This is a genomic window from Sulfurospirillum sp. 1612, assembly GCF_036556685.1.
Classification (GTDB): Bacteria; Campylobacterota; Campylobacteria; order Campylobacterales; family Sulfurospirillaceae; genus JAADIZ01.
Map to the genome: position 1 here is coordinate 172,139 of NZ_CP140614.1, position 57,671 is coordinate 229,809.

Annotated in this window: 57 protein-coding genes (2 of these 57 running past the window's edge); 33 read left to right on the top strand and 24 right to left on the bottom strand. The window is 39.1% G+C overall.

The annotated features are described in order from the left end of the window. The 4 genes from SFB89_RS00890 to SFB89_RS00905 all read left to right on the top strand — a co-directional run. Positions 1 to 568, top strand: the 3' end of a protein-coding gene (locus SFB89_RS00890; protein ID WP_331775071.1) for an NAD(P)-dependent oxidoreductase. Its footprint begins 629 nt before the window's first position; 568 of the gene's 1,197 nt are visible here — the last part of the coding sequence; its start codon lies off the left edge, out of view; the stop codon is at positions 566 to 568. Between the two features lie 187 nt (positions 569 to 755). Further along, a complete protein-coding gene (locus tag SFB89_RS00895; RefSeq protein ID WP_331775072.1) occupies positions 756 to 4,127 on the top strand; it encodes a transglutaminase family protein in 3,372 nt (1,123 codons plus the stop codon). A gap of 36 nt (positions 4,128 to 4,163) precedes the next feature. Further along, positions 4,164 to 6,626 carry a circularly permuted type 2 ATP-grasp protein gene (locus tag SFB89_RS00900; protein WP_331775073.1) on the top strand — a complete coding sequence of 821 codons (2,463 nt, stop codon included), beginning with the start codon at positions 4,164 to 4,166 and terminating at the stop codon, positions 6,624 to 6,626. Beyond that, on the top strand, positions 6,626 to 7,576 hold the full coding sequence (locus SFB89_RS00905) for a transglutaminase family protein (protein WP_331775074.1): 951 nt from the start codon (positions 6,626 to 6,628) through the stop codon (positions 7,574 to 7,576). The genes SFB89_RS00900 and SFB89_RS00905 overlap by 1 nt, the downstream gene beginning before the upstream one ends. Here SFB89_RS00905 and SFB89_RS00910 read toward each other — a convergent pair. The 9 genes from SFB89_RS00910 to SFB89_RS00950 all read right to left on the bottom strand — a co-directional run bounded on the left by SFB89_RS00910 (position 7,571) and on the right by SFB89_RS00950 (position 16,357). Continuing rightward, positions 7,571 to 8,779 carry an MFS transporter gene (locus SFB89_RS00910; protein ID WP_331775075.1) on the bottom strand — a complete coding sequence of 403 codons (1,209 nt, stop codon included), beginning with the start codon at positions 8,777 to 8,779 and terminating at the stop codon, positions 7,571 to 7,573. The genes SFB89_RS00905 and SFB89_RS00910 overlap by 6 nt on opposite strands. A gap of 48 nt (positions 8,780 to 8,827) precedes the next feature. Then, positions 8,828 to 9,763 carry a M14 family metallopeptidase gene (locus tag SFB89_RS00915; RefSeq protein WP_331775076.1) on the bottom strand — a complete coding sequence of 312 codons (936 nt, stop codon included), beginning with the start codon at positions 9,761 to 9,763 and terminating at the stop codon, positions 8,828 to 8,830. Continuing rightward, positions 9,750 to 10,700 (bottom strand): M14 family metallopeptidase, encoded by a 951-nt coding sequence (locus SFB89_RS00920; protein ID WP_331775077.1) that lies wholly within the window; start codon positions 10,698 to 10,700, stop codon positions 9,750 to 9,752. The genes SFB89_RS00915 and SFB89_RS00920 overlap by 14 nt, the downstream gene beginning before the upstream one ends. Before the next feature lies 1 nt (position 10,701). Continuing rightward, on the bottom strand, positions 10,702 to 11,373 hold the full coding sequence (locus tag SFB89_RS00925; RefSeq protein ID WP_331775078.1) for an alpha-E domain-containing protein: 672 nt from the start codon (positions 11,371 to 11,373) through the stop codon (positions 10,702 to 10,704). A gap of 1 nt (position 11,374) precedes the next feature. After that, the gene (locus tag SFB89_RS00930; RefSeq protein WP_331775079.1) at positions 11,375 to 12,739 is read right to left on the bottom strand and encodes a circularly permuted type 2 ATP-grasp protein; all 1,365 of its coding nucleotides are present in this window, start codon (positions 12,737 to 12,739) and stop codon (positions 11,375 to 11,377) included. A gap of 142 nt (positions 12,740 to 12,881) precedes the next feature. Beyond that, a complete protein-coding gene (locus SFB89_RS00935) occupies positions 12,882 to 14,783 on the bottom strand; it encodes a methyl-accepting chemotaxis protein (RefSeq protein WP_331775080.1) in 1,902 nt (633 codons plus the stop codon). A 131-nt stretch (positions 14,784 to 14,914) separates the two neighbouring features. Further along, positions 14,915 to 15,130, bottom strand: a complete 216-nt coding sequence (locus SFB89_RS00940; protein ID WP_331775081.1) for a CDGSH iron-sulfur domain-containing protein — start codon at positions 15,128 to 15,130, stop codon at positions 14,915 to 14,917. A gap of 46 nt (positions 15,131 to 15,176) precedes the next feature. Beyond that, positions 15,177 to 15,629, bottom strand: coding sequence for a MarR family winged helix-turn-helix transcriptional regulator (locus tag SFB89_RS00945; RefSeq protein WP_331775082.1), 453 nt, complete (start codon positions 15,627 to 15,629; stop codon positions 15,177 to 15,179). A gap of 65 nt (positions 15,630 to 15,694) precedes the next feature. Further along, positions 15,695 to 16,357 carry a S24 family peptidase gene (locus SFB89_RS00950; protein ID WP_331775083.1) on the bottom strand — a complete coding sequence of 221 codons (663 nt, stop codon included), beginning with the start codon at positions 16,355 to 16,357 and terminating at the stop codon, positions 15,695 to 15,697. Between the two features lie 90 nt (positions 16,358 to 16,447). On the opposite strand from SFB89_RS00950, the gene SFB89_RS00955 reads away from it, so the two are divergent. After that, positions 16,448 to 17,734, top strand: coding sequence for a DNA polymerase Y family protein (locus SFB89_RS00955; protein ID WP_331775084.1), 1,287 nt, complete (start codon positions 16,448 to 16,450; stop codon positions 17,732 to 17,734). Between the two features lie 32 nt (positions 17,735 to 17,766). On the opposite strand, the gene gltA is transcribed toward SFB89_RS00955, so the two are convergent. The 3 genes from gltA to msrA form a co-directional block, all read right to left on the bottom strand. Then, positions 17,767 to 19,155: an NADPH-dependent glutamate synthase gene (gene gltA, locus SFB89_RS00960; RefSeq protein WP_331775085.1), complete on the bottom strand. Its 1,389-nt coding sequence runs from the start codon at positions 19,153 to 19,155 to the stop codon at positions 17,767 to 17,769. Then, positions 19,143 to 19,994, bottom strand: a complete 852-nt coding sequence (locus SFB89_RS00965) for a sulfide/dihydroorotate dehydrogenase-like FAD/NAD-binding protein (RefSeq protein WP_331775086.1) — start codon at positions 19,992 to 19,994, stop codon at positions 19,143 to 19,145. Before SFB89_RS00965 ends, gltA begins: the two co-directional genes overlap by 13 nt. A gap of 199 nt (positions 19,995 to 20,193) precedes the next feature. After that, positions 20,194 to 20,724 carry a peptide-methionine (S)-S-oxide reductase MsrA gene (gene msrA / locus SFB89_RS00970; protein WP_331776027.1) on the bottom strand — a complete coding sequence of 177 codons (531 nt, stop codon included), beginning with the start codon at positions 20,722 to 20,724 and terminating at the stop codon, positions 20,194 to 20,196. A gap of 130 nt (positions 20,725 to 20,854) precedes the next feature. Between msrA and SFB89_RS00975 the strand changes: the two genes are divergently transcribed. The 12 genes from SFB89_RS00975 (at position 20,855) to SFB89_RS01030 (ending at position 29,132) form a co-directional block, all read left to right on the top strand. Beyond that, complete coding sequence (locus tag SFB89_RS00975; protein WP_443082181.1) at positions 20,855 to 21,982, top strand: MlaE family ABC transporter permease; 1,128 nt, start codon at positions 20,855 to 20,857, stop codon at positions 21,980 to 21,982. Positions 21,983 to 21,987: 5 nt separating this feature from the next. Further along, the gene (locus SFB89_RS00980; RefSeq protein ID WP_331776028.1) at positions 21,988 to 22,713 is read left to right on the top strand and encodes an ABC transporter ATP-binding protein; all 726 of its coding nucleotides are present in this window, start codon (positions 21,988 to 21,990) and stop codon (positions 22,711 to 22,713) included. Between the two features lie 24 nt (positions 22,714 to 22,737). Continuing rightward, positions 22,738 to 23,748: an MlaD family protein gene (locus tag SFB89_RS00985; protein WP_331775088.1), complete on the top strand. Its 1,011-nt coding sequence runs from the start codon at positions 22,738 to 22,740 to the stop codon at positions 23,746 to 23,748. Then, complete coding sequence (locus SFB89_RS00990) at positions 23,741 to 24,325, top strand: ABC-type transport auxiliary lipoprotein family protein (RefSeq protein WP_331775089.1); 585 nt, start codon at positions 23,741 to 23,743, stop codon at positions 24,323 to 24,325. Before SFB89_RS00985 ends, SFB89_RS00990 begins: the two co-directional genes overlap by 8 nt. Then, the gene (locus SFB89_RS00995; protein ID WP_331775090.1) at positions 24,295 to 24,792 is read left to right on the top strand and encodes a GAF domain-containing protein; all 498 of its coding nucleotides are present in this window, start codon (positions 24,295 to 24,297) and stop codon (positions 24,790 to 24,792) included. Before SFB89_RS00990 ends, SFB89_RS00995 begins: the two co-directional genes overlap by 31 nt. Positions 24,793 to 24,855: 63 nt before the next feature. Further along, positions 24,856 to 25,083, top strand: a complete 228-nt coding sequence (locus SFB89_RS01000; RefSeq protein WP_331775091.1) for a DUF1104 domain-containing protein — start codon at positions 24,856 to 24,858, stop codon at positions 25,081 to 25,083. Next, the gene (locus SFB89_RS01005; RefSeq protein WP_331775092.1) at positions 25,080 to 25,754 is read left to right on the top strand and encodes a response regulator transcription factor; all 675 of its coding nucleotides are present in this window, start codon (positions 25,080 to 25,082) and stop codon (positions 25,752 to 25,754) included. Before SFB89_RS01000 ends, SFB89_RS01005 begins: the two co-directional genes overlap by 4 nt. Further along, entirely contained in the window at positions 25,717 to 26,901 is a 1,185-nt protein-coding gene (locus tag SFB89_RS01010; protein ID WP_331776029.1) for a sensor histidine kinase, read from the top strand. Before SFB89_RS01005 ends, SFB89_RS01010 begins: the two co-directional genes overlap by 38 nt. Beyond that, a complete protein-coding gene (locus tag SFB89_RS01015; protein WP_331775093.1) occupies positions 26,895 to 27,224 on the top strand; it encodes a hypothetical protein in 330 nt (109 codons plus the stop codon). Before SFB89_RS01010 ends, SFB89_RS01015 begins: the two co-directional genes overlap by 7 nt. A gap of 13 nt (positions 27,225 to 27,237) precedes the next feature. Next, on the top strand, positions 27,238 to 27,771 hold the full coding sequence (locus SFB89_RS01020) for an RBBP9/YdeN family alpha/beta hydrolase (RefSeq protein WP_331775094.1): 534 nt from the start codon (positions 27,238 to 27,240) through the stop codon (positions 27,769 to 27,771). Then, positions 27,768 to 28,772, top strand: coding sequence for a DNA adenine methylase (locus tag SFB89_RS01025; RefSeq protein WP_331775095.1), 1,005 nt, complete (start codon positions 27,768 to 27,770; stop codon positions 28,770 to 28,772). Before SFB89_RS01020 ends, SFB89_RS01025 begins: the two co-directional genes overlap by 4 nt. A 57-nt stretch (positions 28,773 to 28,829) precedes the next feature. Continuing rightward, complete coding sequence (locus SFB89_RS01030; RefSeq protein ID WP_331775096.1) at positions 28,830 to 29,132, top strand: c-type cytochrome; 303 nt, start codon at positions 28,830 to 28,832, stop codon at positions 29,130 to 29,132. On the opposite strand, the gene SFB89_RS01035 is transcribed toward SFB89_RS01030, so the two are convergent. Beyond that, a complete protein-coding gene (locus tag SFB89_RS01035) occupies positions 29,113 to 29,760 on the bottom strand; it encodes a class I SAM-dependent methyltransferase (RefSeq protein WP_331775097.1) in 648 nt (215 codons plus the stop codon). The two genes, SFB89_RS01030 and SFB89_RS01035, sit on opposite strands and share 20 nt — an antisense overlap. Positions 29,761 to 29,841: 81 nt before the next feature. On the opposite strand from SFB89_RS01035, the gene SFB89_RS01040 reads away from it, so the two are divergent. The 5 genes from SFB89_RS01040 (at position 29,842) to SFB89_RS01060 (ending at position 33,694) form a co-directional block, all read left to right on the top strand. Further along, positions 29,842 to 30,282, top strand: a complete 441-nt coding sequence (locus SFB89_RS01040; protein WP_331775098.1) for an ABC transporter substrate-binding protein — start codon at positions 29,842 to 29,844, stop codon at positions 30,280 to 30,282. A 31-nt stretch (positions 30,283 to 30,313) separates the two neighbouring features. Further along, positions 30,314 to 30,982, top strand: a complete 669-nt coding sequence (locus tag SFB89_RS01045) for an ABC transporter substrate-binding protein (protein ID WP_443082173.1) — start codon at positions 30,314 to 30,316, stop codon at positions 30,980 to 30,982. Next, entirely contained in the window at positions 30,979 to 32,607 is a 1,629-nt protein-coding gene (locus SFB89_RS01050) for an ATP-binding protein (RefSeq protein ID WP_331775099.1), read from the top strand. The genes SFB89_RS01045 and SFB89_RS01050 overlap by 4 nt, the downstream gene beginning before the upstream one ends. Then, entirely contained in the window at positions 32,588 to 33,250 is a 663-nt protein-coding gene (locus SFB89_RS01055; protein ID WP_331775100.1) for a response regulator, read from the top strand. The genes SFB89_RS01050 and SFB89_RS01055 overlap by 20 nt, the downstream gene beginning before the upstream one ends. A 105-nt stretch (positions 33,251 to 33,355) precedes the next feature. Continuing rightward, positions 33,356 to 33,694, top strand: a complete 339-nt coding sequence (locus SFB89_RS01060; RefSeq protein WP_331775101.1) for a P-II family nitrogen regulator — start codon at positions 33,356 to 33,358, stop codon at positions 33,692 to 33,694. Positions 33,695 to 33,739: 45 nt separating this feature from the next. Here the strand turns inward: SFB89_RS01060 and SFB89_RS01065 are convergent, their stop codons facing one another. The 5 genes from SFB89_RS01065 to phnD form a co-directional block, all read right to left on the bottom strand. Then, positions 33,740 to 34,255, bottom strand: coding sequence for a ferritin-like domain-containing protein (locus SFB89_RS01065; RefSeq protein ID WP_331775102.1), 516 nt, complete (start codon positions 34,253 to 34,255; stop codon positions 33,740 to 33,742). A 54-nt stretch (positions 34,256 to 34,309) separates the two neighbouring features. After that, positions 34,310 to 34,957: a ferritin family protein gene (locus tag SFB89_RS01070; RefSeq protein ID WP_331775103.1), complete on the bottom strand. Its 648-nt coding sequence runs from the start codon at positions 34,955 to 34,957 to the stop codon at positions 34,310 to 34,312. 79 nt (positions 34,958 to 35,036) lie between these two features. Further along, the gene (locus SFB89_RS01075; RefSeq protein WP_331775104.1) at positions 35,037 to 36,395 is read right to left on the bottom strand and encodes a sigma-54-dependent transcriptional regulator; all 1,359 of its coding nucleotides are present in this window, start codon (positions 36,393 to 36,395) and stop codon (positions 35,037 to 35,039) included. Further along, a complete protein-coding gene (locus SFB89_RS01080; protein WP_331775105.1) occupies positions 36,392 to 38,062 on the bottom strand; it encodes a sensor histidine kinase in 1,671 nt (556 codons plus the stop codon). The genes SFB89_RS01075 and SFB89_RS01080 overlap by 4 nt, the downstream gene beginning before the upstream one ends. Then, positions 38,059 to 38,925: a phosphate/phosphite/phosphonate ABC transporter substrate-binding protein gene (phnD, locus tag SFB89_RS01085; protein WP_331775106.1), complete on the bottom strand. Its 867-nt coding sequence runs from the start codon at positions 38,923 to 38,925 to the stop codon at positions 38,059 to 38,061. The genes SFB89_RS01080 and phnD overlap by 4 nt, the downstream gene beginning before the upstream one ends. 142 nt (positions 38,926 to 39,067) lie before the next feature. Between phnD and SFB89_RS01090 the strand changes: the two genes are divergently transcribed. The 4 genes from SFB89_RS01090 to SFB89_RS01105 all read left to right on the top strand — a co-directional run bounded on the left by SFB89_RS01090 (position 39,068) and on the right by SFB89_RS01105 (position 44,734). Beyond that, positions 39,068 to 40,024, top strand: a complete 957-nt coding sequence (locus tag SFB89_RS01090; RefSeq protein ID WP_331775107.1) for a 4Fe-4S dicluster domain-containing protein — start codon at positions 39,068 to 39,070, stop codon at positions 40,022 to 40,024. Between the two features lie 9 nt (positions 40,025 to 40,033). Beyond that, a complete protein-coding gene (gene nrfD / locus SFB89_RS01095) occupies positions 40,034 to 41,203 on the top strand; it encodes an NrfD/PsrC family molybdoenzyme membrane anchor subunit (protein ID WP_331775108.1) in 1,170 nt (389 codons plus the stop codon). After that, positions 41,203 to 44,385 carry a molybdopterin-dependent oxidoreductase gene (locus SFB89_RS01100; protein WP_331775109.1) on the top strand — a complete coding sequence of 1,061 codons (3,183 nt, stop codon included), beginning with the start codon at positions 41,203 to 41,205 and terminating at the stop codon, positions 44,383 to 44,385. The genes nrfD and SFB89_RS01100 overlap by 1 nt, the downstream gene beginning before the upstream one ends. Positions 44,386 to 44,446: 61 nt before the next feature. Further along, positions 44,447 to 44,734, top strand: coding sequence for a hypothetical protein (locus SFB89_RS01105; RefSeq protein WP_331775110.1), 288 nt, complete (start codon positions 44,447 to 44,449; stop codon positions 44,732 to 44,734). 7 nt (positions 44,735 to 44,741) lie between these two features. Here the strand turns inward: SFB89_RS01105 and SFB89_RS01110 are convergent, their stop codons facing one another. Genes SFB89_RS01110 through SFB89_RS01135 form a run of 6 tightly spaced genes read right to left on the bottom strand, consistent with a single transcriptional unit; the run spans position 44,742 to position 50,723 of the window. After that, positions 44,742 to 45,431, bottom strand: coding sequence for an ABC transporter ATP-binding protein (locus SFB89_RS01110; protein WP_331775111.1), 690 nt, complete (start codon positions 45,429 to 45,431; stop codon positions 44,742 to 44,744). A 1-nt stretch (position 45,432) separates the two neighbouring features. Then, entirely contained in the window at positions 45,433 to 46,578 is a 1,146-nt protein-coding gene (locus tag SFB89_RS01115; protein ID WP_331775112.1) for an ABC transporter permease, read from the bottom strand. After that, positions 46,575 to 47,717 (bottom strand): efflux RND transporter periplasmic adaptor subunit, encoded by a 1,143-nt coding sequence (locus SFB89_RS01120; RefSeq protein ID WP_331775113.1) that lies wholly within the window; start codon positions 47,715 to 47,717, stop codon positions 46,575 to 46,577. The genes SFB89_RS01115 and SFB89_RS01120 overlap by 4 nt, the downstream gene beginning before the upstream one ends. Beyond that, positions 47,714 to 48,970 carry a TolC family protein gene (locus SFB89_RS01125; protein WP_331775114.1) on the bottom strand — a complete coding sequence of 419 codons (1,257 nt, stop codon included), beginning with the start codon at positions 48,968 to 48,970 and terminating at the stop codon, positions 47,714 to 47,716. Before SFB89_RS01125 ends, SFB89_RS01120 begins: the two co-directional genes overlap by 4 nt. A gap of 51 nt (positions 48,971 to 49,021) precedes the next feature. After that, positions 49,022 to 50,083 carry a sensor histidine kinase gene (locus tag SFB89_RS01130; protein ID WP_331775115.1) on the bottom strand — a complete coding sequence of 354 codons (1,062 nt, stop codon included), beginning with the start codon at positions 50,081 to 50,083 and terminating at the stop codon, positions 49,022 to 49,024. Then, complete coding sequence (locus SFB89_RS01135) at positions 50,070 to 50,723, bottom strand: response regulator transcription factor (protein WP_331775116.1); 654 nt, start codon at positions 50,721 to 50,723, stop codon at positions 50,070 to 50,072. The genes SFB89_RS01130 and SFB89_RS01135 overlap by 14 nt, the downstream gene beginning before the upstream one ends. Before the next feature lie 130 nt (positions 50,724 to 50,853). Between SFB89_RS01135 and SFB89_RS01140 the strand changes: the two genes are divergently transcribed. The 7 genes in view from SFB89_RS01140 to SFB89_RS01170 are tightly spaced (at most 14 nt apart) and all read left to right on the top strand, a layout consistent with a single transcriptional unit that may run on beyond the window. After that, positions 50,854 to 51,477, top strand: a complete 624-nt coding sequence (locus SFB89_RS01140; protein ID WP_331775117.1) for a TetR/AcrR family transcriptional regulator — start codon at positions 50,854 to 50,856, stop codon at positions 51,475 to 51,477. A gap of 2 nt (positions 51,478 to 51,479) precedes the next feature. Continuing rightward, positions 51,480 to 52,760 (top strand): TolC family protein, encoded by a 1,281-nt coding sequence (locus tag SFB89_RS01145; RefSeq protein WP_331775118.1) that lies wholly within the window; start codon positions 51,480 to 51,482, stop codon positions 52,758 to 52,760. Next, entirely contained in the window at positions 52,757 to 53,842 is a 1,086-nt protein-coding gene (locus SFB89_RS01150; protein WP_331775119.1) for an efflux RND transporter periplasmic adaptor subunit, read from the top strand. The genes SFB89_RS01145 and SFB89_RS01150 overlap by 4 nt, the downstream gene beginning before the upstream one ends. A gap of 10 nt (positions 53,843 to 53,852) precedes the next feature. Further along, positions 53,853 to 56,930, top strand: coding sequence for an efflux RND transporter permease subunit (locus SFB89_RS01155; protein WP_331775120.1), 3,078 nt, complete (start codon positions 53,853 to 53,855; stop codon positions 56,928 to 56,930). A 3-nt stretch (positions 56,931 to 56,933) separates the two neighbouring features. Next, the gene (locus SFB89_RS01160; RefSeq protein WP_331775121.1) at positions 56,934 to 57,122 is read left to right on the top strand and encodes a hypothetical protein; all 189 of its coding nucleotides are present in this window, start codon (positions 56,934 to 56,936) and stop codon (positions 57,120 to 57,122) included. A gap of 14 nt (positions 57,123 to 57,136) precedes the next feature. Then, positions 57,137 to 57,502: a rhodanese-like domain-containing protein gene (locus SFB89_RS01165; RefSeq protein ID WP_331775122.1), complete on the top strand. Its 366-nt coding sequence runs from the start codon at positions 57,137 to 57,139 to the stop codon at positions 57,500 to 57,502. Further along, positions 57,503 to 57,671, top strand: the 5' portion of a protein-coding gene (locus SFB89_RS01170; RefSeq protein ID WP_331775123.1) for a sulfite exporter TauE/SafE family protein. It continues 575 nt past the right edge of the window; only the first 169 of its 744 coding nucleotides appear in the window; it begins with the start codon at positions 57,503 to 57,505; its stop codon lies beyond the right edge, outside the window.

Sequence of the window (57,671 nt, forward strand, 5' to 3'; positions counted from 1 at the left end):
TGATATCAAAGGCGAGAGTTTGGGGCATGTGCACTTTGCAATCGATTATTTGAAAAGTCCAAGTGTCTATCGTCTTGGGAAAAAAGTTGTCGTTTTGGGTGCGGGTAATGTCGCCATGGACGTAGCAAGAACGGCGGTGAGAAATGGGGCACGAGAAGTTTATATTATGTATCGTAAGGGTATGGATGATATCCCTGCCTCCAATCATGAAGTCGAATGTGCAAAGATTGATGGGGTAAAATTTGAACTTTATAAAGAGCCTAAAGAGATTAATGAAGAGGGCGTGATTTACGCAAGTACCAATAACGAAGAGTCAGGAATGTTAGAAGCCGATTCTGTTTTGGTGGCTATCAGTCAAAATCCAAAAGATAATATTAGTAAAAGTACCAAAGAAATTGAAGTTGATGGTAGGGGCTTAGTTATTGCCGATGAGAATGGCAATACAACCATGAAGGGGGTCTTTGCCTCTGGAGATGTTGTGACGGGCGCCCGTACCGTTGTCGAGGCTGTGGCCTTTTCCAAGCGCGTAGCCGGTGCGATTGAAGCGTATATCGACGCACAAGAGTAATATCATAGAATAAAATCGTACAAGAGTATCAAATGGTTATTTTTTGATGCATGATTTACTATCTTCATCTATCATATAAGATAGAATATCATTCTAGCCCTATTGATTCATAATAACGTGTAAAATTCAGTCTTTAATGTTATAATGAATCATAAATAAGCTAATCACTTGATACTTGGAGGATACTATGGCATTAAAAGTTGTTATTTCACATAAGACACATTACAAATATGACCGATACATTTCACTCTCCCCTCATGTCATCAGGCTTCGCCCTGCTCCTCATAGCCGAACTCCGATAGAGAGTTATTCGCTAAAAATCACGCCAAAAGAGCATTTTATCAATTGGCAACAAGACCCTTTTGGCAATTATCTTGCCCGCATTGTATTTCCTGAAAAAGTCAAAGAATTTGGGATTGATGTTGAGATTATTGCCGACCTTATTACGATTAACCCTTTTGACTTTTTTGTGGATAAGAGTGCCGAAGCGTATCCTTTTAAATACTCAAAAGAGCTCAAAAAAGAGTTGATTCCCTATCTTGAGATTACTGAAAATGGAAAATTATTAACCAAGTTTCTAAAATCTTTGGATCTCAAAAAACAACCCATCAATGATTTTTTGGTCTATCTAAACACTGAAATCAATAAATATTTGAATTATACAATTCGACTTGAAACCGGTGTGCAGACATGTGAAGTCACACTGGATAAGAAGCTAGGTAGCTGTCGCGATTATGCGTGGCTGTTTGTTCAAGTGCTGCGCCATCTTGGACTTGCGGCACGATTTGTTTCGGGTTATTTAGTACAATTAAAAGCTGATGTGAAATCTCTAGACGGTCCGAGTGGGCCGGAAGAGGATTTTACCGATCTTCATGCCTGGACTGAAGTTTATATCCCCGGAGCGGGGTGGATTGGTCTTGATTCTACCAGTGGTTTGTTTGCTGGCGAAGGACATATTCCACTGGCGTGTACGCCATCATTTGAGAGCGCGCATGCGATTGAGGGATTGAGCGATAAATGTGAAACAGAATTTGAATATTCCAATACCGTGACACGTATTTTTGAATCTCCGCGGGTGACAAAACCGTATCGAGAAGACCAATGGAAGGCGATCTATAATCTTGGATTTACGGTTGATGAAGAGCTTGAAGCAAACGATGTGAGACTCTCCATGGGAGGGGAGCCGACTTTTGTGTCGATTGATGATATGGAAGCGGATGAGTGGAACACCAAAGCCGATGGCCCTCATAAAAGAGAGTTGGCAGATACGTTGGCTCGCAAGCTTTTGGGCTCCTTCACAAGAGGGGGATTGCTACATTATGCACAAGGCAAATGGTATCCAGGAGAAGCATTGCCACGGTGGCAAACTTCGATTATTTGGCGTAAAGATGGTAAGAAAATTTGGAAAAACCCTGAACTTTTTGCCGATATGAATAAAACCTACTCTTATACAAACAAAGATGCTTCAAAATTTATGGATATGCTGGCATTGAGTTTAGGCATTAGCCCTAAAAATGTACTGAAAGCTTATGAGGACCCTTATCATTATATTATAAAAGAAGCAGAACTTCCCCTTGATGTGGATCCCTTAAAAGTAAATCTTAAAGATTCTCTAGAGCGACAAAATATCGCTAAAGTGCTCTCACGTGGGCTCAATGAAGAAGTCGGCTATGTGTTGCCTTTGAACTTTGGTGAGACAAAATGGCTGAGTTCGGGTTGGTCTTTTAGAAGAGGGGCGCTGTTTTTGATTCCGGGTGATTCTCCGATTGGATTGCGACTTCCTATGGATTCTTTGGTTGAAAAACCCAAGGCGGAACTCCCGCTTCATTTTGAGCCTGATCTTTTTGCAGACGTTCCAGGTTTTGACAATGTGCGACACAATGTGCGTGAACGTTATGAGCAGATGATTCACACAAAAGACCCAAAAGATGATATGTTTGTCCGAACGGCCATTAATATTGAAGTGCGTGAGGGGAAATTGTTTATTTTCTTGCCCCCTTTAAATCATACGCAAGCCTTTTTGGATTTGATGGCGAGTATCGAAAGTGTCGCTAAGAAGCTTGATATCAAAGTCGTTTTAGAAGGGTATGAACCCGCGCATGATCTCAGAATTGACCGCATCAAAGTGACACCAGACCCGGGTGTGATTGAAGTCAATATTCAGCCGGCGACATCTTGGAAAGATTTAAGTGATAATTTACTCACCCTCTATGAAGATGCCAGACAATCACGACTCGGAACAGAAAAATTTATGTTAGATGGCAAGCATACCGGAACGGGTGGGGGAAATCATGTCACCATTGGGGCGCTGAGACCCGAAGATAGTCCCCTTCTTAGACGTCCGGATTTGTTGCGCTCATTGATTACCTTTTGGCAACACCATCCAGGGCTTTCTTATCTCTTTTCGGGAACCTTTATCGGGCCTACTTCTCAAGCACCGCGAGTGGATGAGGGGCGGTTGGAAAATCTTTATGAACTCGAGATTGCCTTTTCACAAATTCCTGAAGATGGTGAGGTGCCGTTTTGGTTGACAGATCGATTATTCCGTCATATGCTCACAGACATCACCGGTAATACCCATAGAAGTGAATTTTGTATCGATAAACTCTACTCTCCTGATTCTTCGAGTGGACGTCTGGGGATTTTAGAGCTTCGGGCATTTGATATGCCACCACACCAACAAATGGCACTATTACAAATGCTACTCGTGCGCACCCTTGTTTCCCTATTTTGGCGCAAACCTTACAAACACAAATTGGTGCGTTGGGGAACACAGCTTCATGATAAATTTTTGTTGAAGCATTATGTCCAAGAAGATATCAGAGATATTGTTGAATTTTTAAATAATGAGGGTTATCCTTTTAGGTTGGATTGGTTTGATCCATTTTTTGAATTTCGCTTTCCGCTTTATGGTATGGCAACGGTTGAGAATTTTCATCTTGAACTTTGCGCTGCTATTGAGCCGTGGCATGTTTTAGGCGAGGAGAGCTCCTCACAGGGGACTTCACGATATGTGGATTCCTCTTTAGAGCGGGTTCAGGTCAAAGTGAATCATTTTATACCTGAGCGTTATGTTCTGACGTGTAATTCTATCGTTGTACCGCTGAGTCCGACGGGAGTTGAGGGGGAATATGTCGCCGGTGTGAAATACAAAGCATGGCAGCCATGGTCCGCCTTGCATCCGACTATTGGTGTAGATACCCCATTGGTTTTTGATGTGGTGGATAAATGGAATCAACGATCAATTGGTGGGATGAGTTACCATGTTGCCCACCCCGGTGGACGTACGTATGAGACTTTTCCTGTGAATTCGTATGAAGCAGAATCAAGAAGAATCAATCGTTTTTGGGATTTTAATCATACTCAAGGTGAGGTAGAATATGTCTCTTCTGCTGTGGTACAACAAAGTCTTGTGGATGTCAATGGCGCCAAAAGAGCGGTGGTGACAACAGAAACACCTCACAATCAAGAGAAAAAACGTTTCTATTTTCAAGAAGTCGCACAAAGTTTGGAATATCCCAATACATTAGATTTAAGAAGAAAGTGGGCCAAACAGTAGATGTCGATTTTTAAGGAGTACCATCAAACATCATCGATGAATGAGATGTATGATCACGAACATAATATCAATGAACATTGGCGCGCCATATCTGAAGATATTGAGCGTGCCGGTATGGATGTGTTAAAAGAGAAACAAAATGATATTAATTGGTACCTTGAAGACAACGGCGTGACCTTTAATATTCACAATAGCACAGATATTGCCAATAAACGCACTTGGAATATGGATCCGATTCCTTTTGTGATAGCAAATCAGGAGTGGGAAGAGATTAAAATAGGGCTCAAGCAAAGAGCGAAACTTTTCAATCTTATCTTTAAAGATTTGTATGCCCAACAGCGATTGATTAAAGAAAATATCATTCCTGCTGAGGTGATTTTCACGCATCAAGGCTATGCTAGTGAAGTTTTTGATTTTGGGTTTAAAGAGGACTTTCTTCTCTATTTTTATGCTGTCGATATGGCGCGAGGACCGGATGGGAAAATGTGGGTTATAAGTGATAAAACCCAAGCACCATCGGGTCTGGGATATGCGATTGAGAACCGATCCACGATGAATACGATTAGTAAAGATCTCTATCCTGATATTTTTACTAAAAAGCTCTATCCTTTTATTGAATCATATAAAAATTTACTGCATCAATTGAGTGGTGGTGATATCTCAACCGCAGCGCTTTTGACTTCAGGTCCTCATAATGAAACCTATTTTGAACACTCCTATCTAAGCTCAGTTTTGGAGATTAATCTAGTACAAGGCAATGATTTATTATGTAAAAATGGTTCAGTTTGGCTGAAGAGTCTAAGTGGACTTAAGAAGATTAATACCATTTTGCGACGGATGGATGATCGCTATTGTGATCCTTTAGAATTGAAAAATGATTCTAAACTCGGCGTGGCGGGTTTAACTGAAGCCATGCGTCAAAATAGTGTGAATATGATTAATCCTATCGGTAGTGCCATTTTGGAAAATGTGGGACTCAACCCCTTTATGGAAAAAATTTGTGAATATTTCTTGGGGGAAAAGCTTATCTTGCCTCAGATTGCTACTTGGTGGTGTGGTCAGAAAAAAGAGCTGGATTTTGTTCTGAAAAATTTGGATCATTTGATAATCAAAAAGATTGATAAAACCGATGCAATAAAGATCTATTTTGGAAGAAAACTCTCATCTGAAGAACGCGCGCATTTGTCTGATTTATTGATAGAAAATCCACATAAATATGTCGCACAAGAGGAGATTAGTTTCTCTTGTGTGCCTTATCTCACTCCCGAAAAGATTGAATCTAGAAAAGCAGTCGTGCGGGCATTTTGCCTCAAAGAAGAGGAAGATTACAGCGTTATGGATGGGGGATTGGTTCGAGTTTCTGCCAGTCAAGATCCTCTGATGGTCTCCTCTCAACAAGGAGGAACGAGTAAAGATTTGTGGATTTTAGGCGATGCGAGTGATGACATCAAAATTCCCAATCTTTTACCGTATTCTCGCTATGTGGAAACTTCGATTGATAATATTTCAACCCCTAAGGCAGAAAATTTATTTTGGTTGGGGCGCTATCTCTCCCGTTCTATCGCCACGACACGATTGATTAATCATCTTATTAAAAAAATTATCAATTTTTACCGGGATGAAGTGAGCACGCCAAAAGAGTCTCAATGGGTTTTACAAAATGCACTGACGCATATGACGATGACCTATCCTGGGTTTTTGGATGAACAAAATAAATACAATTTACAGCGTTTTCCTATGGGGGAAATCGTCTCGGTAATCAAAGAGGCAACCCGTACTGGGTCTTTGGCCTTTACCTTTTCGATGCTTGCTAATACCAATTTGAATTTAAAAGATTTATTGGCGTTTGAGTCGTCTAAATTGTTTGATAAGATGGCAAAAGAGTGGTATGAATTTATCAATAGAAAAGGGGATTCTACCTTGATTATTGCGCATGAGTTGGATAAATTTTTTATCTACTTAGTCGCGTACAAAGAGTTTGTGAGAGAGAGTATTTTTAAAGAACAAGGGTTGATTCTCTATGATATTGGCTACAAGATTGAAGCGGCCATGCTACTGATCTCCAAGGCTCGCTCTTTGTTGTGTCAGAAATTTGATCGGATTGTCTCTCATGATGTTTTGGAAGGCATGTTGCATTCGGTGGAGAGTTTTAATGCTTATCGTGCGATTTATCGCAGTTCATTGACACTCGAACATGTGGTTGATTTTCTGATTTTAAGCCCGCAATTTCCAAAATCTTTGACGTTTATCACTACAGATTTGTTGCAAGATTTTACCCTCTTGCCCAAGGCAAAAACTGCGACGATGGAATATGAAAAATCCATGCTCCAAGCACAAGAATTGCTTCAAAATCTCGATGTGCAAACTTTGATAGCACTCCATGGCAATGATGGTATTTATACCCATCTAGATCACGCATTGCATCAACTCTCAGAATTTTATATACAGTGTTCAGATGCCTTTTCAAATACCTATTTTTCACATTATGATGAGCAATAATGATTTATAACATTTATCACAAAACAACTTTTGATTACCAAGGGATGGTGAGTTTTAGCCACAATATTGCACGATTAAAACCCAAAGATACGCCATTTCAAAAACGCCATTCTTATGCTTTTGAAGTCAATCCTGCGGTTTATGAATCTAGAGAATTTATCGATATTTTTGGCAATACCAATACCCATATTTTGGTACGAGAACCACACCATTCTTTGAGTGTGACGGGGATTTCGACGGTTGAGGTTTTTGAGAAACAAATTGAAGACAATATCGCTCATTTGAGAGAGAATAGTATCACCTATGATGCGGCTATCAAGAGACTTTCTGCCTTTCATCATGAAGATATCGATGCGAAAAGATTCCTTTTTGAATCCGCATTGATTTCAAATAGTGCTAAAGATATCAAAAATTATGCCCGAGAATCTTTTCAGAACAGAAAAGACCTCTTTGAAGCCACCGAAGCGTTTATGGGACGTATTTTCAATGACTTTGAATTTGTTTCGGGTTTTAGTGATGTGATGACTCCGGTGGAGAAGATTTTTAAAGCCAAAAAAGGGGTCTGTCAGGATTTTGCACAACTTGCAATCGCCGCACTACGCTCTATTGGGTTGCCGGCAAAATATATCAGCGGCTATATCGAAACCATACCACCGGAGGGACAAACAAAACTCTTTGGAGTAGATGCCTCTCATGCTTGGTTTAGCGTCTACATCCCCGGTGCCGGTTGGGCAGATTTTGACCCGACTAACAATTGCATTCCTAAAGATCAACATATCATTTTAGGGGAAGGACGAGATTATCATGATATAGCTCCTTTGAAAGGCATCGTCTTTAGTAGTGGGAGCAGTAGATTGTCGGTGGTCGTAGATGTACGCCAAAAAGCGCATCATGATGACCCCGGTGAAGAGCCTCATATCGTGATGAGTCAGCACCAATCTCAATCATGATGTTTGGGTATTATCTATTGTGATTTTTTGTAAAACGGTTTCAAACCCTTTAGTTGGATTTTCAGGAATAAAAAATGACAAAAGCAAAGAGAGTACCCCAATACCCGCGCCAATCAAGAATACCAATGAATAAGAGTGTAACCACAAAAGTCCTAAAAGTGCCGGTAGAAAAACGGCCGCGATGTGATTGATGGTAAAACTAACAGCTGATGCTGTGGCAATATCTTTGGGATCTGCGATTTTTTGAAAATAAGTCTTCAAAGCGATGGCCATCGAGAAGAGCAAATTGTCAAAGATATACAATCCATAGGCGATATGCAGGTCATGAACCCAAGCATAAGAGACAAAAATCACAATCAAGCCAATGTATTCCAATCTCAGTGCTAAGCGTTCACCAAAATGTGCGATTAACTTGCCAATTTTTGGGGCGAGATATATGGTGAGCGCGGAATTTACAAAGAGCATCATGACCATATTATCGATATCAACGCCGAATTTTTGCACGAGTAAAAATCCTGCAAAAACCACGAAAATTTGTCTTCTCGCTCCCGCTAAAAAGGTCAATACATAAAAAAGCCAATACTCTTTTTTTAGTTTGAGCTTTTTCTCTTGAATGACGGTCTCTTTGAAATGCGCAAAAAATACCCAAGAGAGCAGACCAATGAGCATCGTCGTGGACCCAAAAATCAAATACACTTGCGAATAATCCAAATGGAGATATTTCATCAAAGTATAGATTGCAACAAAGACAAAAAGCCCGACAAAAGATCTAACGGCATTAATCTTCCCTAAGATAATCGGTGCGGTTTTTTTCTCTAGCCATTGCAGGCTCAAAGATTGATTTAGCGTCTCTAAATAGTGAAACCCTAAAGACATCACAACCGTTGTCGTATATAATCCTATGGGCTTTGGAAAATATCCGGTCAATGCTGTGCCAGCACCGAGTAATATCATAGAGAGATAAACGAGCTTTTGTTGGTGAATAAAAAGAAGCACCAAGACAACACTAAAAGCTAAAAGTCCGGGAATCTCACGCAAACTTTGCAGGATTCCTATCTGTTTTCCATTGAAAGAGGCCACTTCGATGACGAAGTTGTTCAAAAGAGAGGTCCACGCAGAAAATGAGATAATCGAAGCGATAGATATGGTGTATAGCAGTGCTTCTTTTGAGGTACAAAACCGAATCCATGTTGTTTTTTTCAAGATAACTCCGAGAATAAATATATTTTACAAAAAGAAGGCATCAATCAATTATCCACTCTTTACAATGCGATACGCTACGGCATTTTCAAAGATGAGAGCATTTTTGTATTGACAGGCGATGAGTCCATCGGTAGGAGAGACAATGTGATGGATGATATTGCCTTCTAGTGCATCGATCACGGTTCCAATCATCTCATCTTTAGAGGCAAAAGAGCCAACGTTTTTGATGGGTACAAAGATACCACTTTTGGGTGTTTTAATGACTTCAATATCAGATTTTTTGGCAACAGTTGATTGATAGCCTGATAAAATTTTGTAATCAATAATTTTATTTTTGCTCAGAAAACTGATAATGCCCTCAAAGACACTATCGGCTTTGAGACAGTCGATTTTAGTTTCATTAGGGCAGACAATAGAATAGGCTTTGGTTCCCCAAAGCTGCCAATTGTACTGCAACGAGACGATGTCGGTAGGCTCTAATTCTTTGTGATAAATCAATCGAAACCCAAATTTCTTAGAGGCCCCTCTATCTTCATAACCGGATTTAAAAAGTTTGACATAAGGAATACAAGTCGCGAGATCTTTACGTGTTTCAAGAATAATGCCATGGGTATAATCTTGTAAAACATCAAAGACTTTTTTGGCGATGCGTTGTGTAGTCTCCCCCTGTTCGTATCCGGGAAACATCATGTTAATGTCTGTGTGATCAAGAGGCCAATAGCGCTCATTGAGATTGAGGGCATAATGGTTGAGTGATGGGATGATGAGGATATCACCTAAAATCTTCTGTGAATGGGCCATATGATTTTTCATAAAATCAACAAGTTTGGATGCAGTATAAAGGGGGATAATGGTATTGCCCTCCATGGCTCCGATGATGGCAACACTAGGAGCAGAGGGTTGGGAACCTTTAAATAAATACCCCTCAATATGCAAGGGCGCACGACTGAGTGAGTCGATGTGAACGATTTCAATCTTTTTCATGATAACCCCCAAAAATCCTTGCCAACAAAGAGCCCTCATACACGACGGGGTATTCTCTTAGCGTAAACAAAATACCATCACTTGGTGCATAAATACTCTCAAGTGTATGCCCATCAATCGGATTCACGATTGCGCCGATTTTGTCATCTTTTTTGATAATATCACAGTGGTCGAGTTCGGGGACAAAAAGACCACTTTTAGGAGAATTGATATAAAATACTTCTCCTACCTCAGAGGAGAAAGCCTCACGAATATCAAAGACTTCTTCTGTGTCTATGATGCCTTCTGATTTCATAAGATTTAAAATTCCCTGCAAGAGTTGGTGACCGTAATTTTTAGTGAGTCGCATTCCTACGCCCATTTCAACAACCAGTGTCTTGGTGCCAAGCGCATTCATCGTGTGCGCCAATGTTGTCTCCAAGACGGTGATAGCATCACTGATCCATATAAAATCACAGTTGAGTTTTTTTGCAAGGGGAAGGGTTGGTTTTGAGAACTCTTTGCTGATTCTAATTTGTGGTATTTCTCTTAGAAAAATATTAGAAGAGTGAATATCAACAGCAATATCGCTGCCTTGGATATCTTCGCTTAAGGCATGGACCAATTGTCCGGGTAAAAACTCTTGACTGCCACCGGGAAATGTTCGATTCAAATCGACTTCATAGATAGGAAATCCTCTGGTAATCGAATCAATTCCTAGCGCATTGATGGCGGGGTATAAGTCAATGATTCCATGAATCGCGTCTTGATGTTGACGTAGCCATTGGGCTAAGAGAAAAATGACATATTGTCCTTCTAATTCATCACCGTGAATACCACTAACGATACTAATACGCTTGGGATTGGTTACTGTTTTAGAGGGACTAAAGCGCCCCTTTTTGATACTGAGCATCTCCCCGACTGGTAGTCTGGAAGAAAAAATTTCTTTTATTTGCATACTACTCCACTATGATGGTTGCAATTTTTTTGTAAATATCATCAAAGATTTCTTGTTGATTTTTGCGTTTTTTTTGGAATAATATCATGTTTTGAGGCAAATCAGGTGCAAGGGTATGCATCACCATATAGGCTTCATTGATGATGTTGTTGGTCAGAGCTTCATCTTTGTCTAAACGAAAGCAAAAATCGATTTCTTCGACTAATTTTCCCAACCGTATAAAAAAGTCGCTCCCTTGTTTGGCCTTTCTTTTGGAGAGCTCACCCAATATTTCATTGATGAGGGATTGTGCATGGTCAATAAACTGATAATCAATGGTGAGGGCATTGGTGGTGGCATCTCGAAAGAGTGCATTGAGGGCAATCACTTCTCCAAACATTTCAGTATTAATATAATTTCTCGCAATGATGGCATTTTCTCTGGCATTGGCCGTAATGGTTCTTAGGTTGTTATTGTGATTTCCCAAAATGGCGTTATGCAAAAATCCCATCGCATTTTTATATTTTAAATTGATTCCAAATTTTTCATACAATTTGGCACCGGCATCTTTGTCCACATCAATAATCAAATCATACGTTTTAATAACATTATAAAGCGTGGCTTCGGTGCGGTCTAAATGTCTTCCGAGCCAATAAAGATTTGAGGCTACATTTGCTGTTAGTAATTGATCCATATTATAACTCCATTACCCAAGTATCTTTAAAGCCGCCACCTTGTGATGAATTGACAAGGTAATTGCCTTCTTCTAGTGCATATCGCGTGAGTCCGCATTGCCAAACTTTGATATCTTCGCCCATGACAACATAAGCCCTAAAATCTGCTTTTCTCGCACTGAGTTTTTGATCAAGATAGCATTGTTCATCATAGAATTCTATTAATTCTTGGGCGATGAATCTCCTCGGATGCAATTCGATAATCTTCTTGAGATCGTCCAATTGCACTTGGGTCATGTTGTGTCCAAATAAGACACCATATCCTCCCGCCTCAGCAACATCTTTGATAACCAATTTGGCAATATTGTCAAAAATATATTGGCAATCTTTTTCAAAATAAGGCAAATATGTCGGCGCATTTTTCAAAATGGGGGTTTCTCCCAAATAGTACTCAATCATCTTAGGGACAAAATAATAGATTCCTTTGTCATCAGCCACGCCATTTCCTATGGCATTTAAAATCGCCACATTACCGGCTAAATAGACATCGATAATCCCCGGCACACCAATCAAGCTCTCAGGATTAAAGCATAAAGGGTCGAGAAAATCATCATCTAGCCTACGATAGACCGATCCGACGCGAATCAGTTTGCCATTGTAATTTTTAAAATAGAGTTTTTTGTTTTTGACAACAAGCTCATGTGATCTTGCTAGTTGAGCATTCATCTTTTTGGCCAAATAACTGTGCTCATAATAGGCTGAATTATATCTTCCTGGCGTTAAGACGACATTGATGCCTCCGCAATTTACATAATCCATCGATTCTGTGATGTAGCTTGGGTATTGTTTAATCGGTTCGATTTTTAATTGTTCAAAGAAATCGGGATAAATTTTTCTGTAAGTATTGCGAATTGAGAGTGGATAGCTTGAACCGCTTGGGACTCTTAGGTTATCCTCAAGAATAACCCATGCATCATTTTTTGTATCTTTGACTAAATCAATACCGTTGATATGGGTGCGAATCTTTTTGGAGGGGGAAAAGCCGCGAAAGTCTTTGAGATATCCTTTGGCTTGGTGCACAAATGCCTCAGGAATCACCCCTTCTTTGACAATTTTTGCCTCTTGGTATAAATCTTCCAAAAAAAGATTAAGTGCCATAACACGCTGTTGCAAGCCTTTTTCTATGGTTGCAAACTCACTTTTTGAAATAATACGAGGGACGACATCAAAAGGGAGGGAGCGTTCTATAAAATTTCCATCTTTGTAGAGGTTGAAGTTGATGGCAAATTTATCCATGTATTGTTGGAACTGTTCGATTTTGTTTCTATCTTGCTTTGCAAAAATATTCCAAAATTTTTTATGAAGCTTGGTTTCTTTTTCTAACAAATGACACCCCCTAAGATTTTATCTTTGTTATTGATTATACCGCTTGTTGATATTGTATATCAACTAATCTTGTTTAAATATTAATCACAAAGAAATAGACCCCTTCTTTTATGAAATATCAGTATCTTAGAGGATTTTGCGATTAGGTTTTGTACTTTGTGAGTTCATTATTTAATTTTTTTGTGAGTGTGTTGAGATGTTCACTTGCCTTGGCTAACTCTTCAACACTCTTAGAGTTAGTGTTTGAGAGGTTGTTGATGTAAGCTAAATCTTTGACAATTTCTTCTATTTTACTCGCGGTATTGATATATTCATTGATGGTATTTTGGGTGATTTTTGTAGTTTTGTGCATACTGGTCACGGTCGTTTCGACATTTTTATTCAAATCTTCACCACTTTTAGAGATTTTTAAAATCTCCTCAGAGGAGCGGTTCATCTCTTCACTGGCTTCTTGAACAGATTGTACTACGACATTAATCGTTGAATTGATTTCAACCAAGGATCTTTGCGTTTTTTCGGCAAGCTTGCGTACTTCATCGGCAACGACTGCAAATCCTCTTCCGTGTTCGCCTGCGCGTGCGGCTTCTATGGCGGCATTTAATGCAAGTAGGTTGGTTTGGTCTGCGATATCATTAATCACATTGAGCACGGCTTTGATCTCTTGAGTGTTTTGACTTGTTTGCTGAAGTTTCTGTGCTAATTCTACATCTTTGATAGAGGTGGTATTGAGTTTTTCGTATAAATCTTGTATTCCCCCTTTAATCTCTAAGAGTACTTTGTTGGAGGTCTCTAAATATTCGCTTGCTTTTTTAGCATCATCGAGTGAATTGGTGAGGTTTGTATGGATTGTATTGCCATTTTCACTGATATGTCCGATGGAGATACTCTCCTCTTTCACGCGTTTTCCTACATCCAAAGAGGTAGTGCTTAGTTTTTCTGCAATGATGAGATTTTCTTGACTGCTTTTTTTGCTCTCTTGTAGCAAGTGTTGCATTTTTTCTACAAAGAGATTGATGCCTGTTCCGGTCTCGGAGATGACATCTTCTCCTGTTGTGACAATGCGCGATGTCAAATCAGCATCTTTAGTGGCAAGCTCCATCACCATATCTTTTAATTTTGTGATAGGAACAAAAAGTTTTTTGAGGATTAAGAGCATCAAAATCAAGCCGATGAGGGTAAAACATAGTGTCATGATAATATTTTTGATGAATTGATTGCCGATTTCTTGATACGCTTCTTTTGTTGTTGTTGAGATGACGAGTTTCCAGCCGGTTCCCTTGATGGTATCAAAGGCGATGATTTTACTGCTATCATGATCGTGATATTCTAATAAGCCCTGTTTAGATTTCAAGATGTTTTGTTTGATTTGGGATAGAGATTTTTTAAGCATAGCGTGTTGTTGGGGTGAATGAAATTGTTTTGGATACGCTAAAAGGGTGCCGTGATTGTTGAGCATAAAAGCGTATCCGCCTTTGACTTTGATATTTTTTACGATATTTTCTATGTCTGAAAAATTATTGACAGCAGCCAATACTCCGACAAATTTTGAACTATCACTTCCCATTTTTACTAAAAAAGCATAAGATTTTTTACCCGTTGTGTCGTTGATATAGACATCAGATATTTCATCATGATGTGATGTTGTTGCTTTTTGATACCACGCTTGTTTTCTTGGGTCCTCATTATTTTTGAGTGGATTTAAAGAAGAGCTGACAAATCTTCCATCTTCTTGGAATCCCATATAAACATCGCTAGCTTGCATCACCTTTTGAAAACTTCTAAATCTTTTTAATAGATAACTGTCTGAGCGATTTTCTGGATTGGTTAAACTTTTGGATATATTAAGAAGTACCTGATGCTTGAATGAAATCGCATCACCGATTGCTGAGGCATTTGAGGTGGCGAGGTCCTTTAAAATGGTGCCGACCTTTTGTTCCATTAAACTCTTTGATGCTTGATAACTTAAGATATTGCTTGAGAGTAAACTCAAGACCAATATCACACCGACTGATACATAAATTTTGTTTTTAAATCCTAATTTCATTGTAAAACCACCTTTTGGAACTGTAATTTTACCCTAAAAAAATAAAGATATTAAAAATTTAATGATTTATTTTATGGTTTAAGATTGATAAAAAGTGCAGAAGTTGAAATTTCTACACTTTTCTTTGAGTATTACACCGATGCGTGAGTTCCATCACAAAAGGGTAGATTGTTGCTTTTTTTACACGTACAAAGATGATAATTTTTGCTCTCTTTGACACTAAAATGTAGTGGCTTAAAACGTGTATCTCGGTGCGCACCATCGCATAATACGGTGTCTTTACTTTTACCACAGGTGCAAAATAGATATTTTTTTTCTGCTTCTAACTTCATGCTAATAGGTCCCATAAATCAATCCTTTATTAAAGTATTTAGTGTGTAGTGCTACTGAAAATTACTGTGCTTTTTGTAGTTTTCTCAGTAGGGTAAACAAAGTCTCCACATCATCATCATCAAACGCTTCAAAATAAGATTCAAAATTTTTGACATGCTGGGGAAACAACCGCTCGATAACATCTTTTCCTTTAGGGGCGATAGAGAGTATTGAAGCGCGTTGATCTTTTTCATTGGTATGTGTTGTGATGTATCCATCTCGTTTGAGATTTCGTACCACAACAGTAGTATTCCCAGGGGTGCTCATCGTGAGTTTTGTAATAGAACCGATGGTGAGATCACCACGGTGATAGAGAACTTCTAAGACTTGAAATTGATTCATGGTTAAGTCAAAAGTGTGAATATAGCCGGTCTCTTTTGCTCTAATCTTATGGTATGACCTGAAAAGCTGTATCCACGTTTTCATCAATTTGTCTGCTCGTGTACCGTAGCTTTTTGTGCTTTTTATCTTCATCTACCAACTCCTGAAAATCATTATATTACTAATTAGTAATAATGTCAAGCATCATCATGATAATTTTATTTTTTGAAATTTTGCACAAGTCCGACTACTTTTCCAATAATCCTCACCGCTTCAAAATCAATCATTTCTGCCTCATAAGCAGGATTTTCAGAAATGAGTTTGAGTTTGCCAGATACGGTGATATCCAGACGTTTGACTAAAAGACCTCCGGGTGTGTGAAGGACGTAAATCTCTTTTTTATCTTTGTGCACGGTGGTGTTGTTCCTATCAATAAAAAGAATCGCATGATCGTTGATGAGAGGTTCCATCGAATCACCAATGGCATTGAGGGCTTCGATGTGTTTGAGGTTACTTTTGTTAGCCAACGTGGCCGTAAGTGTTTCATCGAGTGTTAGGTATTCAAAATCTTCTTGATCATTGAGTGCACCGCCTCCTGCTGAGGTATTGACGTGTTTAAAGTACTTGATTGTTATGAGTTTGTTAGTTGTTTGCATGAGTGAGTCTGGGGATTGGTCAAATAAGATATAGTTAATCACAATGTTCTCTTTAGCACAAAACTCGATAATCGATTTAAGGGGGACATTATTGTTCTTTTTGGAGCGACTGTAATGTTCTTTGGAAATACCCAGCGCTTGGGCGATATCTGAGTCATATATCTTTGTATTGCGTTTTTGTTGCAAATACATTCTGATTTTTTCTGTGATTTTTTTGAAATCCATCATGATCTCCTGATGATTGATATCTTTATCAATTTATTTGCTTATTATATCAAAAATAGGGATAATAACGCGAGTATTTAAAGGAAATTGATGAAGATACATATGGATTTGGACTGTTTTTTTGCATCATGTGAGCGGACGAAAAACCCTATGCTTATGGGCAAACCCATCGCGGTGGGTGGACGCAGTGATGTGCGCATCTTTGAAAAGGGCTACACGCAGCGTAAACTTTACAATCAAAATAGCGGTGCTTTTGTCCCCAATGTTTTTTATTCTAATAAGCAACAATGGCGCGCCAAAACAGAAGAGTATTTTTTTGAAAAAACAGATCATAAAACAAAAATCCGAGGCATTATCACCACCGCTTCGTATGAAGCACGCGCCTATAAAATTAAAACAGGAATGACTATCAATGAGGCATTGCAACTTTGTCCAAAACTCATCGTGTTGCCGCCCAATCATCTTTTATATCATGAATTATCACACCAATTGGCTCAATTTTTAGCTACAAAGATTCCACTATTGGAACAATACAGTATTGATGAATTTTTTGGAGATTTGAGCGGTTGGGTTAAGGATGAGGATATGGTGTCTTATTGTGAACATTTAAAAGATGAGATTTTAAAGCGTTTTGGGTTGCCGATATCTTTTGGTATTGCACAGTCCAAATGGGCTGCCAAATTAGCCACAACGCATGCCAAGCCTTTTGGAGTGTGCCAAATCAAACCAGAGGAGTGGGACGCCTTTATTCGTGAGATGAAAATCGAGCAATTTCCCGGTATCTCAAAAGGATACAAAAAACGACTCAATGCCCGAGGGATTGAAACGTTAGGAGATATCAAGGAGGCAAAAGCGCTTTTTTATTCTTGGAAAAAACCTGGAATCCAGCTTTATAAAAGAGTGCAGGGGATTGATGAGGAGCAAATCCATCCCCAACATCCTCGCAAATCCATCGGAATCAGCCGCACGTTTGATCCGATTAAAAAACGTGATGAAGTACTGCGTCGAGCCGTAATCTTGGCGCGAAATCTCACCTATACGACGCTTCATCTTGGACTCAATCCGACAACTTATTATATGAAAATTCGCTATGAAGTAGGGCTTAAAGAGGAGTGCCGCATCAGTGTTGAGCGGCTGTTTCATGAGCGGTTTTTTAAAGCTCTCGTGATAGAGATGTTCTCCAAAATCGATAAACATCACACTCAAGCGATTAAATACATTGGCTTGAGTGTGTCAAATTTCATGGAATACAAAAACAGACCTTACGATTTGCTTCATTTTGATAAAGATACCAAACACAATAAACTCAGCCACAGTATCCAAACCCTTAGAGACAAATACGGAATCGATGTCGTCAAAACGGCCAATGAAATATAGCACGATAAAAGGGGAGCGCCTCCCCTGTGATTTTAGCTTGCGCCACTGAGATATGTGTGAATGGCTTTGGCGGCGTTTTTGCCCTCTCCTAAGGCTTTGATAACCGTAGCAGCACCACTGGCAGCATCGCCTCCTGCGAAGGTTCCCTCCACACTGGTCATGTAATTTTCATCAACGATAATGACGCCATTTTTGTCGCGCTTGATTTCTGGAGCGCGATCTAAGAAGAGTCTGTTTGGTACCGTTCCAAGCGCTTCGATGATGGTATCTACTCCCATATAAAAGTTGCTTCCTGGTATGGGCATAGGGCGCAGACTACCATCTGCTTGTTCGACCAACTCCATACGAGCAAGTTCCATATAATCGATAAATCCCTCATCATTACCATGGAATCGCACAGGATTGACTAATTCATGAAAGATGATGCCCTCTTCAAGCGCATGATGGAGCTCCTCAGCTCGTGCAGGGGCATATTCTTTGGTACGTCGGTAGATGATATGTACTTCTTCTGCACCTAGGCGTATGGCGGTTCTGGCCGCATCCATAGCGACATTCCCTGCCCCTAAAACAGCGACGATTTTGCCTACATCAATCGGGGTGTCCCATTCTGGGAATTTGTACGCTTTCATCAGATTGGCGCGAATCAAAAATTCATTAGAAGAGTAAACCCCATCGAGTGGATTTTCCCCTTGTATGCCCATGAATTTTGGTGCTCCTGCTCCCATCGCTAAAAAGACAGCATCATTTTGTGAGACCAATTCATAATAATAGATATTTTGTCCTACGGTATTATTCAGAACGATTTTGACCCCTTTTGCTTCAAGTTTGGCGACTTCATCATCGACAATATCTTTTGGCAATCGAAACTCAGGGATACCATATTGTAGTACGCCCCCTGCTTTGTGCAATGTTTCATAAATGGTGACAGCATACCCGTATTTACGACACTCAGCAGCACAAGCAAGCCCTGCCGGTCCTGAGCCAACGATGGCTATGTGTTTGTCTTCATTATCGCTAATACACTCTTGGACTTCTACTTGATGTGCCGCTCCCCAATCTGCGATAAACGCCTCAAGTTTACCAATAGAAACGGGCTGGTCGAATTTTTTCAAGATACAATCACCCTCGCACTGTTTTTCCTGAGGGCAGACTCTTCCTGAACAAGCCGGAAAGGCATTGTCTTCTTTGACCAAAAGATAAGCTTCTTTGAATTTTCTCTGCGAAATTAAAAGGTTCATCTCTTTGATGCCAATATTGACAGGACAAGCACTCTCACATGCTGGTTTTTTACATTGGATACAACGAGCGGCTTCTTCTACGGCTTGGTCTTCTGTGTAACCATAAGGCACGGAATCAAAGTTTTTGATACGTTGTAAAGCCGGTTGTTCTTTCATCGGGACTCTTGGTTTTATTTTTGGCATTGTCCGCACCCTCCTTTATGAGCTTCATAATATTCATTGGCGATTTTTTCTTCTTTTTTGAACATACCATAGCGTTTCATCGCACGGGTCCAATTCACTTTTCTGCTATCAAACATCGGGCCATCGACACAGGCTAGTTTCATCTCTCCATCGATATAAAGACGACATGCTCCACACATGCCTGAGCCATCGACCATCATCTGTCTTGTGGTGAAAAGATTGTCGATATTGTTGATAGCAAGAATCGTCGAGACGGCTTTCATGGTAGGCAATTTACCTCCTCCAAAGACAAAGTCAATCGGCACGTCATTTTTGAGTAATCTCTTGAGTGTCGTGACATAGCTGCCTGCATCACCAAATGAACCATCTTCGGTTGTGATGAAGTGGCGATCGGCCACATTTTTTGCTAGGTATTCATCGGGATAAATCTCTGCTTTACTTGGAAATGTCTGCACTGAGGTGATTGTATTGCCTTCTATTTTTCCTAGTGCGTCACAGATTGCATAATTTTCAGCATGTCCACATACCGCATCGGAGAGTACCAGAATATTGCCATAGACCTTCTCTTCAACACCATGGCCCAAAGGACCGATGACATTTTCAAAAGCCTCTATGCCATCTCTCAATTCCTTAGACGTTTTGCCCAATTTTCGTATGAACATGCTCAGTTTGCCATCTTCTGCTTTCATGACAGACATAGGAATACGTTCTCCCTCTTTTCTTGTCATGAGCATCACAAACTGTCCCGGATGAAATCGCTCTGCGATCTCAGGAGCTTCAACATCGACCAAAAAATCTATAGAATCCAGATCGATCATCTTTGTAATCTTAAATGCCACGGTACCCTCCTACTTATATTTTAATTTCATATTATTATAATAAGAAAAGAATATGATGTCAAAAAACACAACTTAGACATAAATAGCGCGTTTATTTTGTTTTATGTGTAGAAAAGGAACATCTATTAAAAAGACTAAAATAGTCTTCAAAAACCCGTCTTTTGGGCTTTTGAAGGCATTATGGTAATTTGGAAATTTATTATTTTTTTAAGGTTGGGAATTTTTGTAAAAATTTCTCTACTTTTGGTTTGACAACATAAACACAATATCCTTGGTATGGATTTTTCTTGAAGTAGTCTTGGTGGTACGCTTCAGCCTTGTAAAACACAGGGGCAGGAGCGAGTTCTGTCACGATGGGTTTGTTGAATTTTGGAGCCTCTTCTTGCATCACTTTTTGCGCGATTTCTTTTTGTGCATCATCGGTATAAAAGATGACCGATCGGTATTGGGTTCCGATATCATTACCTTGCTGATTGAGTGAGGTGGGGTCATGAATGGCAAAAAAGATATTCAAAAGTTTTTCCAGCGTGACGATGTGCTCATCAAAGGTGACTTTGACGACTTCTGCATAGCCGGTTTTTCCAGTACTAACTTGTTCGTATGTTGGGTTTTCTCCCACGCCACCGGCATAGCCACTCTCCACTGACGTGACTCCTTTGACATCTTCAAATACAGCTTCTAAGCACCAAAAACAACCACCGCCTAATATGACAGTTTGTGAATGTTCCATCTTATCTCCTTTGGCATATGCCATGATAGTCATCAATACAAATAACATCAATCCGATTTTCTTCATATCATTTCCTTTGCCACTGCGCCATTTAAGGCAATATTATAATAAATACTATTACAATACTTACATGAGTAGTTTTGATATCATACAAAAAGATAGTAAACGATGCAATATAAAAATTTCCGGTGATTTTGATAAAGTTAATCTGAAAAAATTATATCCCAAGATCAAAAAAATCAAGCAGGGAACTTTTGCTATCGTGACTATTGATTGTCAGGATTTACAAGCATTGGACTTTGCTGGAGCGATTGTTCTGGCAGATTTGGGTGCATATTTTAGTGACATAAAAGTACCGTTTGTTCTCACCGGTATGAATCCGGACTTTGAGGGACTACTCCTCTTTGCTAGACGAAATCTAAGACAAAAATCCAAAATTACAATCAAAAAAGAAAACATTTTTGCATCGAGTGTCTATAAAATTGGAAAACTTGTTATTGACATGTTTGAATCACTACTTCTGTTTTCCTCTTTCTTGGGGCAAAGTACGATTGAATTTTTACGTATTCTTCCTAAACCTTGGCGCTTTCGCTATAAGGCAACGGCGGTACATATCGAACGCTCAGGTGCGCAAGCGCTACCGATTGTGGCATTGACCTCATTTTTGGTCGGACTGGTGATTGCCTATCAAGGGGCTGAACAGTTAGCGAGATTTGGGGCCAATATTTTTATTGTTGAATTGGTCAGCATCTCGATGTTTCGGGAACTCGCTCCATTGATTGCGGCGATTGTTATTGCAGGTAGAAGTGCTTCTGCTTATACGGCAGAAATTGGCACGATGAAGATTACGCAAGAAATTGATGCGATGAAAACGATGGGACTTGACCCGGTTTTGTTTCTTGTATTGCCACGGATGTTTGCTCTGTTGATAGCCATGCCTTTGATTGTATTTTTTGCTGATATTATTGGCACCTTTGGGGGCATGATTGTAGCGAAATACCAATTGGGCATTTCCTATCATGAATTTATTATCAGAATGCGCAATGTTGTAGAAGTCAAACACATTCTTATCGGGCTTTTCAAAGCACCATTTTTTGGTTTGCTTATTGCCTTGATTGGATGTTTTCGTGGTTTTCAAGTCTCTGGGAGCACTGAGAGTATCGGTAAATATACGACCATCAGCGTCGTCAATGCAATCTTTTGGGTGATTGCGTGTAATGCTCTGATATCGGTCGTTTTGACTAAGGTTGGCATTTGAAACCGATTATTATTAGCGCTCATGATATTGTCACGCAATTTGGTAAAAAAGTGGTTCATGATAAGGTCTCGGTTGATATCTATGAGGGTGAGATTTATGGTATTTTAGGAGGAAGTGGGAGTGGTAAATCGACGCTTTTGAGAGAAATTGTCATGCTTCAACCCTTTAAAAGTGGCACCATTGATATCTTAGGCTATCGCATCGGGGCACTCACATACTCACAAATGGAAGCATTGCGAAAAAATTGGGCGGTTTTATTTCAGTTTGGTGCCCTTTATTCTTCGCTTAATGTTTTGGAAAATGTCTCGATTCCATTGATTGAGCATACCAATTTGCCTATGGAAGTGATAGAGCAGATTGCCCTTAGTAAATTAAAAATGACAGGACTTGATCCTGAGGCTACTTATCTGTTCCCGAGTGAACTAAGCGGGGGTATGAAAAAGAGAGTGGCGCTCGCACGTGCGCTTGTTATGGACCCTAAAGTGCTCTTCTTGGATGAGCCTACAAGTGGTTTGGACCCTGTTGGTGCGGAAAATTTTGATATACTCATACGCGAGATTGCATCACTTTTGAAACTCACTGTGGTGATAGTGACGCATGATTTGCATACGATTGAACATGTTTTGGATCGATTTTGTATCCTTCAAAATAAAAAAATTGCATTTGAAGGAAACTATAAAGAGGCGATTCAATCAGAGAATTATGCTATCAGAGAGTTTTTGAAAAACTGATGGATACGATAAAAGGAATATAGTATGGAAAAAAGACTCAGTTATACCATCGTTGGTACCTTTGTGATTGCTATCACATTGGCACTTTTTTCTTTTTTGTATTGGATCACAAAATATGGAGACAATGCGATAGAGCACCATTATTACAAGACCTATTTTACAGAATCGGTCTCGGGGCTCAGTTTGGACTCCCCTGTAAAACTTCGAGGGGTAGAAATCGGACGGGTTAAAAGCATTTCAATCAGTGAAAAAAACAGTGAAGAGGTAAAAGTACTCCTTGAGATTAATAAAGGCACGCCGATTAAAAAGGATACCTTTGCCCTATTAGATTCCCAAGGCATTACCGGACTCAAGCATGTTGAACTTGAAGGTGGCAGCAAAGATTCCCCCCTTCTTATGGGCGATGATAAAACAAAAATTCCTACGATTCCCTCCAAAAAATCAGTCATTGCGATGTTGTATGATAGTGGCGAATCCATGATTGAAAAACTCAATGTCATCTCAGAAAAAGCCAATAAAATTTTGAGTGAACAAAACGTCCAGTATCTTTCTAATATTATTCAAAACTTATCGCGTACGACAACATTTATCGATGAAAACAAACATCGTCTCACTGAGATGTTTGATCAGATTAGCTTGTTAAAAGCAAGTGTGGAGACCAATTTTAATGCGATAGAAAAAGATTTTAAAAGTTTTAAAGATAGCAGTAGTGATTTGATTGAACATACCAAAAAATTCGAAGACAAACTCACGCCTACCTTTGATAAACTAGGACGTGCTAGTGACCAGCTCGGTGATGCTAGTGATATGGCGAAATTGTTTTTTCGCTCCGTACAAAAAGAGCTCGATAGTGGGGCATTTAATCTCTCAGATATTGTAGAGAGAAATTTACAGATACTCAATGATGCGGCTTTCTCAATCAAGGATACCTCCTTGAAGCTCGATGATGTAATAGAAGAGTTCAAACAAAGCCCAAGTGATATCTTTTATAAAGTGGGCACAAAAATTCCAGGACCAGGGGAGCGTCATGAATAAGATTTTAACGGCTATTTTTATAGTGATTTTCATCAGTGGATGTTCGATTAAAGAGGTCAGCCCTCCTGTTGTGACCTATCATCTCGAAGACAATCATCAAGCACAGCAACAGATTATAGGGGATAAAATCTTGAAGATAGCACGGTTTAAATCTCCAAATTTCTTGCAGAGTAGAAAAATTTGGTATCAGGAACCTTCTGGGAGAATAGGAGCGTATTTGTACTCAACATGGAATGAAAATTTCACCAGTATGGTAGCACAAAGTTTGACGGACAATATTTTTAAAAGCGGTCTTTTTAAAAGTGTTTATAGTGAGTATTCCAAAATGTTACCGGATTTGTTGTTGGAGGCAAATATCGTCAATGCCGTGCAAAATATGAAAAAGGTTTCCTTTGAGATACGCGTGTATGTGGTTGAGAGAAAAAGTGCTGCTTTGGTGGCTACTAAAGCATTTATCTATCAGGAGACTTGTGATAGTATCGATGCCAAAGGGGCGGTGGATGCGTATCAAAAAATACTTAATAAATTTAATAAAGATGTGATATTATGGCTAAAGAGATCAGTGAAAATAAATTAAACCAATTATTAGAACTCAACAAAAAACTCGTCTCACAAGAAGAGAATCCCAAAAGACTCAAACTGCTATCTGATGCGATTAAATCGATGTTAAATGTCGATCGCTGTACCGTATTTATGCATGATGATACCAATGGTAGCTTTTGGTCTGTGTGTCTGGATGGGCTGAGTTTTTTAGAAGTGCCTGATGATACTGGGATTGTGGGTGAAGTTTTTAAAACCAAGAACACAATCATGATCAATAATGCTAAAAACTCAAAACTCTTTAATGATGTGATTGATACAAGTATCGGCTATGATACCCGCAATATCTTGACTATGCCGATTTTTGGTTATGATAAAAAGACGATTGGAGTCATCCAGCTTTTGAATAAAACCGATGGCAGTGAGGGCTTTAGCGAAGAAGATGAGAAAGTCTTGAATTATGTCATGAGCCATATCAGTGCGTATTTGGAAGCGATGTTGTAAATTAAGAGTGTTTCACAATCGCAACACAATTATTTTGATACAATAATAAAAAGGATTAATACTATGAAAAAAGTGTTTTGCTGCCTTTTCATCTTTAGCATAGCATTATTGGCAAAAGTTGATTATAGTGTCGTAAGCACTGAAGAGTTGATGGCGATGGTGGGGTATGTACCGGCTGAGAATAAAAGTGCCTTTTTGCGAGAAGTCAATGCCAGAATTCGTACCATGTCGGACCAAGAGAAACACGTCTATCAACACAATATCAAAAAATTAAAAAAAGTAAAAAAATGAATACCGCCAAACTGTTCTTGCTCGAAGATGATGTGAACCTCAATGATACTATTGTAGAATTTCTTGAAGAATCAGGTTTTGAGGTGGATACGGCGTATGATGGCGATGAAGCGGAGAGCATGATATATGAAAAGAATTATGATCTTTATCTCTTAGATGTCAATGTCCCGGGAATCAATGGATTTGAATTATTGAAAAAAATCCGCACCAATCGGGATATGGTGCCTGCTATCTTTATGACCTCACTCAATACGATGGATGATGTCGAAAATGGATATGCAAGTGGTTGTGATGATTATATCCGTAAGCCCTTTGAACTCAAAGAATTGCGCCTGAGGATTCAGACATTGTTGGCCAGAGAATTTTTTCATGCGCGCGATTCTAAGATACAAATTGACCAATCGATTACTTACGATACACTAACTCATGAGCTCAGCGTGAGTGGTAAAGTGATGCAACTACAAAAGAAAGAGGCACTGCTTTTAAAGCTGTTTTTACAGAAAAAAAATGAGATTATAACTCACGATGTTATTTACGCGACATTGTGGGATTACAACGAAGTTAGTAGTGATGATGCGCTGCGGACGTATATCAAAAACTTACGAAAAATCATAGGGAAAGAAAAAATTGTCAGTGTTAAAAAGCTGGGATATAAATTTACGACAGAGTGAGAAAAAAACACTCGTCTCATTTTTTATTCTTTATGCATTTTTTACGATTGTGTTGTTGCTCTTTTTTGCAATCTATTACTACAATACACAAAAAGATTTGATGCTTCAAAGTAAACGATTAGGATTGTCTACTTTGGCGAGTGAGCAGATTGAAAGGCTCAAAGAGGTGCATGTCAATTTTGATAAAACGAAGCGCTACCCAAGAGACACACGGTTCAAATCAGCGATTTATGATAGTACCTATCACAAGATATTTTCTCTTTTGGATCATGATGCCGATGTGGATCTGAATCAAGATATTTATATGCGCGGGAATAAAATCTTTTTTATAAAAGAGCCTGAATACTACTATTTGGGTGCCAAATATGTCGTCATTGAAGTCAAAGATAGTGGGATTTGGAAGCAAACAGTTTATAAAAATCTTGTGATATATGGTGGAGTATTTTTGTTCATGATGCTTGCGATGGGATATTTTTTGATGCATCTTATTTTAAAACCGATGAAAGAGGCCATCTCCTTATTAGACCGCTTTATCAAAGATACCACACACGAACTCAACACGCCTGTGGGTACGATTCTCTCCAATATCGAGTTGAGTGAAAACACGCATTTGGATGAAAAATTAAAAAAAAGATTGGCACGAATCAAAATCGCTGCACGCACAATCTCAAATCTCCATCAAGATTTGATTTTTCTCACGCTTGAGAATAAAATCATCTCCAAAAATGAATCGATTGATATGAAAGCGTTGATTTTAGAGCGCTTGGAGTATGTCTCTTTATTCTTAAAATCAAAAAAAATCCAAACAAAAACCCGCTTACAAGAGCAGGTGTTCCTTGAGGCAGATCGCAACAAAATAGTAAAATTAATCGATAATCTCATCTCCAATGCTATCAAATACAATAAAATCAATGGCTCATTAGAAGTCATCCTCTCAGCGCATCATCTATCGATTAAAAACAGTGGTCGGGGCATTGCCAAAGAAAAATTATCGCAGATTTTCAATCGATACGAGCGTGCGGATAAAAGTGTCGGGGGCTTTGGTATTGGCTTGAGTATTGTGAGCAAGATTGCAGAAGAGTATCATTTGAAAATTACAATTGACTCCAAAGTCAATGAATACACGGAGGTACAACTCTCATGGTGAAGATTGTCGTGCTTATATTGAGTCTCTTCATACATCTACACGCCTCAGTATATCAAGATAACTGTGTGCAATGCCATCAAAAATTGCCGGTTAAAATCGATAAGTTTTTTTATCGTTATCTTTTGAAATACAGCAGTGCCATTGAGACCAAATATGCGATGAAACTGTATCTTTTAAATCCGACAAAAGAGACGTCGATTTTAAATAAAGCGTTGTTAAACCGTTTTGGTGTGAAGCAAAAAACAACACTGAGCGAGCAGCAACTCGACGAGGCGATTGATGAATATTGGGATATTTATAAGGTATTTGGAAAATTAAAATGAATAGGATAGGATCATGAAAACGTTGATACTGCATGGCTGGGGCGGCAGTGATATGCCCCATTGGCAGAGTTGGCTTGCGGGAGAACTGGCCAAAGATTATGGTACCGTCTGTTTTCCCCTCTTAAAAGATAAAGATGCGCCAATAAAAGAGGTGTGGATGCAACAGGTCAAAGCGCTGTTGGATGATTTTAAACCCGATACCGTTGTGTGTCATTCACTGGCAAACACATTGTGGTTTCATCTGTGCCAAGCGTATGATTTGCCTGAGGTACACAAGCTGTTTTTAGTGGCACCACCGAGTTTAAAGGTCACGATTCAAGAGGTGGCGACTTTCTTCCCCGTGGAGGTACCACGTAATTTGCATGCGAGTGATGTGGTCTTAATCACCTCGACCACCGATCCGTATATGAGCCAAGATGAAGCCAATGATTTGGCACATCAATTGGGAGTGACTCACAAAATTTTGGATCAAGCCGGACACATCAATGCCGATAGTGGATTTGGTGTCTGGGATGATATTTTGGATATGATAAAGAGGGATGATTGAACTATATTGGCTCAAAATCTAGACTCTCTTCTTGGATCAAAGAAGAGATAACAGATGTTTTCAATGCGGACCTCTCGGATAAAATTTTTTGTGATATTTTTGCAGGTACGGGTATCATCGGTAGAACTTTTAAAGGGCATGTCAAGAAAATCATCAGCAATGATTTTGAATATTACAGTTTTGTATTAAATAAAAATTATATTAGCAATCGACACGCTTTAGAAGATAAAGAGTATTATTTGGAATATCTCAATACTGTGCCACTGGTGCGTGATGGATTTATTTATCAACACTACTGTCTAGGAGGCGGGAGCGGTCGGCAATATTTTAGCGATACCAATGGTATGAAGATTGATGCCATACGTCAACAAATCAATCGATGGTTTTCACATCATGAGATCAGTGAGGAGATGTATTATTTTTTATTGGCATCGTTGATTGAGAGTGCTGATAAAGTGGCCAATACCGCTTCGATTTATGGAGCTTATTTAAAACACCTCAAAAAATCAGCACAGCAAGAGTTGCGATTACAACCGGCGCATTTTGAATATGATGTGGGACAACATGAAGTGTATCATGAGGATGCCAATGTGCTGATTAAAAAAATAAGTGGCGATATTTTATATCTGGACCCACCCTATAATGAACGTCAATACAGTGCCAATTATCATATCCTCAATACTATTGCGCTGTATGATCATTTTATACCGAGAGGGAAAACTGGCCTTCGTGGTGATTTCAACAAATCAAATTATTGCAGGCGAAATCGCGTGCATCGCAGTTTTGAAGCATTAATCAAAAATGCGCAATTTCCTTATATATTTTTGAGCTACAACAATGAAGGCTTGATGCATAAAGAAGATGTCAGCGCGATTATGTCACGCTATGGGACGTATGATTTGGTGACAACAGAATACAAAAGGTTTAAAGCCGACCAAACTCTAAGTCGCAACCATAAAGCATCCGTGACTAAAGAGTATCTTCATATTTTAAAAAAATAACTTCACAATGACTTCACTTTTTTATTTTATACTGTGACAAATCAAAAAGGAGTCGAAATGAAAAAGTTACTTTTGGCCGTATTGGCAGTATTTGCTATCAATGTGATGGCAGCAGAAGATGGTGCCACATTGTACAAAAAATGCTCAGCCTGCCACGGGATGCATGGAGAAAAAAAGGCTTTGGGTAAATCTGTCGTCATTAATACATGGGATGCACAAAAGCTTGAAGATGCCCTCAAAGGCTATAAAGATGGCACCTTTGGTGGTGTGATGAAAGGCATCATGAAAGGGCAAGTCGCACATATGACTGACGCGCAAATCAAGGCGGTATCTGAGTATATCACGACGTTGAAGAAGTAAGGATTATGACCCTTTTATCATCATGTTTGATGATGTTAAGCCCACACATATCGGCCAAAACTTCAAAAGAGTGCGGCGTGTAAAAGGTGATATGTGTGGGGTCTCTATGATACCACCAATCTAAAAATTCACGAGAATCATTGGTATGAAAGAGTGTCATGATAGCAATGATACCTCTGTTCTTTAAGTGCTTTTTAAAGAGCATCAACAGGGCTTTTGGGTCGGCAACATGCTCTAAGACTTCAGTACACGTAATCAAATCATACTGCTTGTCTTCATAAACTTTTTCGGGTTGAAAAAATTTATCATACCCATCTGCTTGCAACCCACGGCGTTTTAAAATCTCAGCTAAAACCGGTCCAGGACCAGAACCAAAATCGAGTGCTTGGGTTGCATCTTTTGGTAAATCTGACCAAAAATAATCCAAAAAGTTTTCAAACATTTTGACATAACCGGTGCTTTCAAAATTATTATGGTGTTGATTATATTGTTGCTTTTCTTTGGAATCATCTAAGAAGCATTCTTGATCCATCCAGATGGTTTGACAAGCGTGACATTGGTGATATTTTTTGTTTTGTTTTACGTCATTGATCAACGTCGTATCATGATGACAAATCTTACAGCGCATTTTTTACCTTAATTTATCTTTGTTAAGTTTTATTTACTTATTTAAGCAGTTATACAAAAACTTATTGCTATTATATCTTTTATGAATAAAATTGTAACTGCACTCTTTTTATTGTTACTGCTTTTGAGCGCTATTTATGTCTCACAAGGGAAATTTTCTGGTAAAGAAATACGTTTGGGGATGAGTGGACCCTTCTCCGGGAGCAAAAAAAATCTCGGTCAAGAGATGTTGATGGGGGCACAAGCATATTTCAAAGGAATCAATACCCAAGGGGGTGTTTTTGGTAGATATATCAAAATTATTACTCGTGATGACCGATACGAACCCAATCTTGCTATTGAAAATGCTAAGAAATTTATAAACGATGATAAAATATTTGCTTTTTTCGGATTGATTGGAACGCCTACGGCTAAAGTCATCTTGCCGATTGCCCTCGAACATAATATTCCCGTGATAGGGACATTTTCTGGAGCAAATTTTCTACGAAAACCCGCTCATTCTCAATGCCCGTGCTGGATATGAAGCAGAGACCGAGAATCTCGTCAATCTTTTTGTGAATAAAAAGAAAATGACACGGATTGCAGTGTTGTATCAAAATGATAGCTATGGTCGAAGCGGATTACGAGGCATTAGAAAAGCATTGGACAAAAGAAATCTCAAAATTATTGGAGAGGGGAGTTACAAACGCAACACGCTCTCAGTAGGGAATGCACTCTATGAGATTAGTCTCACGCGACCCGAAGCGATTATTTTGGTCGGTACAACAAATCCCGTAGCAGAATTCATAAAGCGGGCACGCAAAGATGATAAAATTATCAAAAATATTCATTTTGGTGTTCTCTCTTTTGTGAGTCCCAAATTGCTGGTGAAAACCCTACACTATAAAACCAAAAATATCTATTTTTCTCAAGTCGTACCCACACCTTGGACGTCTCAAAAAGAGACTGTAAAAGCGTATCGTAAGGCTATGAAAAAATATTTCCCAGGGCATGATTTGGGCTATGTCTCTTTAGAAGGATATTTTGCCGCTAAGATGATTACAGAAGTGTTTAAATCCGTCGGTGAGACCTTCACAAAAGCTGATTTTATTCAAGGCATGGAGAAACTCTCACGAGAGATTGATAACAACAGACACCCCGATAAAGTCTCCAAAAAATGTCCGTGCTTGCGTCTGGTGACCATCAGTCGATATATCAATGGCACATTTGAGTTGGTACCATGAAAATTAAAACGACCAAGGATTTGATTGCTAAAATCAACGATATGACGATTGAGACCAAGACAAGCTTGCTGTTTTTAGTGATGGTAACAGGGATGCTCTTTATCGGTAGCTTTTCACATATCAGCCTCAACCGCATCATGGAAAATTACAATATTATCTACACCAAACGAATGCTTCCTATCGCAAGCTTGGAAAAACTCAAAGATATTTATAGCGTCAATGTCCTCGATACCCTGCGAGATATGGAGCGTCATTTAATCGTTTACAAACAAGGAGAAGATGTGATCTCTTTGGCGCAAGAGTTGATACGACGCGATTGGAGAGATTATAAATCAGGATTGAGTGATGAAAAAATAGATTTTTTTGATCGGTTTATTAATCTTTTTTATAATTATAAAACACCAAATGCGACCACACCTCTAGATATTGATGAAGAGAGTTTGATTGAAAAAGTAGATAAGAAAATTGATTATATTGACAATATTTTGACGCATATTTTTGCCCTGCTTAAGAGTCATCATGAGGTTCAAGCCTATAAGATACTCAAAACACAACTCTATCCGACGGTTTATTCTGTCAATATTGATTTGACGCAGTTAATTAATCTCAATTTAGAAGCCTCTATTCAAGACAAAGATAAGACGCATCAAGTCTATAAGGCAACATTTGAGTGGATTGTCGCTGGTACTATTGGTACGATTATTGTCGCGGCATTGATTGCTATTGTGATTTTACAAAATATCAGGATGCTGCATGATAGTCTGGCTCAAAGGGTGGATCAAAAAACCAAAGAGTTGCAAGCGCTTAATCATGATTTGGAGCTCAAAATTGACCAAGGAATCGAAGTATGCCGACAAAAAGATGAGATCATGATACGCCAATCGCGCCATGCTGCGATGGGTGAAATGATTGGAAATATTGCCCATCAATGGCGTCAACCGCTTAATGCCTTGAGTTTGGTCATACAGAGTTTTCAAACCAAGCAAATGCTCGGACAAGAATTGAGCGAAGAGTTTGTAGATAAGCAGGTTAAAGAGGGCTTGATGCTCGCTGGAAGTATGTCCAAAACGATTGATGATTTTAGAAATTTTTTCAACCCAAACAAGCATAAATCACGCTTTAGTATTGCGCAATCTATTAAGAAAAGTATTGAGATTATGGGCGGTTATTATAAACGACACCATATTAATATTATATTGAGCGTGAGAGATGATTTTGAAATCATGGGCTTTCCTAATGAGTTTTCGCAAGTCATCGTCAATCTTTTGTCAAATTCAAAAGATGTATTATGTGAAAAGGAGATTGAGAATCGATTAATTGAAGTATTGATTTATACCGAAGAAGAATACGGATATGTCCGCGTTATAGACAATGGAGGAGGAATCAAGCCAGAGGTGATTGACAGGATTTTTGAACCCTATTTCACCACCAAGCACAAGTCCTCAGGCAGTGGCATTGGTCTTTATATGTCGCAACAGATTATAGAGAAACAGATGCAAGGAAGTATTATTGCAGAAAATATTTCTCATACCTTTACAAATTTTAAAGCGTATGAAAAATGTGCAAATATAAAAATATGTTTACCATTAAAAGGAGGTAAAGGTTATGGATTTAAACAGTCTTAGAGATTGCGTTATTCTCTATGTTGAAGATGATATTGCTGTACAAAATCAGACAAAAATGATATTGAGCGATTTTGTCAAAGAAGTTTTGGTTGCTAGTAGTGGCGCTGAAGGACTGGCAGTACTGAGAGAGAAAAAAGTAGATTTGATTATTACTGATATTACGATGCCAGAATTAAACGGTATTGAGATGCTAAAAACACTTCGATATGAAGATAAAAATATGACACCGGTCATCATTACGACAGCTTTTACAGAGACAGATTATCTTTTGGATGCGGTGAAACTTCGCGTCGAAGGGTTTATCATGAAGCCTATCAATATCAAAGAGTTGGTGACTTCGATGTATAATATAGTCTTGCCAATTATGCAAAAGAAAGAGCTTGAAGATTGTTCGAGCATTGTTGAGAGTTTGTCGGTATTAGTGGGGGGTAAGAAGATTGAGATCCTCAAATATATTATGAATAATCTCGACGATGATCACATCTTTAATGGTTCTTATCAAGATATTATGGACAATATCGGTGTGAGTAAGCCAACCGTTGTGGGGATGTTCAAGCAGTTGATTAAGGCGGGTATTTTAGAAAAATTGAAAAATAAAATGTACAAATTCACCAACAAAAGATTGATATCAAAGATTAATTAAGAACCAAAATAAGGAGAATCAATCATGTTTTGTATTTTGTATCCATATATAAATATAAAATTATAAAAAACTCGGTACAATACAAAAAATAAAGGAGTCGATACAATGAAAAAAATCGAAGCAATTATAAAACCATTTAAATTAGATGATGTCAAAGAGGCCCTCAATGCGATTGATGTGACGGGGATGACGATACAAGAAATCCGAGGTTATGGACGACAGCAAGGTCATTCTGAATTATATCGTGGAGCAGAATATGTTGTCGATTTTGTACCTAAAATCAAGATTGAAGTGATTATTAGAAATGATGATGAAGATCGTGTCATCCATGCAATTATCGAAGCAGCAAAAACAGGTAAAATCGGTGATGGTAAAATCTTTGTGAGTAACGTAGAAAAGGTCATAAGAATTAGAACTTCAGAAGAAGACGAAAACGCTATCTAGTTATAATCTTACTAAAAGAGGGACAAATCCCCCTTTTTTTAGGACTTACTGTACATTTTTTTTCACTTCGGCTATAAATTCATGAATATCATCATACAAGGCTTGCAAGTCCTCTTCATGTTCAACTTCATCTGCTAGTATTTGAGAGACCATATCATAGGTGACAATATCGCGCTCTCGTGTCGTATCGGCAAGTTTCGAATAGATGCTAATGGCGCATTGTTCTCCTTTGATGGCTTGTTCTAATACCGGCAATACGTTGGCATCAGTTGGGGCATCATAACCGCAATTTGTGTGCGTGAGCCAATCTTGCGGATGTAAAAGGGGCGTACCGCCAAGTTGCATAATCCTATCACACACCATTGTCGCATGGCGCAACTCATCAGCCGCGTGTTGGTCAAGCTCTGCAATAGCCGCATCTTTCATGATGCCTTTGACGACTTTAGCTTCAATAAAATATTGATAATAGGCCAACCATTCATCGGCATAAGCTTTATTGAGAAGTGTGACGACTGCGTCAGCTTCGATTCCCTTTAAGATAGAAATTCCTCTTTTTGCCATAATATTTTCCTTTGATTCAGTAAGGTACTTACTTTTTAGGCAAGTACCAAGGGGTTAGACGAGGTGTTGTCTTTTGAAATACTCTTGTGGTACTTTACAAAGTGGGCATACTTTTGGTGGTTTTTTGCCTCTGTGAACATGGCCACAGACTTCACAAACCCAAAATTCATCTTCATCACTATCAAAGAAGCCCTCTTCTTCGAGTACTTTTTTAAGTTCGGCATATTCTCTCTCGTGTTCGACTTCTACTTTAGCGATGGCTTTGAGCAATCTTGAGATCTCTTTATGTCCTTCTTCTGCGGCAATGGCTGCAAAATTTGGATACATCTCTGTATGCTCATAATTTTCACCTGCAATTGCAATGTCGAGATTTTTGAGGGTTTCGTGCATTTCTATGCCATAGACCAGTTTGTTGTAAGCTTCATATTCTGCTTTGGCGTGGTATTTTTCATTTTGTGCCGCTTCCATAAAATGTTCTGCAATGACATGCCATCCTGCCTCACGTGCGAGTTCGCCGAAAAATTCGTATTTATTTCGAGCTTGAGACTCTCCGGCAAAGGCCTTCATGAGATTGACGGCTGTGAGATCCTTGGTAGTGCATTCCATGGCTTGATCACAACAAGTCAGTGTTCCGCCCCCAACATTTTGTACCTCTACTTCGTTACCGCAAACATTACATTTGTAGGTTTCGTACTGCTTCATTCTTACTCCTTCATTAAAGTGTTTGTAAAATCTTAACTGAATAAAAATAATATGTCAATAGGAATTATTTGCATTATATTTACTCTGATATAATATGATGTTTGCGCAAAATATTTCGAAGCGTACTGCGTGAAATATCCAAATATTTTGCCAAATGTGTGATGTTGTCACATTTTTGTAGTAATATGTCATAAAACTCTTTTTCTAGACTATTGTGAATCTCTTTTGCATTTTCGATACCGCGTATTTCAATCATTTGTGCAATAATCTCTTGGGCGCTGCAATCTTTTGTTTTTTCGATTTCAAATTGAATATGCTCTTTTTGGATGACATCTTCATGCGCATTGAGGGCTGAGTTATAAACGGTATTTTTTAATTCTCGGATGTTGCCCTTGTAGGTTCGTTTTTTGAGCAATTCCAATGCGTCATTTGAAATACCTTTGATATTGAGATTGAGTTCAGTGTTGGCTTGCTTGATAAAAAAATCAACCAATGCCGGAATATCTTTTTTGCGTTGATTGAGTGCGGGTATTTCAATTTTAATCATGGAGAGACGATAGTATAAATCTTGCCTAAAAAGATCCTTCTCGATATTGTCATTGATGTTGATATTAGTCGCAGAGATAATCCTACCATGAAATTTTATATCATGAGTACCTCCGACACGTCGAAAGGTTTTATTTTCTAAAAATCGAAGCAATTTACTTTGTGATTCTGTACTAATCTCTCCGATTTCATCCAAAAATAGCGTGCCATCTCCCACTGATTCTGCAAATCCGATATGTGCCGTTCTCGCATCAGTAAAAGCGCCTTTTTCATGACCAAAGAGTTGCGATTCAAAGAGTTCTTTGGGAATCGAAGCACAATTGATGGCTAAAATTTCAGATTTTGAATTTCTTGAATTTTTGTGGATCAGGTTGGCGATGAGCTCCTTTCCTGTGCCGGTATCCCCTAGTATCATGATAGGCAAATCATTGTTAGCCGCTACGCCGATTTTGCTATAGATATCCTTCATCGTCTCAAAAGAGCCGACAAATTCTTCATTGATTTGATCTAGTACCTGGATAAAAGCATCATCTTTTTCTTCATATTTTTTGACGATATTCTTGAGTTCATCGACGGTGAAAGGTTTTTGAAGAATATCTTTGATACCAATTTTTGAGGCTTCAATCATATTCGTAGGGGTGGTATAGGCCGTCATCAAAATCGCAGGGAGTGTGATGTTGTGCTGTCTCAAATTTTTTATCAAATCAATACCTGAAAAATCATCCGAGAGCATAATATCTACAATCAAAAGCTGAATCTGCTCGTCTTTAATGCGCGCAATAATATCAGATTCCAAACCATGGAATAGAACCGTTTCATATTTTGCTCTCTTTAAAATCTTAGAAACAGAATACCGAATCTCATCTTGATCGTCTATGATGGCAATCTTCACGATAATTCTCCTTGTGGTAGTTTTATGATAAAGGTCGTCGTATCGTCATCGGCGATGTGAATTTGACCTCCTGAGAGATAGACAATCTTATACACCGTAAAAAGTCCCAATCCAGAGCCGTGACTTTTGGTTGTAAAAAAAGGTTTAAAAATTTTCTTTCGCAATGTTTTTGGTATGCCACATCCACTATCTGTGATTTTGAGTTCACTCATTTGGTTAGGTTTTTTGACCCAACTTATCTCTATATTCCCCTTTTGTTTGATGGCATCTATCGCATTATTGATGAGGTTGAGTACAATCATCTCAAAGGAATTTTTACTGATTTTGACATGCAAACCATCTTGGACATACTGTTTTATATGGATGTGGTGTTCTTGCAGTTTTGGTTGCAAAATAGCCAGCAATTCATCCAAAGATTTTTGAATGGGAAGAGCGACGATATCCCGCTGGTCAATCGGTTTTCCTAATGATAAAAAGTCGATAACTTGGGCATCCATACGATTGAGAGTGTTATGAATGATGTGCAAATCCTCTTTATCAATCTCTTCATCTTCTTGGAGTAATAGTTTTAAAGGTTGCAAAAGATTTTTGATTTCATGCGCAAATAAAGAGCTGATTTCACCCAACGTTTTGAGGGAGTGGAGGATTTTCTCATTTTCTTCTAGCTTTGAGAGTTGCGTGATGTCAGAAAATGAGATGACAAGGTATTCATTGACCAATTGAATTTGATAATACAATGATAAATCTTCGCCCAAATCATTCGTGATTTTTTGTTTACAAAAAGTACATGAGTGATTTTGATAGCATTGAATGAGGTTTGTGATGTATTCGCTTTTAAATTGATTCTCTTCAAGCAACAGTGTGCTGATGGGATGTTCGTTTTGATACATGATATTGAGATCTTCATCACAAATGACAATGAAAACATCCACCGATGCCAAGGTGCGTTGGTAAAAGTTTTTGAGTTCTTCTTCTTTTTTAACCGATTCTTTGATCTCTTTGAGTAAGAGGGTGGTTGTCTTGACAAGATCCGTAATTTCATCATTTTCAACACTTTGTATCTCGCGTATGTCATCCCACTTTTTCAGCGATATCGCTTTGGTATTATCTCGCAATATATTGAGTCGATCCAGTAGATTTTTCATAAAATAAATGGCAAAAAGAAATGAAAAAACAGCTGCAAAGGTCATGATTAAAAAGTTGGTTGAAAAGCTCCTCTCGAGCATATTTTTGATGGAGCTTTTTTCAATATCTAAGACAAAATATCCCAGCAGTACACCATCTTTTTTGAAAGGAAGTATTTTGTGTTCTTCGGGGTCATCAAGGCGGGTTCCCATCTTGTGACGCGCGGTGTCGGTATGTGCCAAGACAATAGAGTGCTTATCGATAATACCGGCATCTTTAATAGCACTATTTTGAGAGAAGGATTTGAGAAACTTAAACAAAGCCCACCGGTCATTAGCCAAGATGGCACTGGTGAGAAAATCTTTGTTAGATTGGATGTTGCTATCAATCATTTCATTGATGATTTCATTGGTCTGTTTTTTGGACGTATCGATGGCAAGTACGACGATGAGAGAAGAGAATATGAAAATAATCATGAAAATCAAAAAAGCCAATTTGGTATAGATGGATTGTGAGTGCAACCAGTGTAAGAGTTTGGTCATTTTTTTTCTTTTAATGCATTGAGCATTTTGTAGATATTAGAATAGGTTTGATTGGTTGGCTTCTCAAATCGGTCAATATTGAGATGATTCAAAATTTCTTTACCGATTTTGGTGTGGTGCATATTTAAAAAGAGGTTTTGAAGTTCTTGAAATTCTCTTTTATTGAGGTTGTTACGCGCTACGATAGGTGAAATGGTATAGGGGCCCAATTTTTGTACCACTCTTAGATTTTGCATATCTTTGGGGTGTTTTTTGGCATATTGTGTCAAGACCAAACTATCGATACTCGCCCCATCAACAAATCCATCTAATACCGCTTTTATAGATTCACCATGATCATACGTATAGATAAGATTGCTAAAAAAATTGGTGATTGTGTCTCCGTGCATAAAAATTGTATACGTGGGGGCAATGGAGCCTGAGGTGGAGTCAGGGTCAGTAAACGCAAAGATTTTTCCTTTAAAATCCATAATACTTTTATATTTTGTGCCTTTGAGTGCAATGATTTCTGAGTAGTATTTGTCCTGACCATTGATAATCGGGATGGCCAATAAATCAGCATTGTCTTTGTCTTTTAATAGGGTATAAGTAGAGCTACAAACATAGGCGATATCAGATTTTGCATCTTTTATATTGGAGACGACCTCCGCATAAGTTCGGGCAAATTTAATATCAATTTTAAACTTTGAATTTTGTTCTAAATATGTTTTCCATTGTAGATAGGTTTTTAAATCTTCTTTGAGTGTAGTGCCGGTAAATGAAAAGGTAATATTTTTAGCATCAAGCGGTAAAAAGAGTGTAAAAAGCAGTAAAAAAGTGGTAAAAATTTTACCACCGGTGGAAAATTTTTTATCGTTTTTCATATTGTATTTCCTTTAAAAATATACGACAACGCCCAAATTGTGGGATTTATAAAAAACTGGAATAGTATTTGCGCCTATAGAGGTACAAACTGTATGCGTATTATATACATGTAATGTAAAAATCTGCTTTAAAGGAGTTGCCATGAGCAAAGATGAGCTTCGAAAAGTTGGCGAAACACTGACTTTAGAAACCGATGCGTCTAGGAGAGAATTCTTAGACAAGTTTAGTAAAGGCATATTTGGCGGGTTGATAGCAGGAGGTATTGTCAATGCCCTTGCCCCCACTCAAGCCAAAGCGAGGATGGATGGTAGCAATATCAATTTTTCTACACCATTTGAATCTTTTGACTTGCCAGAATACCAACCCGGAGAGGATTCTATCCTAAGAATGATGCGTGATCTTCAAAGAGCACTTAAAAAACCAATCGAGCTACGACGCTGGAATATGGTGATTGATTTAAGAAAATGTGTCGGTTGTGACGCCTGTTCTGTTTCATGTGCTGCTGAAAATAAACTACCACCAGGGGTGATTTACCGACCTGTTATTCAACAAGAAATCGGAACTTATCCCAATGTAGGTCATGTGACACTACCCCGTCCTTGTATGCATTGTGATGAGCCTCCTTGTGTGCCGGTTTGTCCGGCTGAAGCGACGTGGAAACGTGCCGATGGTATTGTGATTGTTGATTATGACCAATGTATTGGATGTCGGTATTGTTTGACTGCATGTCCTTATGATGCGAGAACTTTTGATTTTGGTTTAGAGTACATCGATGATGCCGCAGACGCTCCAAAAGTATTTTTAGGCAAAGATAAAGCAGGCAAATATGAAACGTTGGCTTCTTATGAATATGCCAAAGAGTGGAAGCGAGAAGGCGAAGAATCACCGATAGGCAACGCGCGAAAATGTCATTTTTGTATCCCTAGAATCGAGAAGGGGTTGCTTCCTGAGTGCGTTGTGACATGTATTGGACGGGCTACTTATTTTGGCGATGCTAATGATCCAGATAGTTTGGTTTCTGAGCTTGTGGCATTACCTAATGCTTTTAGACTCAAAGAAGAGATTGGTACACATCCTAGTGTGTATTATATTAAGTAGGGGGATGAGATGACAAGAGAAAAAATGGGCAACATCCTGGTTTGGATTTTAATCATTGGTTTTGGTGCCTGGGGTATGCCTGGTATCATAGATAGATTTACGAATGGACATATTAATACCGCGTATGGTTCTTATATCCCTTGGGGATTGTGGATTTCATCTTATATTTGGTTGATTGGGTTATCAGCAGGGGCTTTGATGATTTCGGTCATGACCTATGTGTTTGATATCCAAGCTGTTAAAAAAGTAGGCAAGATGGCGTTTTTGGTAGCCATAGCTACTTTGGTTGGTGCGATGATTTCTGTGGGACTTGATTTGGGTCATCCTTTGCGAGCCTTCAACCTAATCCTTGATCCAAATCTTCACTCCATGATGGGATGGATGGCGATTTTATATACGGCTTATTTTATAACACTTTGTGTTGAATTGTATTTAGCAATCAAAAAAGAGCAAGCACAAGGTGCCAAACAAAAGTCTATCAAAAAGATTTTAATCGTTTTAGGAATTTGGAGTATTCCATTGGCATTTGCGTTCCACGGAGGTGTGGGTGGTGTTTTTGCTAATGTCATCGCAAAACCGTTCTGGCATGGACCCATGTTACCGGTTGTCTTTTTGGCGGGCGCCTTTTTGAGTGGGGGTGCACTATTTGCAACCGTCGCTTATATCTGGAGACCCAACCAGTCACAAGAAGAGTTTTCAAAAATGATGATATTTTTGGGAAAAACCACTTTGGCACTTTTGATTTTAGATGAAATTTTAGAGATTTCAGAAGTGTATATTGGAACTTTTTATGCCGCATTTGGTGAGGGACATATCTGGCAAGAGATTTTGTTCGGACCCTATTGGTTTACTTTTTGGGTTGTTCACATCCTCATTGGGGTGTTAATTCCACTGTTTTTACTCACTGTCAAATCAAAATCCCCCGGTGCCATCGCGCTGGCTGGTTTATTGATTGCGGGTAGTTTCTTGGCGGTGAGACTCAATATCGTAATCCCAGGGATGATTGATCCGGGATTTCAAGGTATCGCTGAAGCTTGGGTGCATAGCAAATTGACATTCTCATATTTGCCATCAACCATGGAGTGGCAGGTACTGTTCTTTATCGTAGCGGTTGTGATGGCCGTCTTTATGATCGGTAAAAAACTCTTACCAATATATCAAGTAGCAGGAGAAGAATAATGAAAAATGAAATTATAGAAAACAAACCCATGGACCGAAGAAGTTTCCTTAAAACTTCAGCCCTACTTGGTGGTTCTGCCGCATGTTTGGGTGCCGTTGAAAAGATTAATTCACAAGGAACAGGAAGGGGTAAAATCGATTATCCTCTCAATGATGCTGAGAATGTGATTTATTCTGTCTGTTTGCAGTGTCATACTGCCTGTCCCATCAAGGTCAAAATTGAAGATGGCGTCGCGGTGAAAATCGATGGTAATCCATACTCGATACAAAACCTTAACAGCCCGATTCCAACATCCACAGATATCCAAGTGGGTGCGAAGATTGATGCGGGTCTTTGTCCTAAAGGTCAAGCAGGGATTCAAACGATTTATGACCCATACCGTGTTGTCAAAGTATTAAAAAGAGATGGTAAACGGGGTGAAAATAAATGGAAAGTGATTCCTTTCGATCAAGCGATTACTGAAGTCGTTGAGGGAGGAAAACTGTTCTCACACGTACCAGGAGAAGAGAATCGAGTGGTAGAAGGCTTGCGACAAGTGCGTGCCTTGCAAGATGCTAGCATTGCCAAAGCGATGGCAGCAGATGCGATGAATGTCGGTAAAGGCAAGATGGCATTAGCCGATTTTAAGGCAAAGTACAAAGCACACCTTCATACATTAATTGATCCGGACCAGCCCGATCTTGGACCCAAAAATAACCAATTTGTCATGTTGGCAGGAAGAATGGAACACGGACGAAAAGAACTGGCAAAAAGATGGCAAAAAGGCTCTTTTGGAAGTATCAACTTTATGGAGCATACTACCGTTTGTGAGCAATCTCACCATATCGCCTATAAACAAGTCACCAGCCAATATTTAGGCAAAGGCAAATGGAAACCAGCAGCAGAGCATCTAAAACCCGATTTTAGAAATGCCAGATTTGTTATCTTTTTTGGAACGGGCTTTGTGGAAGCAAACTTTGGACCTCCAATCATGGCCAACTTAGTCACCAATTCCGTGACGCATGAAGGTTGTAAAGTCGCAGTAGTCGATCCTAGATTTTCAAAAAGTGCGGCTAAAGCATGGCAATGGGTTCCCGTACGCCCTGGTGGTGATGCTGCCTTGATTTATGCGATGATTAGATGGATGTTTGAAAATGACAAGATTAATAAAGAATTTTTGGCCAATGCCAATAAAGCCGCGGCAAAAAATGCGAATGAAGAGAGTTGGACGAGCGCGACACACTTAGTGGCATTTGATAAAGAGGGACCGGGCAAAAAACTAAGAGCCAGTGATATTGGCATCGGAACCAGTGATGAGTTTGTCACGACCAAAGATGGAAAGCCCGTGGCCGTTAATACCAACGACAAGCTCAATCCAATCGTTGGAGATCTCTTCTTCTCAGGTGAGCTTGGGGGTATCAAAGTCAAATCAGAATTGATGATGGTAAAAGAGTATGCCATGAGCAAATCTATGGAAGAGTGGGCAAAAGAGGCCGGTCTTAGTGTGAAAGAGATTGTAAAATTAACGAGAGAATATACAAAATACGGCCGACAAGCCGGAGCGGAGATGTACCGAGGTCCGGTGCAACACACCAATGGATATTATAATGGAATGGCCGTTATTTATCTCAATATGTTGATTGGAAATATCGATTATAACGGGGGTTTGATTAAAGGGGGTGGACATTACCACGAAGATGGTAGTAAAGGTGGTCCTTTTAATCTTAAAGTAGATGCATATCCGGGAAAAACCAAAGCGTTTGGACACAAAATAACCCGCGAGGGCTCTTATTATGAGCATAGCAGTTATTTCCAAAAATACGGCTATCCTGCCAAACGACCGTGGTTCCCACATACAGGAAATGTCTATCAAGAAGCAATTCCTTCTATGGATGATGCCTACCCTTATAGCGTCAAGATTTTGATGACGATTATGGGGACACCGCTTCTGTCAAATCCGGCAGCACAAATGTCAATGCAGACCATTCTTGATCTGAAAAAGACGCCACTGTATATTGCTAATGATGTAGCGATTGGTGAAAGTAGTATGTTTGCTGATTATATCTTTCCGGATGAAGCGATTTGGGAACGATGGGGAAGCCCACATGTGCCACCATCTGCGGTGACGAAAATGTCAAAATTTAGACAACCAACCATCGAGCCATTGACCGATGTCGTGAGTGTTTTTGGTGAAAAACAACATATCGGTTATGAATCCATGCTTTTAGCGATGGCTGAAAAACTAGGACTTCCAGGATTTGGAGATGATGGTTTTGGCAAAGGTATTCCCTTCAAAAGAACGGAAGATTGGTATCTCAAATTGGCCGCAAATATTGCAGCAGGGGATCACAAGGGGGATGATTTACCAGAAGCAGATGATAGAGAGATTGCAATTTTCAAAAAAGCACGACGTCATATGAGTTCGGCAACCTTTGATTTTGCACGATGGGAAAAAGCTTGTATTGATGCCAATGGTAAAAATTGGTTCAAAAAGACCATTTACCTCCTCAACCGTGGTGCTCGTGGTGAGGATTTCACAAAATATACCAAAAATGTGGCAAATAGTGATAAGATATTGCATAAATTTGGCAAAATGTTTAATTTCTACTGCGAAAATGTTGCCAATACACGACACTGTTATACCGGTAAAAAGTTTGGTGGCATTAGTCAATTTAACAAAGCCGTGGATTATACGGGTAAAGAAGTCGTGGGAAGCAGTGCCTATCCACTTCGCTCTATCACTTATAAACCGATAACCGGAGGTCAAGCAAGAACGCAATCTGTGGATTACTGGTTGCAAGCGATAATGCCTGAAAATACTATCGACATCAATGCCCAAACTGCCTCAGATATGGGATTAAGAGATGGTGATATGGCAAAAATCGTCTCAGCGGACAATCCAAGTGGTAACTGGGATTTGGGACCATCAGGTAAAAAGCCAATGATCGGTAAAATTAGAGCGATTGAAGGCCTAAAACCTGGTGTCATCAGCGTCTCTTGGAGTTTTGGTCACTGGGCATATGGTGCCAGAGATATCATGGTAGATGGTACTGTTATCAAAGGGGAAAAAGCCAGAGAGAGCGGTTTGTGTTCTAATGCCGCATTGACGGTGGATAGCGGACTCAAAAATTCTACTTTAGAAGATATGATCGGCGGGTCAGCTGTGTTCTATGATTCATTTGTAGGACTTGAAAAAGTGTGACAGTGTGAACCCGTCAAGGAAACATCCTTGGCGGGTTCATTGTATCATGAGAGGGGTGATGATGCGAGGTAGATTATGGTGTGCGGTTTTTATGGCTATCATGATAGGTTCTGTTGCGCCAGCACATGAGAGAGATGTGTTCGAAGATATCATGAAGCCCAGTATTGTACGCTACTATAAAAATCAAAAAGTAATATTTTTATTTTTTCAAAAAATGGAAAATGGAAATTATTATGCCATCATAAAAACGAAACATTTACAAGAGTGTCTTACCTTAGATAAAACCGGCAAGATATTAAGTGTCATGGAAGATTTGAATGCACTTGATGAGGTAGAAGAGGGCTGTTAAATCAAGCTTACTCAAATACACATGCCTTATCTTCTATCTTCATAATTCGATCACAATACTCCAGCATCCGATCATCATGCGTGACCATGATAATAGCAACATCTTGTTGGGTGGCGATTTGTTTGAGCATTTTGACAACATCAACAGACCGTTGCATATCCAGAGCTGCTGTGGGTTCATCTGCTAGGATGATTTGTGGATTATTTGCTAATGCCCTCGCGATAGCAACACGTTGATTTTGTCCTCCTGAGAGTTGCGAAGGCATTGCTTTTTCTTTTTCTGCAATATCAAAATATTTTAAAAGCTCGCGTGCTTTTTCTTTTGTGATTTTTTCTTCAACCCCGTTGGCTTGCGGCACGAGCGTGATATTATCGATGATATTTAAAAAAGGTACTAAATAGTGTGCTTGAAATATAAAGCCGAGTTTTTCTCTTCGTATCTTTCGTGTCTCTTTGGTGAGCCATTTATCATGATAAACCAGTTCATCACCCAGCCATATTTTGCCACTATTGGGCTCTTCAAGGCAGCCAATCATCATCAAAAGTGTAGTTTTGCCTGCCCCACTAGGTGCGATGAGTGCGACCAATTCGCCTTTGTTAATCTCAAAAGAGGCCTCTTTGATGACATCAACAAAAGTGTCACCTTCTCCAAAATGTTTGTTGAGATTTTCTACTTTAATCGCTTGTTTGATGCCCATATTATCCTCCTATCGCAGCAGCGGGGTCTGCATTCATGACTTTTTTAATCCCGACAAATGAAGCTAGAATTGATGCCACAATCACAATAAAAAAGAGCATCCAGGCATCAGGGATTTCTAAAACAACGCGTTTTGGAAATTTTGCATAGATGAGATGTGAAAAGATATTGCCAAAAATAAATGCCAAAATACCCAAAATCAAAGCTTCTTGGATAATCATCTTAAGAATCATGCTATTGGGTAAACCAATCAGCTTCATGATAGAGATTTCTTTCATCTTCTCGAGCGTCATCGTGTATAAAATCAGCGCGATAATAATCGTGGAGACGATGATGAGGATGGCGGTAAACATCCCGATTTGTTTTGAAGATTTTTCGATGAGATTTTTAGTGAGTATGGTTTGTTGTTGATCTCTTGTGTAGACGCTTTTATGTTGCCACGTTCGGATACTTTGAGCGATTTCATCCACTCCATATCCTGGTTTTATCGTGGCGATGATTGCATTGACCATATGGGAGTCTTTGTTGATGATACCACGGGCACGGTCATTTTGAATCTCTTTATTAGAATATAAAAACTGTAATTCTTGTGCATCTTTTAAACTCAAATAAACAAGCAAATCTCCACTTGATGAGACGGTACCTGTGGTGATACCCACTACTTTGTACCAATTTCTTCCCAGTGGAATCTCATCTCCCAATTTAAAGCCAGTTTTATCCGTGACGACAATCTCATAATGGTCTCTTTTTAATCCTCTACCTGCGATGAGTTTGGATTCTTTTATAGGATTGATGCGTCCATAAGGGTCAAACCCCACCGCGGTGACACGGATTTTTTGGCCATGCTGTGGGAGTTGGATATTTTGAAAGGTGATGGCCTCACTTTTATCGATGCCTTGAAGTGCGGCAATGGTGTATTTTAAATCCTCATGAACACGAGAAGACTCAGCAAAAGGCCCTAGCGTATCTTGCTGTACAATCCAAAGATCAGCATTGATATCATCGAGTAAGACTTCTGCATCGACAATCATCCCGCGATACACGCCTATCATGATAAGGACAATACCCAATAACATTCCCACCCCCATTGCGGTGACGATAAACTTGCCGAATGTATGCTTGATATCTTCTTTGGCTAGATTAATCATTCTCTTATTTTCATCCCCTCTTGTAGTGGTTTTTTATTGGCCTCAGGCACGATGATTCTGGTTTGTTCATCAATATTTGAGAGTGCGATTTCATTCTCATTTTGTGCGATTTTATGAATCCTTTGAAAGGAGGCGTGTCCATCCTTTACAGTCCAAATACCCAGTGTTCCTTTGTAATTCACTAGCAAGTTCAAAGGGATTTTAAAAACATTCTCATAGCTTTTGACATGGATGGTAACCAGCGCTTGGGCATTGATATAAAAGGGTTCAGGAATCGTATCAAAGGCAACATCAATTTTGCGCTCTAGCGTCACCGCGTCACTTTGCGTTTCGATTCTGACCACTTTGCCCGAATAGGGATGATTGGGGTGCGATCTGAGGGCGATGGAAGCTTTTTGATTGGGCTTGATTTGTGCACTGATACGCTCATCAATATTGGTTTCAACCCACAAGGTTTTGGGATCGACGATTGTCAAAATGGCCGTGGTCGGAAGGACATCTTGTGCTTCTTGTGCCCCTTTGGATAATACCAATCCATCAACAGGGGCATACACTTTTAAGTTTTTGATTTTGATTTGTAGCGCTTCGACATTTTTTTGGGCTCGGAGTGCTTCTGCCTTGGAGGCTTTGATTTTAGCGCGTGCTGCTGTGATGGCCGCTTGGATACTTTGGAGATCACTTTGGGCTTTATCGTACTCCGCTTTGGTGACATAGCCTTGTTGATTAAGTGTTTGGTAGCGATCATAGGTTTTTTGGATCAATGTTTTTTGCGCTTGAGTATTTTTGAGCTCACTGTTGCTGGCTTGGATATCAAATGTTGCTTTTTGCAAACTGGCTTGTGCACTTTCAAGTTGTGCTTGTAACTCCTCACCATCCATCACAATGAGCACATCTCCTTTTTTGACCCATTGGCCTTCATCTGTGAGAATGGCTGTAATTTTGCCGCCGCTTTGTGCGGTAATGGGATAGATTTCTTTAGCGCTGACATTGCCGATACCATGGATACTCACATGCAAGGTGCCTTTTTGGGGAGAGACGATGGTAAAGGTATCTTTTGGAATATAGACTTTGGTGTAAAAAAGGATTCCAAATAGAGCGATTAGAATGATAGCGATGAGGTATTTGACCCATGTTTTCATAGTGTTTTTCCTTGTAAATATTCGATTCTATTGATGATATTGTGTTGTTCATAATGTGCTTCAATCAAGCCTAATTTAGCATTTAAATAAAGAGATATTGCATCTAACACTTCGATATAAGTGGACAAGCCCTCTTTGTATCTGGCTTCAATGAGCTGTTTGGTCTGGATGGATGCTTCGAGTTGAACTTTTTTGGAAGCTATGGTTGTATTGTAGCGTTTGAAATCGGTCAATAATTGTGCCAATTCTTGTTGTAGGGCTAGTTTTTTTGATTGATACGCTCTCTTTGAAATCTCTTGGCTGATTTTAGCCTGCTGAATCACAGCAGCCGTGCGTCCGCCACTGTAAAGTGGGATTTTAAAGCTGATGCCGACGATAGAATTATTGTAGCGGTACAATATGTCCTGGTGCGAATAGGATAGTGAGGCATCAATGGAGCCATAACGCGATGCTTTTGCTTCTTGATATAAATATTTATTTTTGTCTATCGTCTCTTTGATTTCTTGTAATTGTGGATTGTGCTCAAGCATTGAAGCGTTATTAAGATGCATTATCTCTTTGGTATTTTTGTAAATCATCGCATCCAGAGTGACATCTTTTTTAATCGGTTCGCCGATTAGGGTAGCCAACGCAATCCTTGCTTTTTCAAGATTGGCGTGTGCGATACTCAGGTTATCTTTGGCGTTATAAAAGGCGGAGAGAAATCGTGTCGTATCGGCTTTGGTTTTTATTCCTTGTTTGAGCAATGCTTTGGCTTGTTCATAAAGCTCTTTTTTGCTTTTCATATCTTGTTCTCGCACAAGAATAGCCTCTTTTTGTACGCGTATTTGTTCGTATTGCAATTTCACATAATAGACCAAAAGTGCCCTGGCATCTTTGAGTGAAAGTGCGGCGATATTTTCGCTTTTTTGTGCGGCTTTGATGGCAAAAGAGGTTTTAGAAAAATCCCAAATTTTTTGATTGATGTTCACCCCACCTTGCCAACCGCTTGCTTGCGTAGTATCAAACGCCCCATTTTGTGTCATGGTGAAGGTGTGCGTTGGGTCATATTCGGCATTGAGACTGATTTGCGGTCGATTATCTGCCTTAATGGCGTCTTTTGCATACCTGCTTTGTTCTACTTGCAAGATGAATTTTTTGATATCAGGATGGGTAGAGAGTGCTTTAGTGATGCATTCATGGAGGGTAAGAGATTGGGCATTTAAGGGACTAAGCATCACCAAAAACGCTATGAAAATAGTCATCGTTTTCATCAATATCCTTGCGATAAATCAATTTTATTTTGAGATTATGACATAGTATTGTTAGCGCATCGTTAAGATAAAAATACTCCCTTCATGATTGGATTGCACTTGGATTTGTATCTTCATCGCATAAGCGAGTCGTTTGACAATATCCAACCCAATCCCACTACTTTGCTTACCACTATAGGAGCGGTCGAAGATTTTTTCTGGTTCTTTGATGCCACTACCTCCATCTTGGATATACAGCGCATTATGGCTAACATAGATTTTGATATATCCGTGCTTTTTATTATATTTACACGCATTGGCGATAATGTTTTGCAAGATTTGTTTCATAGCTTTGGGATTGACTTTGGCCTCAAAAGAAGAAAATTCAATCTTAAAATTCAAGTGTGGGTAGAGCGGTTCTTGGATTTGTACAATCTCTTGCACAATAGGAAAGAGATTGGTTTTTTGCATCTGAAAGGTCTCTTCTTCGAGAAGAATCGTCAAATTTTCATGTAATTCTGAAATCGTTTGAACACTTTTATTTAATCGTTGTATTGCTTTATTCTCTTTTGCATCGAGCTGTTTTTCAAGTAATTTCATATTGAGTTTTATAGAAGTGACCGGTGTGTTGAGATCATGAATCAAATCTTTTGCAAATTTATCAAGGGTCGTGATACTTTTTTCAAGTGGTTTGAGCGCATTTTTGGCCAAGCGAAAACTAAGCAAGGCAAACAGTAACAATAAGATGATTTGAATAGTGATAATCTCTACTTTTAACTCCTTTAGATGACTCAGAAAGTGCGCTTTTGTTTTGGTGATTTTCAGATAATTTCCATATTGGTCCATCGGCACATATTTGATAAATGCATTTTGGGTTATCGTAAAATTTCGAATATCGATATATTCCCCTTTTTTATCGACATACGTATGATGAAAGGTATGGTCAAAGGAATCCGAATTGTCCATGATTTTGATATGTCGCGCATAATCGATGATAGAAAACTCTTCTGCTTTTAAAAATTGATTTTTCATCTCAATAAAGTAAAAAGACCCTGCCATCAAGATTAAAATAGCGACACTAAGAAAGTAGATGAGAAAAAATTTTAAAAATGCACTTTTTTCATGATGTGCCAAGACGATATCCTATCCCTTTGATGGTGGTAATGGGTAATCCAATATTGCGCAGTTTATTGATATGCACCCGAAGGGCTCCTTCGCTCATCTCTTTGCCGCTGCTCAGTGCTTCTAGTAAGTATTCTTTTAGGAGGGTTTTATTGAGATTTTGAAACAATAATCGTGTGATATGTAACTCATAAGGGGGCAAAGGGATAAAATCGGCATCTTTGTAGAGTTCATCCTTTTCGATGACAAAACGAAAACGGTCGATTTTGATTTCATTGGCATAGGTATGATAGCGTTTTTTGATTAGTGCTTTGATGCGGATTAACAGCTCATTGAAATCAAAGGGCTTTTTGATATAATCATCCGCTCCGACATCAAAACCTTGCGACAACGATGCGACATCGCTCAGAGCGGTGATAAAGATAGCAGGCGTCATATCCCCACTGTGTCGTAGTTCACTCAGAAGTTCAAAGCCATTGAGAAAGGGAACATTGACATCGAGTAATAATAAATCAAAGTGCTTAACAAATGTGGCATCAAGCGCTTTTTCTCCATCATTGACATGAACGACTTCAAAATTTTCACTCTCTAAGAGTTCTATTAAGGTTTCGGATAAGACATCATCATCTTCTAATAATAATATTTTTGACATAAGTGAGTATAGTAAAAACTACGTTAACGTATCGTTAATAAAAATTAAAACGTGATAAATTTATTTATAGTGGCTTAAGTTTGTTTGGATTATAATTAACCAACTGGTTAGTTAATAAGGAGCGTTTCAGATGGCAAAAAAAACAAGGAATACGACGGTTTCTAAGAAGCTTATTTTGGAAAATGCCATAAAACTTTTCTCTACTAAAGGCTATGGGTCAAGTTCAATGGAAGAATTAGCCACCATGTGCGGCTTAAACAAAGCGATGATTTTTTACTATTTTAAGAACAAACAAGGGTTGTATGATGCGGTCATTGAGATGGTAATCGATGAAATCTACCAAACCGTACATCATGATGAAGAAAAAGTGCAAGACCCTATGGCTGAGCTTGAGTATTTTATCAAAACGTACGCCTCTTTTGCCTGTGTGCATCCCTATTTACCGGCACTATTGCTTAGAGAGTTGAGTGCTAGTGGTGCGGCGATTTCAGAAAAACTATTTTTTAAAATGAGAAAATTATTTGTGCATTTTAGTGATATTTTGAGGCGGGGAGAAGAAGAAGGGATATTTAAAGATGCCATCCCTATGGTGTTGTATTTTATGGTTCTTGGGACGATTAATCTCATCATCACGACCAAACCGCTGAGAATAAAAGCACAGGAAATCGAAGGCATTGATACCTGTGCCCAATGCGATATTAATGATATGTCTGAGTATTTAGTAAAAAAAATAAAAAAAATGTTAAAGGAGTAGCCATGAAGAGATTCTTTCTCCTGCTTTTTGTCGTGGCAGTGATAGATTTGCAAGCTGTGACCATGTCGGATTTGTTTCATGCTATCAAGCAACAACCCTCCAGCCAACTCGATAGTATTCGCACCAAAATGGCTCAAATAGGCAAAGATCAGGTGCGTGCCAACTATTTTCCAGTCGTGAATGGATTTGCAGCGTACACACACTACAATTCGCCCACGAATATGAAACCGCTCGATCCTCTCAATGCCGCAAAATTGATGGGTGACAATAAATCGATTCCCTTTGCTAAAACCATCCAAAAATTTGGAGTGCATCTCAGTGTGCCACTTTTTGTCAAAGAGTTGAGTGATTTAAGCCACAAAGCAGCCTATCTGTTAAAAAGTGCCAAATTAAGAAAAAAACTAAATTTTTATCAAAATGAAGCGTTAGTCTTAGGGGCCAATGCCAATTTACAATATTTACAAAATCTCACACAAGCTCTAGAGGCGACTAAGCGATCGTTAATGAGCACCAAAAAGACGCTTGAAGTTTCTGTCAATTCCGGACGAACGCCTGCGATTGCCCTCGATAAGCTTGATGAAAAACTCAATCAACTTGATATTGCTCTTAATAATGTCGCCATCAAAAGTTTACAAATCCGAGGAAGTATCGAAAATCTCACCGGGATAACACTCAAAGATGCCGTACCGATGGAATCGATTGCAACGGTACAAAAGCATGAACTCTATGCGCTCAAACCTTTGCAAGAAGCCATTCATGCATCGCAAAGTGATTTAAAAGCAGCCCAAGCAAAACGTTACTATCCAAAGGTCACCCTAAGCGGTTTGTGGAGTGAAAATTATGCGCCTCATGATGTTTTCAAAAACGATAGCGTGCATACTGGCTATGGATATTACGAATTGGGAGTTTCATTGCCACTGTACAATAAAAACGGAGATGTTGCTGTGGAGATGAAGCAGGTTGCTATTTTAAAAGAGAAGATGCAATTAGCTAAAACTAAAAATGCGTTGCAGATTGAAGCAAAAGAGTTAGAAAACAATTTGGTATTACTCAAACGCTCCCAAAAGCTCAATCGTCTCAATATCCAAAAACGCAAAGCCCTATTGCAGTATGCCAAAGTAGCCTACCAAGAGGGACGGATGATTGAAGAAGATTATCTCAATTATGAGGACAAACTACTGAGTGCGAAAGCGAGTTATTTTGAAACGATTTCTCAAGAGTGGCAAAGCAGAGCAAAACTTGCAGTGCTTTATGGAAATGATTTAAAAGGAATAGTCAGATGAAAAAGTTATTAAGATATGGAATCATATTGGTGGTGATTGCCATCATTGTAGTGCTTGGCATGCGTGTGATTAAGGCAAAACGAGCGGATGAGGCCAAGTTGCCCCTTGCTGTGAATTATGATATGCTAATCAAAACAATTTCTCCCACGCCCAAAGAGGTCACTTTGAGTTTGCCGTATTTAGCCTTGACAAAAAGCAATGATGATGTCAAGATTAGTTCTCGCATCAGCGGTCGGATTCAATCAATCGTCAAAAGCGGCAGCATTGTCAAAAAAGGTGATACCATCCTGAAAATCGACGATCAAGAGTTAAAGACCCAGCGCAAAAGTATTAATTTAAATATTGACACCTTGAAATCTCAATACCACGCAAAAAAAGTAGCATTAAAAAATCTTGAAGAGTCACACCAAAGAACTCAAAAACTTTTAGCCGTTAAAGGGGCATCAAAAGAGGCTTTTGACAAAGAAGTGAGCAATATTGTGGCAACAAAATCTGCACTTGATGCTCTCAAATTTAAAATTCAAGAGTTACAATCTAGTCGGGCATCAATCGATAACATGCTCTCTTATGCGACGATAAAATCGCCCATTGATGGTATCGTGACCAAGTTAGCCAACATCGGTGATGTGGCATTTATGGGAAAACCGTTGATTAGTATCAGTGCGAAATCTAGTAGTTATCTGTTGGTGCGTTTACCCAGTGATATTAAGCCAAAGGCGATTATTTACAATAAAAAGAGTTATCCGCTTAGTGCATTAAACACGACGGACAATGGACTATTAGAGTATTTGGCCAATATTGATGCGCATGTTGTGAGTAATCAAAGTGTGAATATCGATGTGGTTATCTTTCATGATAAAGGCATACTACTGCCTCATGATGCGATTTTAAATCGCAACGGTCACAGTGCGGTTTTAGTATTAAAAAATCACAAAGCCATCGCCAAAAACGTCATGATTTTAGCCAATGGTGAACAGGGTGTCATCGTCGATGGAGTACATCATGATGAGAAAATTATCGTAGCCAAACAAGATATCTTGCTGAAGCTTTTAGGCGGTGTGAACGCACGAGCAGAAAAATAAAGGATTTATGATGATATTTGAATATTTTTATAAAAGACCGTATCTGCTTTATAGCATCATTTTTGGTTTTTTTATTATGGGTATCGTAGGGCTGGCCACTTTGCCAAAAAATCTCTTCCCTGATGCCAATCCTGCCAAGATTGTTGTCATCACCAAAGTACCCGGTGCGACAGCAAAAGTAGTGGCAAGTACGGTTTCAAAACCTATCGAAGAGGAACTCTCGCGCTTAGGTGAAGTGAGTGATGTGAGCAGTGTCAATGTGGCGAATATGTCTGTTGTGAGTGTGGAATTTGGATACAAAAAGAGTCTCAATAATGCCGCCGTTGAAGTAGCCAATGCCCTCAATATCGCCAAAGCTAAAATTCCATCGGGTTTAAATCCTGCCATTTATGAAGCAGGAGATTTTACGCTTCCTGTCGATGTGATTGCGCTGAGTCCCAAAAATAAATCCATCACACTGGGTGAAATTAGAAAGATTGCCGATAGTTTTATAAAACCACGTCTTTTAAGCAACGAAAAAATTGGTAATGTTGAGGTGTTTGGTGGATATGAGAGTGCTATTAATGTGGAAATCGACCCTTTTAAAGCTAAAAAATATGGCGTTGATTTTGCGACTATTGCGAAAGTAATCGCCGCACAAAACAAAGATATCCCCGTAGGTTTTATCAAAGGCAATGATAGTTTTTATACGGTGACCATTTATGGTGAAAAAGATAATGTTTTAAATTTAGAAAATCTTCTCATTAAACCTAATGTGAGATTAAAAGATATTGCGACGGTCAAATGGGGACATCAAAAACGAACCAGCGGTTATATCGGAAATGGTAAGCAAGCAATCGCACTGGCGATTCAAAGAGCACCCGGTGGTAGTGTGCTTGATGTGAGCAAAGCCGCACGGGCACAGATGGCTAAACTTGAAGTCAAATATCCTAATATTAACTTTGAAATCAGTGATACCCAAAGAGATTTGATTGAACAAGCCAATAGCAATATGCTCGATGCCCTCAAAGATGCAGTGATTTATACTTTGCTTGTGATTATGCTATTTTTGGGTAATTTTAGAGCTATCATTGCAGCGGGTCTTTCGATTCCGATGGTATTTTTCTCCACCATTGCTGTTATTTGGTTGATGGGAGGAGAGTTAAATATCGTGATTTATACTGCGATTATTTTAGCCCTAGGGATGCTCACCGATGATGCGGTGGTAGTGTTAGAAAATATCGAGCGGCATTTGGTTGAGGGGAAGGAAAACCTGCAAGAGGCCATCAAACATGGAACCAAAGAGGTTTTAAGCCCCGTCTTTGCAGGAACCTTTGCTACGGTGGCGATTATGTTTCCTTTGATGTTTGTAGGGGGATATCCTCAAAAGATATTTAAACCTTTGATTGAGACCTTAATCATCGCCTTGATTATCAGCTACTTTTTATCCATCACTTTTATCCCGCTATTATCGGCGTGGCTGTACAAAAATGGCACCAAAAAGACAAAAATTGAGAATGCATTTGAGTGGTTTTATCAACACAGTGTTGGAAAGTTGGTCAAGCCCTATGAAGGCATTATAAAATTCTCAAACAATGGTTGGAAAATCGCACGGCGTGTGATTTTGACGATGGGTGTGGTGATGTTTTTAGTCTTTAGTATGAAAAATATTATGCCAACAATCGGGAAAGATGCGATGCCTCCGATGGATACGGGTATCTTAAAAGCTCAAATCACCTTTAGTGCTAATAGCACCGTCGATGATGCTGAAAGCAAGCTCACTCCTTTTCTCAAATGGCTCAATAAACAACCCTGGAATATTCGCAGTTCCATCGCTTTTGGGACAGAACCGGGTGTGTTGAGCTTAGGAAGTGGGAATCTTCCAACTGAGGCGACCATCACCATCAATGCCATCAACCGCTTTGATCGTAAAAAGACACTGTGGGATCTTGAAAACAGTGTGAGAAAACAACTCTCATTAATCCCAGGAATCAAGAGAAATGATGTGTTTGATTTTGGTGCGACACCACTCTCAAGCATCAAAGCAACCGTGGATACAAGAATCACAGCTCCAACACTCGATGGTATGGCGCCGTATTCTAAAAAAGTAGCGGGGGCCCTCAAACAGGTTCGAGGATTGACCTCAGTGTCGACAAGTTGGGGTAAAGATTTTACCGAATACATCATTGATGTGAATCGCAACAAAGCCTTGCGCTATGGTATTACGCCGTTAAATGTTGCCATGCAAATTCCAATCAAAGGCGAAATCGTCTCATTTGATGCCAACTTAGAATCGATGAATACGCAGTTTGTGAGACTCTATCTCAAAGATCGCTTTACCAAAAATCTTGAGACATTAAAATTATTGCCGATTACAACAAAATTTGGCAATATTCCGCTTTCTCAAATAGCGACGATTAAAAAAAGTTTGACCTATGCAAAGATTGAGCGCGATAAGATGCAATACGCTCTTGATGTCAATGGATACCGCGCTAAAAGACCGGTGACACATCTCACCGATGATACTGTCACCGCACTAAAAAGTGTCAAATCTGATGCCTTCACTCTGACACAAACGGGAACCATTGCCACGATTAATGATAGTTTTAATCGTATGTTTAAAGCCATCGGTTTGGGTGTCGTGTTGTTGATTATTAGTTTGATAGCGATTTATCGATCGATTCGTATGGCTTTAATCATGATACTCGTATTGCCCCTCTCTTTGATAGGTGCTTCATGGGGAATGCTGCTATTTGATAAGCCAAGTTGTATGCCAAGTTTGCTGGGAATCTTACTGCTTTTTGGGATTATCATCAAAAATGCGGTCTTGCTCATCGACTTTTATCAAGCCAATAAAGCCAAGGGAGAGAGTCCTTTTCAAAGTGCGATTGATAGTGTTACTGTGCGATTTCGTCCGGTTATGATGACTGCTTTTGGTACGATTGCGGGGATGATTCCGATTGCGTTAGAGCAAGCAGTAGGCTTAGAGCGGTTGAGTCCTCTAGCAGATGTAGCGATTGGAGGACTTTTGATTGGGACATTGTTGACACTGATTTATGTACCAATATATGCTTATATATTTGATAATAAAAAATCAAAAAAGGAGTAAGAGATGAATGAAACAGAAAAAGGAGTCGCCGCATTGAAAGATGAGATTCGAGCGGAAATCCGAGGCATTTATAAGTTAAATATGACCTTTGAAGGTTGGAGTGTGCCGGAGATGGATGCGGCGAAGGCCAAAGAGAGAATTTTAGCAGTGATGCAAGAAGCATTGGATGAATTAAAAGAAGAAAATCAATAAAAGGAAACAATACCGTGGATGATATAATAAAAGAAGTAACCCCCAAAAATATGAAAGATATTCGGGTGGATGTTGAGGAATTTATCACTTTATACAATGAACAAAAAGCAGAACTCATTGATATCAGAATGGAGACAGAAACTCAAGTATGGCAAGTAAATTTTGGCTTAAAAATCCCAGCACATGAGCTCCCCAATCGATTGGATGAATTACCCAAAGACAAAGAGCTTGTCGTCGCATGTCCACATAATGACCGCTCCAATATGGCACGATTTTATCTGGCTTCCAAAGGTTTCAAAGTGCGTTATTTGACAGAAGGATTGCTAGGATTAATGAGCCGATTAAAAGGCGGCAAGGCTAAAGATATAGCTGTGCATTAAATGATGTATGAATATCTATTATATTTTGGTGTGACACTTTTTTTCTCCACCTTTTTTGCTATGGGTGGAGTGGGTAGTGCTGTGGCGTTAGTGTCCGTATTTCCAATGCTGGGGCAGAGTTTTGAACTCTCCCGAGCTTTGGCCCTTTTTGTCAATACCTCCTCAACAC

What these genes read in the sequence shown, in the direction of transcription:
- SFB89_RS01090 (WP_331775107.1), top strand. Translation starts at nt 39,068, where the DNA reads ATGAGCAAAGATGAGCTTCGAAAAGTTGGCGAAACACTGACTTTAGAA.
- SFB89_RS01080 (WP_331775105.1), bottom strand. Translation starts at nt 38,062, where the DNA reads ATGACCAAACTCTTACACTGGTTGCACTCACAATCCATCTATACCAAA.
- SFB89_RS01140 (WP_331775117.1), top strand. Translation starts at nt 50,854, where the DNA reads ATGGCAAAAAAAACAAGGAATACGACGGTTTCTAAGAAGCTTATTTTG.
- SFB89_RS00915 (WP_331775076.1), bottom strand. Translation starts at nt 9,763, where the DNA reads ATGAAAAAGATTGAAATCGTTCACATCGACTCACTCAGTCGTGCGCCC.
- SFB89_RS01020 (WP_331775094.1), top strand. Translation starts at nt 27,238, where the DNA reads ATGAAAACGTTGATACTGCATGGCTGGGGCGGCAGTGATATGCCCCAT.
- SFB89_RS00935 (WP_331775080.1), bottom strand. Translation starts at nt 14,783, where the DNA reads ATGAAATTAGGATTTAAAAACAAAATTTATGTATCAGTCGGTGTGATA.
- SFB89_RS00975 (WP_443082181.1), top strand. Translation starts at nt 20,855, where the DNA reads ATGAGTAGTTTTGATATCATACAAAAAGATAGTAAACGATGCAATATA.
- SFB89_RS00940 (WP_331775081.1), bottom strand. Translation starts at nt 15,130, where the DNA reads ATGGGACCTATTAGCATGAAGTTAGAAGCAGAAAAAAAATATCTATTT.
- SFB89_RS00955 (WP_331775084.1), top strand. Translation starts at nt 16,448, where the DNA reads ATGAAGATACATATGGATTTGGACTGTTTTTTTGCATCATGTGAGCGG.
- SFB89_RS00920 (WP_331775077.1), bottom strand. Translation starts at nt 10,700, where the DNA reads ATGCAAATAAAAGAAATTTTTTCTTCCAGACTACCAGTCGGGGAGATG.
- phnD (WP_331775106.1), bottom strand. Translation starts at nt 38,925, where the DNA reads ATGAAAAACGATAAAAAATTTTCCACCGGTGGTAAAATTTTTACCACT.
- SFB89_RS01110 (WP_331775111.1), bottom strand. Translation starts at nt 45,431, where the DNA reads ATGGGCATCAAACAAGCGATTAAAGTAGAAAATCTCAACAAACATTTT.
- nrfD (WP_331775108.1), top strand. Translation starts at nt 40,034, where the DNA reads ATGACAAGAGAAAAAATGGGCAACATCCTGGTTTGGATTTTAATCATT.
- SFB89_RS01015 (WP_331775093.1), top strand. Translation starts at nt 26,895, where the DNA reads ATGGTGAAGATTGTCGTGCTTATATTGAGTCTCTTCATACATCTACAC.
- SFB89_RS01035 (WP_331775097.1), bottom strand. Translation starts at nt 29,760, where the DNA reads ATGCGCTGTAAGATTTGTCATCATGATACGACGTTGATCAATGACGTA.
- SFB89_RS01135 (WP_331775116.1), bottom strand. Translation starts at nt 50,723, where the DNA reads ATGTCAAAAATATTATTATTAGAAGATGATGATGTCTTATCCGAAACC.
- gltA (WP_331775085.1), bottom strand. Translation starts at nt 19,155, where the DNA reads ATGCCAAAAATAAAACCAAGAGTCCCGATGAAAGAACAACCGGCTTTA.
- SFB89_RS01070 (WP_331775103.1), bottom strand. Translation starts at nt 34,957, where the DNA reads ATGAAGCAGTACGAAACCTACAAATGTAATGTTTGCGGTAACGAAGTA.
- SFB89_RS01115 (WP_331775112.1), bottom strand. Translation starts at nt 46,578, where the DNA reads ATGATTAATCTAGCCAAAGAAGATATCAAGCATACATTCGGCAAGTTT.
- msrA (WP_331776027.1), bottom strand. Translation starts at nt 20,724, where the DNA reads ATGGAACATTCACAAACTGTCATATTAGGCGGTGGTTGTTTTTGGTGC.
- SFB89_RS01105 (WP_331775110.1), top strand. Translation starts at nt 44,447, where the DNA reads ATGCGAGGTAGATTATGGTGTGCGGTTTTTATGGCTATCATGATAGGT.
- SFB89_RS00925 (WP_331775078.1), bottom strand. Translation starts at nt 11,373, where the DNA reads ATGGATCAATTACTAACAGCAAATGTAGCCTCAAATCTTTATTGGCTC.
- SFB89_RS00995 (WP_331775090.1), top strand. Translation starts at nt 24,295, where the DNA reads ATGGCTAAAGAGATCAGTGAAAATAAATTAAACCAATTATTAGAACTC.
- SFB89_RS01050 (WP_331775099.1), top strand. Translation starts at nt 30,979, where the DNA reads ATGAAAATTAAAACGACCAAGGATTTGATTGCTAAAATCAACGATATG.
- SFB89_RS01040 (WP_331775098.1), top strand. Translation starts at nt 29,842, where the DNA reads ATGAATAAAATTGTAACTGCACTCTTTTTATTGTTACTGCTTTTGAGC.
- SFB89_RS01060 (WP_331775101.1), top strand. Translation starts at nt 33,356, where the DNA reads ATGAAAAAAATCGAAGCAATTATAAAACCATTTAAATTAGATGATGTC.
- SFB89_RS00905 (WP_331775074.1), top strand. Translation starts at nt 6,626, where the DNA reads ATGATTTATAACATTTATCACAAAACAACTTTTGATTACCAAGGGATG.
- SFB89_RS01155 (WP_331775120.1), top strand. Translation starts at nt 53,853, where the DNA reads ATGATATTTGAATATTTTTATAAAAGACCGTATCTGCTTTATAGCATC.
- SFB89_RS01120 (WP_331775113.1), bottom strand. Translation starts at nt 47,717, where the DNA reads ATGAAAACATGGGTCAAATACCTCATCGCTATCATTCTAATCGCTCTA.
- SFB89_RS01160 (WP_331775121.1), top strand. Translation starts at nt 56,934, where the DNA reads ATGAATGAAACAGAAAAAGGAGTCGCCGCATTGAAAGATGAGATTCGA.
- SFB89_RS00985 (WP_331775088.1), top strand. Translation starts at nt 22,738, where the DNA reads ATGGAAAAAAGACTCAGTTATACCATCGTTGGTACCTTTGTGATTGCT.
- SFB89_RS00945 (WP_331775082.1), bottom strand. Translation starts at nt 15,629, where the DNA reads ATGAAGATAAAAAGCACAAAAAGCTACGGTACACGAGCAGACAAATTG.
- SFB89_RS01145 (WP_331775118.1), top strand. Translation starts at nt 51,480, where the DNA reads ATGAAGAGATTCTTTCTCCTGCTTTTTGTCGTGGCAGTGATAGATTTG.
- SFB89_RS01000 (WP_331775091.1), top strand. Translation starts at nt 24,856, where the DNA reads ATGAAAAAAGTGTTTTGCTGCCTTTTCATCTTTAGCATAGCATTATTG.
- SFB89_RS01150 (WP_331775119.1), top strand. Translation starts at nt 52,757, where the DNA reads ATGAAAAAGTTATTAAGATATGGAATCATATTGGTGGTGATTGCCATC.
- SFB89_RS00900 (WP_331775073.1), top strand. Translation starts at nt 4,164, where the DNA reads ATGAATGAGATGTATGATCACGAACATAATATCAATGAACATTGGCGC.
- SFB89_RS01005 (WP_331775092.1), top strand. Translation starts at nt 25,080, where the DNA reads ATGAATACCGCCAAACTGTTCTTGCTCGAAGATGATGTGAACCTCAAT.
- SFB89_RS01030 (WP_331775096.1), top strand. Translation starts at nt 28,830, where the DNA reads ATGAAAAAGTTACTTTTGGCCGTATTGGCAGTATTTGCTATCAATGTG.
- SFB89_RS00950 (WP_331775083.1), bottom strand. Translation starts at nt 16,357, where the DNA reads ATGGATTTCAAAAAAATCACAGAAAAAATCAGAATGTATTTGCAACAA.
- SFB89_RS00990 (WP_331775089.1), top strand. Translation starts at nt 23,741, where the DNA reads ATGAATAAGATTTTAACGGCTATTTTTATAGTGATTTTCATCAGTGGA.
- SFB89_RS01100 (WP_331775109.1), top strand. Translation starts at nt 41,203, where the DNA reads ATGAAAAATGAAATTATAGAAAACAAACCCATGGACCGAAGAAGTTTC.
- SFB89_RS01125 (WP_331775114.1), bottom strand. Translation starts at nt 48,970, where the DNA reads ATGAAAACGATGACTATTTTCATAGCGTTTTTGGTGATGCTTAGTCCC.
- SFB89_RS01065 (WP_331775102.1), bottom strand. Translation starts at nt 34,255, where the DNA reads ATGGCAAAAAGAGGAATTTCTATCTTAAAGGGAATCGAAGCTGACGCA.
- SFB89_RS01055 (WP_331775100.1), top strand. Translation starts at nt 32,588, where the DNA reads ATGGATTTAAACAGTCTTAGAGATTGCGTTATTCTCTATGTTGAAGAT.
- SFB89_RS00895 (WP_331775072.1), top strand. Translation starts at nt 756, where the DNA reads ATGGCATTAAAAGTTGTTATTTCACATAAGACACATTACAAATATGAC.